Source organism: Nocardioides sp. NPDC127514 (assembly GCF_040302125.1).
Classification (GTDB): Bacteria; Actinomycetota; Actinomycetes; order Propionibacteriales; family Nocardioidaceae; genus Nocardioides.
This window is the reverse complement of record NZ_JBEORF010000004.1, coordinates 112404-170074: the sequence shown is the minus strand read 5'-3', so window position 1 is coordinate 170074 and position 57671 is coordinate 112404. Positions and strand designations below refer to the sequence as shown.

Genomic DNA, 57671 nt, shown 5'->3' with positions numbered 1-57671 from the left:
ATCATGCCCTCGGCGGCCATCTCGGGCGGCATCTCCTCGAAGGCAAGTGGCCTGTCGATTGCGGCACTGAGGGCCGCGACCATTTCCTCCGGGGTCAACGCCTCGGGGCCGGTGACGGCGAGCGTGCGGCCGAGCAGTGCGTCGTCGAGGAGGGCGCTGGCGATGACTTCGGCGACGTCGCGCTCGTGGATCACGGCCTCGGCAAAGGCCCCGTACGGGCCGCGGATGGTGTCGCCGAACGCCATCTGGCCGCGCCACATGCCCAGAGTGTTCGCCGCGAACGAGCCTGGACGCACGGCGACCCACGGCAGCCCACACGACACGACGGCGCGTTCCGCCTCGGTGTTGCGGTCGCCGTTGAATCGGGACGGCTGATGGTCGGGCTCGTCGTCCACGTTGATCGCCGACATGACGACCACCTTCGGGACGCCCTCTTCAACGGCAGCGTCGAGCAGCCCGTGGATGCTACCGAGGGTGGCGCGGGGGTGGACGAACACCCCGTCGACGCCGCTCAGCGCGGCGGCCACGTCATTCGGATGTACAGGCTCGACCCCGCTCGGAATGTCGGCGTTGCTGACGTCTCGCGTCACCGCGCGGACCCGAACTCCCTCCGCGAGCAGCGCCCGCACCAGCGGGCGTCCGATAAGGCCGGTGGCTCCGGTGACCAAATACATGAAGGGCTCCTTTGGAATCAGCACGGATCTCGTGCCTCATCGACAAGGACGGATTCGCGTCCGCAGATGTGACGCTGGTTGAAAGGTGTCCGCAAGCGTAGGTCGTCCACAGCCAGGCAATCGCGTATCGGCGGCTGACGATGTGGGCGCCGGTTGCGGCGCAGAATGCGATCCACCAGTCCTCACCCAAGTCGGTCTCGCCGAGGCCCGTCCGAGCGGTGGCCAGCTTGAGCGTGGCTGTCTCAGGGACGGCGCGTTCGCGAACGGCTTGCTCACGGCGCAGGTGGTCGACATTCGGTGGGATTGCGGCCGCGGCTGCGTTGAGCGCTTCGATGAACTCTGGCGGAGGCCAGAGCAGGCCTGAGGTGCAGGCACGAGCTGTCTTGGTTCCCGGGCCAGCGGGAAACGCCGAGGCGTTCGGCAGCGTGCTCCCAGGTCCATTGCCTTGGCCGCGTCGTGCAAGACAAGGACTTGCAAACAGCCAGCCGGTGGGCTCTCCGACGTCAAGGTGGGAAGCGAGGCATCGCCAGTAGAGATCGCTCGGAAGAACCTGGGGAATCGATGCTCTTGGCAGCCGTGGCGTTCGAGCGAGGCGAGTCGAGAGCCGCGCGCGGGCCGAGGTGGCTGCCATCACGACTCAGGTGAGGCTAGGGGTCATGGTGGTGCGGTCGGCCAGCCATCCCAGCTGGCCCTCGCCAGTGGGCGGAGTCAGGTCGATCCAGGGAGCCAGCGTTTGGGCGGCGGCGGGTGGTTCGAGGGTCAAGATCGTGTCGGCGGCGGCGAGCAGAACGGGGTCATGCGGTGGAGCTAGTCCCCATCGCGCGCCGCGACCGCCCGAGCTGCGTGCGCGGTCGAGGACGGATGCGTGCGCCCAACAAGATCCCGGTCAGTGAGCCATGTCGACGAAGCGGCTGTAGTGACCCTGGAAGGCGACGACGAGGTCACGGGTGGGGCCGTTGCGGTGCTTGGCGATGATCACGTCGGCCTCGCCGGGGCGGGTCGACTCCTTCTCGTAGACGTCGTCGCGGTGGAGGAGGACGACCATGTCGGCGTCCTGCTCCAGCGAGCCTGACTCACGGAGGTCGGAGACGGCCGGGCGCTTGTCGGCGCGCTGCTCGGAACCACGGTTGAGCTGGGACAGCGCGATGATCGGGACCTCCAGCTCCTTGGCCAGCAGCTTGATCTGACGGGAGAACTCGGAGACCTCGAGCTGACGGGACTCGACCTTCTTGCCGGAGCTCATCAGCTGCAGGTAGTCGATGACGATGAGCCGGAGATCGTGGCGCTGCTTGAGCCTTCGGGCCTTGCTCCGGATCTCCATCATCGTCATGTTGGGGCTGTCGTCGATGAACATCGGCGCGCTGGAGACCTCGCCCATCTTGCGGGCCAGCTTGTTCCAGTCGTCGTCGGACATGTTGCCGTTGCGGATGTGGTTGAGCGGCACCTTGGCCTCGGCGCTCAGGAGACGCATGGTGATCTCGGAGCGGCTCATCTCCAGGCTGAAGAAGACGCTGGTCAGGTTGTTGTGGATCGAGGCGGCCCGACAGAAGTCGAGAGCCAGGGTCGACTTACCCATCGCGGGTCGGGCCGCGACGATGATCATCTGGCCGGAGTGGAAGCCGTTGGTGAGCTCGTCGAAGTCGGCGAAGCCGGTGGGGACGCCGTAGAGGCCGGCCTCGCGGTTGGAGATCGCCTCGATCTCGTCGAGGACGCCATCCATGATGTCGGCGAGCGGGGAGTAGTCCTCACCGGAGCGCTTGTCGGTGAGCTTGAAGACCTCGGCCTGGGCCTCGTCGACGATGTTGTCGACCTCGCCCTCGCCGGCGTAGCCGATCTGCACGATCTTGGTGCCGGCCTCGACCAGGCGGCGCAGGACCGACTTCTCGCGGACGATCTCGCCGTAGTAACCGGCGTTGGCGGCGATCGGGACGTTCGAGGCGAGCGTGTGCAGGTAAGGAGCGCCACCGATGCGCTCCAGCTCACCCTTGCGGCGCAGCTCGTCGGCGACGGTGACCATGTCGGCGGGCTCGCCACGACCGTAGAGATCGATGATCGCGTCGTAGATGGTCTCGTGCGTCGGGCGGTAGAAGTCGGTGCCGCGCAGCGTCTCGGAGACGTCGGCGATGGCGTCCTTCGAGATCAGCATCGAACCGAGGACGGCCTGCTCGGCAGCCATGTCCTGCGGTGGCGTGCGGTCGTTGACCGCGCGCGGGGCATTGCCCGGTTCGTACGCCGCGGGCCCGTCGCCCCACTCCTCGAACGGCGGCTCCGGGAAGTCGCCCGGACCGCCCATCGAGCCGGTCTCAGTGACGCTCATTCCCTTGCCCCTCCGTGGTCTGCGGATCGTCGCGGCGTGATCTCGGTCGATTCGGTTCCACGCTACGGGTGGGCACCGACAGTTCTGCTCGCGCAGTCCTGGGCCGACCCTCGACGACACCCTCAAGTCTCCGTGACCCTACGTCGCATCCCACATCGGCGACAGCAGGTTATCCACAGGCCCTGGGGATAACCGGGGGATAGCGGTGGACGACACCCTGGTCAATGTGAACAGCCTGGGGAACTGCCTGTGCATAACTAGGGTCATCCGATTGGTAAAGCCACTCTGACCTGGGATTTTGTTGTCCATAGGCTGTGGACGAAAGAAAGTCGGCAGCCCATCGGGGTTCATCGCCGAGATCGTCGTGCGCCCTTGGGCGTTTTGTCGACATAGCGCCGCAACGACGTTTTCCACAGGTTTTCCACCTGCCCTGAACAACGCCTCGCGCCGGCGGTGTTTAACCTTGAGACCGTGACGAGCCGGGCGGATGCGAAGAGCTACTCGAAGACCGACCGCCGAGGCCTCGACAAGGAGATCTGGCGGCTGGCGATCCCCGCCTTTCTGGCCCTCGTCGCCGAGCCGCTCTTCCTGCTGGCGGACTCCGCGATCGTCGGCCACCTCGGCACGCGCGAGCTCGCCGGCCTCGGTGTCGCGGGCGTCGTGCTCCAGACGATCGTCGGGCTCTGCGTCTTCCTCGCGTACGGCACCACGGCATCGGTCGCCCGCCGCATCGGCGCCGGGGACACCGCCGGCGCGCTTCGACAGGGCATCGACGGGATCTGGCTCGCGGTGATCATCGGGGTCGTCGTGACGATCCCGGTGATGGTTCTGGCCGAGCCGCTCAGCCGGGCGGTCGGCGCAGGTGACGAGGTGGTCGGCCCCGCGACCACCTACCTCCGGATCGCCGTCCTCGGGGTGACACCGCTGCTGATGATGCTCGCGGCCACCGGTGTGCTCCGTGGGCTGCAGGACACCAAGACCCCGCTGGTCGCGGCGGTCGTGGCCAACGTACTCAACATCGTGCTCAACCTCGCCCTCGTCTACGGCGCCGGGCTCGGCATCGCCGGCTCGGCGATCGGCTCGGTGATCGCACAGGTGCTGGCGGCCGGGATGCTGACGTACGTCGTGGTGCGGGCCGCCCGCGGCCAAGGCGTACCGCTGCACCCGGATGCGCCCGGGATCCGGGCCTCCGCGCGGGCCGGCGTGGCCCTCGTGGTTCGCACGCTGACGCTGCGCATCGCGCTGCTGGTCACGACGTACGCCGTCACCCATCTCGCCGTCGGCGACCAGGCCGTCGCCCTGGCGACCCACCAGATCGCCTTCACTCTGTGGACGTTCCTGGCGTTCGTGCTCGATGCGATCGCGATCGCCGCCCAGGCGCTGACCGGGCGGTCGCTCGGGGCCGGCGACACCCAGGAGACCCGGGCCATCACAGCCCGGATGGTGTGGTGGGGCGTCGTGATCGGCGTCGTGGCCGGCGTACTCCTGGCTGCTCTCTCTCCGTTCCTCGGCGCACTCTTCACCGAGGACCAGGCGGTGCACGATCTGTTGGTGCCGGTGGTGATCGTGGCGGCGATCGCGCAGCCGATCGCGGGCGTCGTCTTCGTGCTCGACGGGGTGCTCATCGGCGCCGGCGACGGGCGCTATCTGGCCTGGGGTGGAGTCTGGACCCTCGTCGCCTATGTCCCGCTCGTCGCGGTCGCCGTCGCCCTCGGCGGCGGGCTGGTGTGGGTGTGGATCACCTTCGCGGTCGGCTTCATGGGCGCCCGCTTCGTGGTGCTGACGCTCCGTGCCCGCAGCGACCGCTGGCTGGTCACGGGCGCCTGAGCGTCCCCCGCATACTCAGTTGCGCTGAACCCGGCTTGGCGTCAAGGTCAGGACATGCCCGCCGATCCGAAGAGCACCCTGAAGACGTACATCGATGCCCGCCGCGAGGCGCTGATCTCCAAGGTCGAGGGCCTCTCGGAGCGGGAGGCGCGGCTGCCGCGTACGCCGACCGGCACCAACCTTCTCGGCATCATCAAGCACGTCACCGGGGTCGAGGCCGTCTATCTCGGGTCAACGTTCGGGCGTCCCTTCCCGCATCCCGAGGAGCTGATCTCGGAAGAGCAGTGGGGCATCGACCCGCAGGCGGACTGGTACGCCACCGAGGACGAGACGATCGAGGGCATCATCGACCTCTACCGCCGGGTCATCGCCCACGGTGACGAGACGATCGAGGCGCTGTCGCTGGACGCCGTGGGGCATGTGCCGCACTGGGGCAACGAGGAGGTCACCCTGCACCAGATGCTGGTGCACCTCTTCGCCGACCTCGCCGGTCACGGCGGACAGGCCGACATCCTTCGTGAAGAGGCCGACGGTGCCGTCGGCTGGCGCAAGGCGGGAGACAACATCCCGCCGGAGTACGACTGGCCGGCGTACGTCGCGAAGCTGACCGACATCGCCAACAAGTTCTGACCGAGGCGTCACTCGCGTCGGCCGAGATGGCATTCAGGTGCCCGGTCGAACGACCTGAGTGACGTCTCGGCCGACGTACCTGACTTCTCGGCGAAGACAAACAGGCCCGCCTCCCGGAGGAGGCGGGCCTGGGTGAATCCCTAGATCAAGCGGGGACCACGTTGAGGGCCAGCTTGGCGGACACCTCGTCGTGGAGCTTGACGGAGACCTCGTGAGCACCGAGCGCCTTGATCGGGTTGCCCAGCGCGATGGTGCGCTTGTCGATCGACTCGCCGGTGGTCTCGGAGACCGCGGAGGCGATGTCGGCGGCGGTGACGGCGCCGTAGAGGCGGCCGTCCTTGCCGGCGCGGACCTTCACGTTGACCGTGTTGGCCTCGAGCTTGCCCTTGATCTCGGCGGCGTGAGCCTCGTCGCGCACGGAGCGAGCCGAGCGCGCAGCCTTGATCGAGTCGGCCTGCGACTCGGCGCCGCGGCTCCAACGGATGGCGTCGCCACGCGGGATCAGGTAGTTGCGGGCGTAGCCGTCCTTGACCTCGACGACGTCACCGGCGGAACCCAGCCCGGTGACCTCCTGCTGAAGGATGATCTTGGTAGCCATGTCGATCCTCCTCAGCGACCGGTGGAGGTGTAGGGCAGCAGAGCAACCTCGCGCGCGTTCTTGACGGCGATGGCCACGTCGCGCTGGTGCTGGACGCAGTTGCCGGTCACGCGACGGGCACGGATCTTGCCGCGGTCGGAGATGAACTTACGGAGGAGGGTGGCGTCCTTGTAGTCGACACCGGTCGCCTTCTCCTTGCAGAACTGGCAAACCTTCTTCTTAGGCTTGCGAATCACTGCCTTGGCCATTGTGGTGCTTCCTTTCTAGAAGCCCGGCAAGCGCCGGAATGGTTGAGGGATTCGGAATGTGGATCTGTTGATCAGAAGGGAGGCTCGTCGTTGCCCACGCCCGGGGTCGCCCACGGGTCGTTGGCCGGTGCGCCGCCGCCCGCGTTGGCGGGCTGCTGCGGAGCCGGCGAGGCCCACGGGTCGTTGCCACCGGCCGGAGCCTGCTGGCCACCGCCCTGGGGGCCGCCGTAGCCACCACCCTGGTTGTAGCCACCGCCGCCGCCCTGGTTGTAACCGCCGCCACCCTGGCCGCCGGACTGGCGGCTGGCCTTGGTGACCTTGGCGGTCGCGTAGCGGAGCGAGGGACCGATCTCGTCGCACTCGAGCTCGAAGACAGTGCGCTTCTCGCCCTCACGCGTCTCGTAGGACCTCGACTTCAGGCGACCCTGAGCGACGACACGCATGCCGCGCTGCAGGGACTCGGCGACGTTCTCAGCAGCCTGGCGCCAGATCGAGCAGCGCAGGAAGAGGGTCTCCCCGTCCTCCCACGCGTTGGTCTGACGGTTGAAGCTGCTGGGCGTCGAAGCAATCGTGAAGTTGGCAACGGCTGCACCGGACGGCGTGAAGCGAAGCTCCGGGTCGTCGGTGAGGTTGCCGATCACGGTGATGACGGTGTCGCCTGCCATGAGATCTCCCTTGAGTCTGATCTGGGTGTCGGTGTCGGTTCAGGAGCTATTTCCCGTATGGGCCCAAACATAGGACCCCGCACCGACAATTACCGACGGTGACATCCGCGTCACTTGGACGGACGGATGACCTTCGTACGCAGGATCTGCTCGTTGAGGCCAAGCTGGCGGTCGAGCTCCAGAACGGTCTTGGGCTCGGCGGTCAGGTTGACGACGGCGTAGATGCCCTCGGCGTTCTTGTTGACCTCATAGGCCAGACGACGGCGTCCCCAGACGTCAACGTTCTCGACGGTGCCACCATCAGTGGTGACGACCTTCAGGAACTTGTCAAGGGTCGGGGCGACGGTGCGCTCATCGAGGCTGGGCTCGAGGATCACCATTACTTCATAGGCGCGCATAGCGTTCTCCACCTCCTACGGACTCGGCGGCCATGGTCTCTCCATGGCAGGAGGGCTGATGCGATGTCCCATCTCCGTCTGTGGAGAGGGACGAGTCAGGGTATCAACCAGCGGTTTCCGTGGCCGAATCCACGGCCTCGACCGTGAACGGCACCGTGATCACCTCTCCGTCGCCGAGCCGGAACTGGGCCCAGAGGCGGTAGAGACCAGCCTTCGGTACGTCCAGATGCAACCCGAGCTCGGGCCCGAACGAGGCACCGGGGACCGCCAGCTCGTCGCCTTCGGCGTGGCCGTGCACGAACGTCTCGCCGTCCGCGCTCATGACCACGACATGGCCGGCCGCGCCGAGGTAGGGCTGTAGATCGTCGACAACCTTCCCGGTGCCGTCCTCGAACCTGAAGTGCAGGTCGCTCTGCTGGTCGGCGACCGGCGTGCCCTCGAGCGTGACGGTCAGATTGTCGACAGTCGACGATCTCGGGCTCGCCTCCAGGGGGGCGGCCGGGGGCTGCGTACCTTCGACGGTGAGCTGCTGCCGGTCGAGCACGTCGGCCATGTCGGCCCGGCGCCGGAACTCGGTGTCGACGCGGTAGGTGCCTCCGGCGGGGAAGGTCACGTCGGTCTCGAGCTCGCCCGGCCGGCCGGTCGGCTCGGCGTGGAGGTGGCGGAACCAGGAGAGGTCCTGGCTGGTCACGATCACGTGCATCCAGGCCTGGTGGGTGCGGCCGAGGTCGGTGACCGGGTCGCCGGTCGCGGCGTCCGTGACGAGGAACCGGAGGCCACCCTCACGTTGCGTGATCGCGACGTCGATGCCCGACTCCTCGGAGGCGACAGGGGCGATGTCGACCTCGTGCATCTCCGTCATCGACGGACGCATCGGGCTCATCCCCTGCGCCCATTCCAGGATGCCGTTCATCCCGCGCTGAGCGGGCTCGGTGCGGCTCAGGTAGGTCAGGCCGGCACCGATCGAGATCGCGATCACGGCCGTGACCAGGAGGTATCCGCCGTCGCGGACGCGGGTGACGAAGCCCCGACCGGCGTACGCCTCGGGGGTCTCGGGGCGGCGGAAGCCGCGCAGGCGCAGCGCGTTGGTGACGACGCTGACCGAGCTCATCGCCATCGCGGCGCCGGCGAGGACCGGGTCGAGAAGGGCGAGCGCGGCGACGGGGATGAGGAGCACGTTGTAGGCGAACGCCCAGAACAGACCCTGTTTGATCGTCGCGACGGTACGCCGGGAGAGCGCCAGCGCGGTCACCACGCCGCGGAGGTCGCCGCCCACGAGGGTGATGTCGGAGGCTGCCAGGGCGACGTCGGTGCCGGTGCCGATCGCGATCCCGACGTCGGCTTGGGCCAGCGCCGGGGCGTCGTTGATCCCGTCGCCGACCATCGCGACGACCTTGCCCTCGTCCTGGAGCTGCTGGATCCTGGCGAGCTTCTGCTCGGGCAGCAGGCCGCCGGCGGCGTGACGTACGCCGACCTCGTCGGCCACCTTCGCCACCGTCACGGCCGCGTCGCCGCTGAGGATGTGCACCTCGACGCCCGACTCCTCGAGCAGGCGCACGGTCTCTTTGGCCTCGTCGCGGACCTGGTCCGCGACCCGGATCGACCCGGCGTACGTGCCGTCGACCGCGACCAGGACGGAGCCGTTGTCGGCGGCGTCGATGCCGTCCTCGGCCAGCATCGCCGAGTTGCCGACGACGACCCGGCGCCCGTCGACGTACGCGCTGATCCCGCGCCCCGCGTGGGCCTCGAACGCCGAGACCTCCGCGTGCCCGGTGTCGGCCGAGGCCTCGGCACGGGCTCGGAGGGCGGTGGCGAGGGGGTGGTCGCTGCCGGTCTCGGCGGCGGCGGCAATTCGGACCAGCGCGGTCGGGGTCCAGCCGGGCGCTGGCACGATCTCGGAGACCTCGGGCTTGCCGTGGGTGATCGTGCCGGTCTTGTCGAAGACGATCGCGGTGACGGAGCGGGCGCGCTCCAGGGTCTCGCCGGAGCCGACGAGTACGCCGAGCTCGGCCGCCCGGCCGGCGCCGACCATGACGGCGGCGGGCGTGGCCAGGCCGAGGGCGCAGGGGCAGGCGATGATGAGGACCGCGATGGCCGCGGTGACGGCACTGGTCAGACGCTCGGCGTCGGGGCCGAGGACCAGCCACCCGATGAAGGTCAGCGCTGCCACGACGAGGACGGCGGGCACGAACACCGCCGAGACCCGGTCGGCGAGGCGCTGCAGCTTGGTGCCGGAACCCTGGGCCGACTCGACCATGGCGATGATCTGCGCCAGCGTGGTCTCGGCACCGACCGCGGTCGCCTCGATCTCGAACGAGCCGGTCTGGTTGATCGTCGCGCCGATGACGATGTCGCCCTCGGTCTTCCGCACCGGGTCACTCTCGCCGGTGAGCATGGACTCGTCGACGTAGGACGATCCGGCGACGATCCGGCCGTCGACCGGGACCTTCTCCCCGGCGCGTACGCGAATCCGGTCGTTGACCTGCAGGTTCGCGACCGGGACCGTGACGTCACGGCCGTTGCGGATCACCGTGGCCGTCTCCGGCATGAGGCCGACGAGGGCCTTGACCGCGTCGGCCGTACGCGACTTCGCCCGGGCCTCGAGCCAGCGGCCCATCAGCACCAGCGCGACGATGACCAGGGCGGTCTCGAAGTAGAGATGGAGCGGCAGGCCCCACGCCTCGGCCTGCCCCATCCACAGGGTCACGAAGGCGCTGTAGGCGAAGGCGATGCCGGTGCCGAGCGTGACCAGAGTGTTCATGTCGACCGTCCCGTGGCGTGCGCCTCGAGCCGCCGCGACGTAGATGTCCCGGCCCGCCCACCACTGGGTGATCGCGGCGACGACGAGCACGATCGACATCACCGGCTCCATGGCGTCGACGGGGAGCGGGACGTACATCAAGGCCATCAGGCCGAGCCCCACCGCCAGGGCCGTGACCCACCGCCGCTTGAGCTGGACGAGCTCTTCCGCGCGGCGTACGTCCCGACCCGACTCAGCCGTCGCCGCCTCGTCTACGTGAGGCTCCTGCGGATTGTCGACAGTCGACGATCTCAGGACGGCCTGATAGCCCGCCTTCTCGATGGCGGCGCTGATCTCGGCGAGGTCGGTGCGGGTGGGATCGAAGTGAACGAGGGCGGTCTCGGTGGCGAGGTTGACGTTGGCGTCCTCGACACCCTCGACACGGCTGATGGCCTTGGTGACACGGCGCACGCAGCTCGCGCAGGTCATGCCCTCGATCTCGAGCTGTTGCTCGGTCGGATTCGCGGCGGTGGGGGTCATCATGATCAGGCCAGCGAGTAGCCGGCCTCCTCGACGGCCGCGCGAATCGCGTCGTCCGAGATCGGCTCAGCGGCGGTGACGGTGACGTTGCCCGAGGCCAGGTCGACGTCGACATTGCTCACGCCGGCGATCTCGGTGACCTCTTCGGTGACGGAGGAGACGCAGTGTCCGCAGGTCATACCGACGACAGTGAAGTTCTGGGTGCTCATGAGAATCTCTCTGGGTTGTTGGATTGTTGACAATCAGGACCGGACGAGGCGAGCGATGGCGGCAGAGGCCTCAGCGAGCTTCTCGTCGGCCTCGGCGCCACCGTTCTGGACCGCGCCGGCGACGCAGTGACCGAGGTGCTCGTCGAGCAGCCCGAGGGCGACGGCCTGGAGCGCCTTGGTCGAGGCGGAGACCTGGGTGAGGATGTCGATGCAGTACGCCTCGTCCTCGACCATCCGCTGCAGCCCGCGCACCTGACCTTCGATGCGCTTGAGGCGCTTGAGATAGGCCTCCTTGTTCTTGTTGTGGAGGTATCCGTGATCCGCGTGGCCTTCGGGCCCGGTGTGCTCGTCCATGCGGACTACCATACCCCCGTAAGGTATGAAGTCAAGCCAACATATGTCGGTGCCGCGCCCTAGACTGGACCCATGGCTGTTGCGATCGGTGCCCACGTAGACCAGACCGACCCCGTTGCCGAGGCGACCGCGCGCGGCGCGAGCCTGGTGCAGTTCTTCCTGGGCGATCCGCAGTCCTACAAGGGCCCGGTGGTGACGTACGCGGACGGCGCAGCCGCCCTCAAGGCGCGCGCGGAGGAGCAGGGTGTCGATCTCTACGTCCACGCGCCCTACATCATCAACGTCGCCACGACGAACAACCGGATCCGGATCCCGAGCCGCAAGCTCCTCCAGCAGCACATGGACACCGCGGCCGAGATCGGCGCCAAGGGCCTGATCGTCCACGGCGGCCACGTCAACAAGGACGACGACCCGGCGAAGGGCTTCGACAACTGGCGCAAGGCGATCGAGGCGACCGACATCAAGGTCCCCCTCCTGATCGAGAACACCGCGGGCGGCGACAACGCGATGGCGCGCTACCTCGACCGGATCGCCGGCGTCTGGGAGGCCATCTCCACCGCCGAAGGCGCGGAGAACGTCGGCTTCTGCCTCGACACCTGCCACGCCCACGCCGGCGGCAACCCGCTCGAGACCGTGGTCGAGGACGTCCTCAAGATCACCGGCCGGATCGACCTGGTCCACTGCAACGACTCCCGCGACGAGTTCGACTCGGGCGCCGACCGCCACGCCAACTTCGGGGCCGGCCGCATCGACCCCGACCTCCTCGCCGGCGTGGTCCGCGACGCCGGGGCGCCGGTGATCTGCGAGACCCCGGGCGGCGCAGCGGAGCACACCAGCGACTTCGCCTGGCTCCGCGAGCGACTCTGACCGATTCTCACCGAATCTTCACTTCTGTCAGCCGAGACGTGAGTTCTGACGGACGAAACTGCACATTCGTCCGCCACAACCGAAGATTCGTTCGCCACAGCTGCGGTCTCGCTCGCCAAAGGTGAAGAATCGGCTGAGAATCAGACCACCCAGCGGGACCGTCGGCTATGACCCAACCGGGCCATTGACTTATTGTTGATCGAATGGGTTCGAATTGGCGCGCCGATGTTCAAGGTCTCCGTGCCGTCGCTGTCGGTCTAGTGATCGCAGGACACGCGGGGCTCTCAGGATTCGAGGGAGGGTTCGTCGGAGTCGACGTCTTCTTCGTCCTCTCCGGGTTCCTGATCACCACCCTGCTGCTGCGTGAGACCGACCGCAGCGGCAGAGTCAGCATCAGTCAGTTCTACGCTCGCCGCGCCCGCCGCATCCTGCCGGCGGCGACCGCGACGATGCTGGTCGTACTCACCTACAGCGCGATCGTCCTGCCCCAGACCCGCACCGACCAGATCGCGGGCGACGCAGGCTGGGCGGCGGTCTTCCTGGCGAACGTGCACTTCGCCAAGGAGGCGGTCGACTACTTCAACAACGCCGCACCCTCGCCGTTCCAGCACTACTGGTCGCTCTCGGTCGAGGAGCAGTTCTACGTCGTCTGGCCGCTGCTGGTGCTCGCGGTCGCCCTCTGGATCCCGAAGCACCACCGCCGCCGCGCGATCACCGCGCTCGCAGCGCTCGTGGCGGTGGTCAGCCTCGCCTGGTCGCTGCACGCCACCGCCGCCGACCCGACCACGGCCTACTTCTCCACCCCGGCGCGGGCGTTCGAGCTCGCCGCCGGCGCACTGCTCGCCTGCGTCGCCGGACGACTGACCCGGATCAAGAAGCCGTACGCAGCCGCCCTCGGCATCGCCGGTGTCGGCACCCTCGTCTACGCCACGACCAACTTCAGCGAGGCGACGCACTTCCCGGGCTGGCACGCCTTGGTCCCGGTGCTCGCCACGGTCGCACTCCTGGTCGCCGGCCCCGCCACCCCGACCGGCTGGCTGCTCTCGAAGCAGCCGTTTCGCTACCTGGGTGACATCTCGTTCAGCCTCTACCTGTGGCACTGGCCGATCCTGATCCTCGCCCCCGAGGCCATCCCCGGCGGCGGCGTCCGCCAGCTGCTCATCATGCTGGCGCTCATCCTGGCCGCCTCCGCGGCGAGCTACCACTGGATCGAGATGCCGTTCCAGCGCCACAAGATCCCGCATCTCACCAAGGGCCGCCGCGCCCTCGCACTCTGGCCCGCCGCCGCCGCTCTCGCCCTGGTCGCGGGCACGAGCTCGCAGGCGTACGCCGGCTACCAGGTCGACGTCGCCAAGGCCAACGCCGAGGAGTGGTTCAAGGAGAACCCCGACGTCCTCGAGACCGACGACAAGCCGGTCACCGGCGTACTGAAGAAGACGGTCAAGGCCGCCGAGGAGGGCGCACCACTGCCGCCGGAGGTCGAGTTCGACGCCACCGACTCGTGGGCCGAGCGCGGCGGCTACTGCTACGCAGGCTACGGCGAGACCAAGCTCGACGGCGACTGCGTCTACGGCGACGGCAAGGCCGAGCGCACCGTCGCGGTGGTCGGCGACTCCCACATCGGGATGTGGCTGCCGGCCCTCGACACCCTCGCCGAGCGCCAGCACGTGAAGCTGGTCCCGTTCGTGAAGCTCGGTTGCGCCGCGTACGGCGTCAAGCAGAAGTCCTCGAAGATGACCGTCGAGGAGTGCGAGGACTTCCGGTCGTGGACCAACGAGCAGATCGCCGAGCTCGATCCGGACACGATCGTCGTCGGCGCCCGCGGCATGCTCGACATGGAGGAGCGCGACGGCGTCTCGACCGAGGAGCAGTGGCGCGAAGGCGTACGCCACGGCGTCAGCGCCTTCGAGAAGGTCACCCCGGACGTACGCGTCTTCGCCGATGTCCCTGCCGTCGACAGCGACCCCGGCGAGTGTCTCTCCGACGCCCGCAACCTCCTCGAGGACTGCGTCGTGAAGCCCGACGGCACCGAGGTCGACTCCAACGAGGTGACCCAGGAGGCGCTCGAGGGCACCGAGGCCGCGTACGTCGACATCGTCGACCTGGTCTGCACCGAGCGCTGCCCGCTCGTCGTCGGCGACGTCGTCACCTACTACGACGACTCCCACATCACCGCGACCTGGGTCGACCGGGTCACCCCCGCACTCGGCAAGCGCCTCGGCCGCCTCGACCGTTCCGTCTAGAACACATTTCAGTTCTGCGGCGGCGGAACCATTGCCGTAGCCGCGTCGGCGCGGAAGAATCGAAGGTTGCCGGGCGGGGCAGTCAATCCCCTCACCGCCCCGCCCGGCCCATGTCTTGGCCACTCGTGGGTTGGGCATCCCCCTCTTGCCCAACCCACGTTGTGGCCCCGAAACCGCCTGCCTCCCCCAAGGCGGCGGCGCCAGCGTCCGAACCGAATTCCCCCGAATCTCGATCCGGACAGTCCCAAGGAGTTCGCCGCCGGCTCCCTGATACACCGACTTCGAGATTTTCTTCCCCGCCTGCTTCCAGCGGTGAAGGCTGTGTAAATCCCCTCCCGGCGCCACTCCCGCGCTGCTACGTTGCTGGGCATGCCAGGCCCAGGAATGCTCACCTTGATGGTGTTGCCCGCCCTGATCGGCCTCATCATCGTCGCCCGCCCGAACGTCGCACTGTCCCTGACAAGACTGCGCGGGAAGTGGCTGATCGTCCTGGCCGCCGCCCTGCAGTTCATGCACGTGGAAGGCCTGTGGCCGGATCAGGTCGACGAGCGTGTCGAACGGCGGGCGTACGCCGTCCTCGTCCTGGTCATCGCAATTGCGTTCTGTTGGCTGAATCGCTCGCTCTGGTCTCGTCGATCAGGCCGATGGGCGCTGTCACTCATCCCGCTTGGGACCGCGTCGAACTCGATACCGATCGCGGCTCTCGGAGCGATGCCGTACAGCCTCCAAGGGGCACGCATCGCCGGCTATTCCAGCGCCGAGCTGGCGACCGACGCTCCCGGTTACATCCGCCTGGACGACGTGTCGCCGCTGTGGGTTCCGCTCGCTGACCTCATCCCCATCCCCGTCCTGATGAAGGTCATCAGCCTCGGCGACCTGCTCCTCCTCCCTGGCTTGGTGCTGCTGGTCATCGCCTGTTATCAGCCCAGCGCTTCGGCCTCTTCTGCCACCGGCTCCACATCGGAGAGTTCCGCCCAGCCATCGGCGTAACCGCGCCGATCTCACCTCTACCCCACGAGAGGAGGAACCGATGACGTTCGATGATCTGAAGGCTCGCCTGTACCTCGCAGGCGCGACCATCGTCCCCACGGCACTGGCGGTCTACGCCTTCGCCGCACCACACAACCATCCCGACTAGACCCACGGTGATGGGCGGGGCTCACTGGGTCTTCGCCCATCACCAAAGGGTCAAGGTCGTTATGAGAAGCAGACGAATGGAGCAGGCGGGGCGTCGGTGGTCGCTGCCGGGAGAGACTCTGCGAGGGCTTCGGCCGGAGCAAGGCCCTTCGCGAGGGCGCCGTGAAGGCGGCTGAACACCTCGTACGCCGCCTCATCGGCCACGACGGCAGGCGAAGCGATCACGGCGCGGGCACCGGCGTGCAACCAGGCTCCGACCAGGCCGATCAGCTCCTCGCCCCAGCGGATGGTCGAGCGTCCGACCTCGCAGGCCGAGAGAAGTACGACGTCGGGGACGGCGGAGAGGCCGTCGATGTCGTAGCCGTACCAGGTGCCGTCGGCGAGCTCGAGGCCGGAGAAGAGCGGGTTGTCGGCGGAGTGGTGGCCGTGTGCGGCCAGGTGGAGTACGTCGACCTCGGCCGCCAGTGCGGAGACGGCGGATGCGGTCGCGTCGGCGCCGGTGAGGATGTGCGAGCCGCGCCAGGCGGTGGCGCTGTGAGCGACCTCGTCGGCGGCGCGCATGACGCGGGGCCCGGCGACGAACCCGGCCACCTGGGTGCGCAGCGGGGTGTCGGCGCGGCTCAGCCAGGCGGTGGCGCTCTGCGCGACCGTCACCGGGCGGCCGGTGAAGCCCGACAGGAGCGTCCATGGCACGGCCGCCAGCACCGCCGAGGGAGTCAGCACGACCGGCCGATCGCCGATCCGGTCCACGATCGGCGCGACGAGCAGGTCGGAGAGCTGCTGGAGCCGGGCAGTCAGGTCGCCGCGTACGGCGGCGCCCAAGGGCCCCGGGAGGTCGGTCGCGGCGACGTCGAGATCCGGCAGCAGGCCGCCCAGGAGCGACCCGAGCGCGGCCTGCTCGCCGAGGTCGATCCGGGTGGCCGCGTCGTCGGTCGCGACGAGCGCGACGATTCGTCCTGCGGCGACGACGTAACCGACGAGCGCATGACCTCCGATGCGTTCACGCAGTTCAGGCAGTGAGATCGGGTCGGAGACCTGCCCCGATCCCTTGACCCGCCAGGCTCGCTGACGGATCTGCTCACGCAGCTCGTGCTCGCGTTCGGGCGACACCTCACCGCGCAGCTCGGCCAGGTCGGCGGCGAGCTGAGGATCAGACGGCGGCCGCACCGGCTGGACCCGCGAAGCCAGCATCCGCGAGCGCTCCGACCACTCGAAGAGCACGTCGGTCTCGCCCGACTCGACGGCCAGCTCAAGGCCGCGCCTGGCCAAGGTCCGGCCGTGTCCAGCGACGTTGGTCTGCAGGTCGAGGCTGCCGAACGAGCTCTGCCACAGGTGGAAGTCATCGAGCCCGGCCCGCAATTCGCGAAGCCCAGCCACCGCACGGCCGGCGGCCACCGCCAGCTCGGCTCGCAGCTCTCGCTCCAGAAGCCGTACGTCGATGGGCGCCTCCGGCGGAACCGGACCGACCACCCTGCCGCTCGCGGGCCTCGTCGGTAGACCAGACGCGTCAGCCGAACGAATGCGTGCCAACCGGGCCTGTAGGCGCGCTCGGAGAGCCGGCCAAGTGAGACCCTCCTCTTCGAGCGATCCCGCCAGCTCTTCGCCATCGCGGGGAGGGTCAAACCCAGCCGTCACGGCCGCCTCGAACGCGACTGCCTGCGCCCGCAAGGCCAAACCCGGCGTCCGGGCTTCTTCGAACAACTCTTGTGCAGATCGTGCGACGCGCTCTGCCTCCTCCGGGTCTGTAGCCACCAGATGGGAGGCCAACTTGAGTTCGACCTCCCCTTGGCGCTGCCGTAGACCTTTCGACTCGTACCCGCGAGCCGCGCGTCGCAACATCTCTCCGCCCTGCCGCGTCAACCCGGCTGCCATCAGCACCTCGGCACGATCTGCGTCACATACGGCCGTCACCAAATGACCAGAATCGGCTAGGAGACCGTATGCGGACTCCATCAACTCCAGCGCACCAACGAGATCCCCAGATAGGAAGAGTGCGTACGCCCGATTGTGTTCGGCCTTCGCAGCTGAGACGTTCTCGCCAACCACTCTGTATCCGGCGGCGGCAGCTTCGAACTCTTCGGCCGCAAGCACCGACTCGTGTTGATCCAAGTAGACGGTACCGCGGTTGAGATGCGCCTTTGCCAGCTTGGCTGGCTGGTCTTGGAGTGCGGCGATTGCGTCACCGAAGACAGCCAACGACTCGCTGGCACGACCAGCGCGCCGAAGGAGAGTCGCCCGCTGCTGGAGCAATACCCCGCGAGTCGCAGGAGACGGCCCCGCGAGCTGCAGCGCGCGATCTAGCAGTTCCAGTGCATGGTCAAGGTCCGACTCGTCAGCAGCGATGTAGGCCAATGACGACTCGATCCGCGCTAGAAGCTCCGGATCATCAGTGAGGTCACGCGCTTTACGGAGCGCTTCGTGTGCTCCAGGGAAATCGCCAGCATTAAGCGCATCCACCCCTAGCCGATGAAGCTCCTCGGCTTCCACGGTCAACGCCTCAGCGTCGTCAGTTCTTCAAGGGCGGCCCATGCACGCTTCACGTCGTCCTCAACCGTCCCCGGAAAGCCGCCTTCGAAGAGATGCTGGGCAATCCGGCCCGCCAACAGCGGTGCCGCGAACGAGGTCCCGCTCCATGTTCCGAAGCCACCGCTGAAGTCGTCGGGATCCAGGCTCGCGCGTCTCCGTCCCAGGTGGTCGATGGCCTTCCTTGGCTGAAGACCTCCGTTGAAGGTGGCAGGGAAAGTGCTCAACACTCCTGCTCCGATCTCGTGGGCGCGTACCCAGGGACCAGCATTGCTGAAGATCGCATCCGTGCCATTTGGGTTGAGTGCGCCGACAGAGACAATCGGCAACAGCCCTGGCTCTTCCTGGATAGGTCCGCGACCATCCGTCCAGGGGGCGAACGCAGCGGGGAAAGACGGTCGAGAGGTGGCGTCGTTCCCGGCGCCGGAGACGACCACCGTGCCATTCGCTGAGAGGTCGGCCAGGATGTCGTACAGCGTCGCATCGAAAAGCTCGTCAGCCGGCGTCTCGTGGTAGTAGCTGATCGAAAGACTCAAGACGTCGATGCGGCGCCCCCTGGGGTCGCCCTCACGATAGAGACGTACTAGCTCTGCAATCTGAGCAAGAGCTGTGATCCAGTCAGTCTCCGCGACGGGACCGTCAGGCGGAACGATGCGCCATGAGTAAATGTCGGCGTCCGGGCATGCCTGGTGGACGAGGCCTGCGATGAAGGTGCCGTGTCCAGCTAGGGGGTCAATCAACCCATCGAGGGCACCGACCTGATCTCCGTCGACCTCCGAGCTCGGCACCGTGGCCGGCCACCCAATGAGGTGTTCTCCCAGGCGTACATCACGTCGTACGAAGTCGAGCCATGGGTGCTCGCCGCAGCCGGTGTCCAAGATCGCGACGACCGGCCGCTGACGTTCGCCGAGTTCATCGGCGGTTCGTCGATGTGGGCGTGCGCCTACGAAAGCCACGGGCTGGCGCCCGCCGGTGCCCAGCGGGTCGTACCCAGAACTACCGTCTCCTTCGTTGAGCGGGTCGCCCTCATTGAGCGGGTCCCCCTCGTTCAGGGGATCGCCCTCATTCAGCGGGTCTCCCTCATTGAGCGGCACCGGCACGAGGACGTGCTCCAAGCTCACGCCGCGTACGTTCTCAGGCCCTTCCGCACGCAGATATTGCAGGACCGTCCACGCGTCCGGCGCTTGTGACGCCTTTCCGGGTCGCACCCCAAGGCGGACTCGGCGTACGCCGAACCTAAGGTCGCGTGCGCACTCCGGCTCGTCCTCAGCGATCGCTCGCCAGCCGAGGCCTTTGGCAGCCTTCTCGATCCGCTTGAAAGTGTCCTCGAAGTCAACCGACTTGGACACAAGCAGAACAGCCGAGGAGTAGATCGTCGAGCGGGCAGAGACGCCGTCGACGGCGACCGCGTTGGTCGGGTCGAGCACACGTGCTTCGGTCGATCCGTATGCCACCGACAGCCGTGGCTCACGCTTGGAATGCACTGTTACTCCTGGTCAGATCTCGAACGTGGGGGTCAGAAAAGCAGCAGAGCCGTCGGCGGGCTCGAAGCGGAGCCGGATGAGGCCCGCGGGCAACGAGGTGAGCTCGAAGCGACCCGAGGCTCCGAGGGTGACGGCGACGATCGGCGTACGGACATCGTCGGCGCGGACGGCGCGGACGGTCATGGGTGAGCCGGGGACGACCCAGCCGTCGAGGCGGGCGGTGGTGTCGGTGTCGGACGCGACACGCACCAGGACATCCACGCCGGACTGGGCGAAGCGCAACGTGTAGGCAGAGCGGGCGGAGGCAGGGGCGGAGGAGCGTACTCCAGCCGCCTCGGCACCCGAAGACTCCACCAGGAGCATCAGCTCCAGGTCGAGCCCGAGACCGGACTCCTCGGCGGCGCCTGCCGCGGCCGCCTGCATCCGGGAGATCAGGCCCCCTGGGACGGGGTCACCAGCAACATAAGCCTGTCGAACCAGGCCCAACAGCTCTTCGCGAGTGGGCTCCTCCGAGCGACCCATCACGACACCTCCCCTTCGTCGAACACAGCGCGCAGTGCGTCCCGCAGCTTCCCGAGACAGCGGCCGCGGGTGGGGCCGATGCTGCCGATGGGCATGTCGAGCTCTTCGGCCAGACCGGCATAGTCCGGCCGGTCGGAGAAGGCGACCACGCGCAGCAGTCGCCGGCACCGCTCGGGCAAGCCCTCGACGGCTGCCCAGATGAGGGAGTTGCGGTCCCCCTCGACGACCAGGGACTCCGCCGAACGCTGCGTCGGGACGCGGGACTCGAGCGCCTCGTCCTCCACAGGTACGTCCCGCCCGGATCGCTTCGCGACCCGCCACGCCTCACGGCGCGTGGTCAGCGTGAGCCAAGCGCCGACGGCCGCGGTGTCGAGGATCGAGGAGTGCTTGCGTACGAAGGTCAGCCAGGTGTTCTGGACGACGTCCTCCGCTTGCTCGGCAGAGAGTCGGTAGGAGCGCGCGACCTGCCACAGGACGGGCGTCATCGTCGCGACCAGCTCGTCGAGGGCGGCGGAGTCGCCGCTGAGCCAACGGTCGAAGTCGGCCGTGGCCCGGGACCACACGGTCACAGGTGCGTCGGCATGACCGATCCCCCGTGGTACCCGTGTCACAGTCTCCTCCTCGACCGGCGGCCTCCGGATCGGCGGCGAGCCGGTGGGGGGCCAGATGGCGCGCGGACGCGTCATCGTGGTGGTCATAGTTGCTGTCACGGCTACAAGGAGGCCCGGGCCCCAAGCCGTGATACATCTGGTCGTTGACAATAGCGTCTCAACGGCCCCGACTCACTAGGGAGCGGCGGGATTGTCCCCACATTGAGGCGGCGAGACGCTCACGGACGGCGGTCCCGACCGGCTCGACCACCGGGATTCGGCCCTACCGCCAGAGCGGGTAGCCTTCTGCGGGTGAGTCTCACCGTGCGCCCCATCACCGCTGCGGAGCATCTCGCCTTCATCGAGAAGCAACCCAGCGTGAGCTTCCTCCAGACCCCGTCGTGGGCCCGGGTCAAGACCGAGTGGCGCTCGGAGTCGATCGGATGGTTCGACAGCCTGCAGGGCGGCGCCCTCGTGGGCGCCGCGCTGGTGCTGCACCGGCCGGTCCCGAAGCTGGAGCGGTTCACCCTCGCCTACCTGCCGGAGGGTCCGAGCATCGACTGGTCGGGCGATCTCGCGCCGTGGCTGGCGCCGCTGGCTGCGTACCTGAAGAAGAACGGCGCCTTCGGCATCCGGATCGGCCCGCCCGTCACCACCGCCACCTGGAACGCGAACCAGGTCAAGGACGGCATCGCCGACGACACCGTCCAGCGGCTCAACCAGCTCACCCCCACCCACCGCGACGCCACCGGCGCCCGCGTCGTCTCGCAGCTGAGGGCGGCGGGCTGGAAGCTCCAGTCCCCCGAGGACGGCTTCGGTGCGGGCCAGCCGCAGTACAACTTCGTCATCCCGCTGGCCCACGAGGACGGCACGCCGAAGACCGAGGACGAGGTCCTCAAGGGGATGAACCAGCTCTGGCGCCGCAACATCAAGAAGTCCGCCAAGATGGGCGTCGAGGTCACCGTCACCTCTCCCACCGCCCCCGCGGACGGCGACTTCGAGGGTGACCTGAGCGCCTTCCACGACCTCTACGTCCACACCGCCGCCCGCGACCACTTCACGCCCCGCCAGCGGAGCTACTTCAGCACCATGTTCTGGGCGATGTCGTCCGAGGATCCGGAGCGCATCAAGCTCTTCCTGGCCCGGCACGAGGGCGATCTGGTCGCCGCCACCATCATGGTCCGCGTCGGGCAGCACGCCTGGTACTCCTACGGCGCCTCCTCGACCGAGAAGCGAGACGTACGTGGCTCGAACGCCCTGCAATGGGCGATGATCCAGGACGCCATGGCCGCCGGTGCGACCACCTACGACCTGCGCGGCATCACTCCGACGCTCTCCACCGACGACTCCCACGTGGGGCTGATCCAGTTCAAGGTCGGCACCGGTGGCCAGGCGGTGGAGTACGCCGGGGAGTGGGACCTGCCGCTGAACAAGCCGATCTACACGGCCTTCGATGTCTACATGAAGAGGCGCTGATCTCCGTATGCCGCTGAAACTGACCGTTGACGCCGATCGCTGGCGCAAGCACGTCCAGACCTTCGCCGAGGCGACCCCCGGCCTGGTCCCGGTGGCGAAGGGCAACGGCTACGGCCTCACCCTGCGCAAGCTCGCCCACCAGACCGAGTGGCTCAACAGCCTCGACACCGGCGTGGACACGCTCGCGGTGGGCACCTACAACGAGGTGTGGGAGGTCGCGACCCGGTTCAGCGGATCGATCTACGTCCTCACCCCGTGGCGGCCCTACTCACCCGAGATCAACCCGGAGATCGCCGACCGGGTGATCCACACGATCAGCCGCCCCGAGGACCTGCCGCTGCTGCTGGAGCGCCAGCCCGGCGCCCGGGTCATCGTCGAGCTGGTCACCTCGATGCGCCGCCACGGGATGACGCCGAGCGACCTGTGGCCGACCGCCGCCGTCGCCCGCGAGCACGCCCGCTTCGAGGGCATCACCATGCACTTCGGCCTCGACGGCGGTTCGCTGGCCGAGGTACGCGCCCAGATGGACGCCGTCGTCGGCGCCGAGGCGAAGACGGTGTGGGTCTCCCACCTGAGCGCCAACGAGCTGGCCCAGCTGCGCGCCGCCTACGGCGACATCACCTTCCGGCCCCGCGTCGGCACCGCGCTCTGGCTCGGTGACCGCGGAGCGCTCACCGTGACCGCGACCGTCGAGGACGTACACCCGCTCGAGCGGGGTTACTCCTACGGCTATCGCGGCCGCACCGCGATGCGCGCCGGCCACCTGGTGGTCGCCTCCGGCGGCACCGCCCACGGGATCGGGCTCGAGGCGCCGCTGGGCGACACCCACCTGCGCTCCCGCGCCCTCGCGGTCGCCCGCGGTGGGCTCGACGCGATGGGACAGTCGCGCTCGCCGTACACGCTCGACGGCAAGGCGCTCTGGTTCGCCGAGCCGCCACACATGCAGGAGTCGATGCTCATGCTTCCCTCGGGCGCGCGTGTGCCCGAGGTCGGCGAGGAGCTCGAGGTCCGGGTGCGTTACACCGCTACCTCGTTCGACGAGATCGTCCTGGATTCCTGACTCTCCGCGCGGGCCTCGGTCCACCGGACCGGATCGCGCCACGGCTCGTAGATCTCTCGGACCACGACCGCGACCAGGTAGATCTCGGCTGCGACCCGGGCGATGATCGCGAACCAGTACACCGGCTGGTTTCCGCCGCTGCTGGCCAGCAGGTCCGCGAGATACCACCAGACCGCCACGAAGTAGAAGAGCTCACCGGCCTGCCAGATGAGCTGGTCACGCCAGCGCGGCACGGCGAGGACGGCCAGCGGCAGCAGCCACAGGACGTACTGGGGTGAATACACCTTGTTGACCAGCAGGAACCCGGCCACGATCAGGAACCCGAGCTGCGCCAGTCGCGGTGTCTCCCGGGCCGTCAGCCCGATGATGAGTACGCCGCTGCACCAGGCGATGAAGAAGGCCCAGGAGACGAGGTTGACCGTGTGTGCGGAGATCGCCGCGTCGCTGGCCTGCTGGACCACGAGCCACAGCGAGCCGAGGTCGGGGCCGCGCTCGGAGTTGAAGCTCCAGAAGACCTTCCACTCCTCCAGGCCGGTGGCCATCGCGGGGAGGTTGGCGAGCACCCAGGCGAGGATCGTCGCCAGGGCGGCAACCGCCAGGTCGTAGTAGCGACGGCGCCGGATGCAGATCACCACGAGCCCGCCGAGCAGGAAGAGCGGGTAGAGCTTCGTCGCGCAGCCGAGGCCGATGAGGATGCCGGTCAGCAGCGGCCGGTCGCGCGACCACGCCCACAGCGCACCGGCCACGAAGACGACCGCCAGCATGTCCCAGTTGATGATCCCGGTCGCCGCCAGCACCGGAGCGAGCGCGAACGCGGCGGCGTCCCAGGGCCGTCGGCGGTGCGTACGTGCCAGGAACCAGGCGGAGAGCAGCGCCGCGACCGCGAAGCCGATCACGTTGACGATGATGAAGACCCGGATCTCGTGGTGCATGCCGGGCAGACCCCAGAAGCTCGAGGTCTCCACGAGATGGCGCTCGTCCTCGTCGGGGGTGTCGGTCAGCCAGTCGGTGACGTGGGACGTCGCCCAGGCGTAGTAGGAGATGCCGACCGGATACTCCATCACCTGCTGGTAGCGCGCCCGGACCTCAGGATCGGCGGAGTAGGGCCACTCGTGCTCGGCCAGGCCGCGGTCGACGTAGAGATAGGGCAGGTCGGAGTAGCAGAAGTGGGTGTATCTGGTGTCGCCGTTGGTCCAGGTGGCGTTGTAGCAGGTCTGCTTCGACACCATCCCGATCGCGAAGGTGAGCGAGGTCAGGAGCAGCAAGAGGCCGACCGCGCTGAACCAGCGCCGTCGGCCGTGTGCGAGTCCCCCGAGAGGACCGCCCACGGCGGTGGAAGCGGTCCTGACGACCGGATCCTCCGCCGTGGGGGCGGTCACTGGACCTTCTGTCACTGCGTAGTGCCCTCTTCGGTGCTGCCGCCATTACCGCCGCCATTATTGCCATCCGCCGGTGGCGAGGACGACTCACAGTCCCCGAACCAGTCACACGCGGTCTCGGTGACCCCGGGCTCGGTCGACTCGGACGGGTCAGGAGTCGTGCCCTCTTCCGGATCACCGTCGGTCGCGCCATCCGTGGGCGACTCACTGGCATCCGGCTCCTCGATCGGGATGCAGAGGCCCTTGCGCTCGTCCTTCTTGGAGCAGTTCTCCGACGGGGTCGGAGTCGGGGTCGGGGTGGCGGTCAGCGACGGCTCATGACCGTCCATCGGCGCCTCGCCGTCCTTCCACGCCGGCTCCGGGAACTCCTCGAGGTCGAGGTCGTCGGTCAGCGTGCCCATGATCTGGGCCCACGTCTCGGCGGGGTAGCCGGCTCCGAAGTAGGAGTCGAGCCAGTTGTCCAGCTTGCCGGAGCCCTTGCCACGGACGTACATGACCGCCGTGGACAGCTGAGGCGTATAGCCGGCGAACCATGCCGAGGAGACGTCATCGTCGGCGTTGGTCGCGGTGCCGGTCTTGCCGGCAGCGGGCTGGTTGATCACTCCGGCCGACTGGCCGGTGCCGTCCTTCACGACCTGCTGCAGGGCGTAGGAGGTGTCGTCGGCGGTGTCCTCGGACATCGCCCGCTCCTCGCCGTCACGCTGGTCCCACTCGTAGACGACCTCGCCCTTCGCGTCGACAACCTTCGAGACGAGGTGCACGGTGTTGCGCACGCCGCCGTTGGCGATGGTCGCGTAGGCGTTGGCCATGTTGATCGGGCTGATCGCCTGACGACCCAGCGTGAGCAGATAGTTCTTGGGGTCGAAGTCGATCGAGTAGGCCGGGATCGAGCGGTAGTCGGCAGGTGCGTTCTCGGCATGCTGCTCGTCGGGCGGCAGTCCGGCCTTGACCGCCATGTCGTAGACGTCCTGGCTGCCGTTGGGCAGCGCCGTCGACATCTCGACGAAGGAGGTGTTGACCGACTCCTCCATCGCCTTGATGCCGGTGATGTGGTCGCCGTAGCCGTGACCGGTGGGGTCCGCTGCGGTCTGGCCCGAGTTGCGGACCACCCGGTCGGTGCCGGGGATCTCCCAACCACCCTCACCGGTCCAGGTGTCCTTGAGCGAGTAGCCCGCCTCGAGGGCCGCGGCGAGGGTGAACGGCTTCATTGTCGAGCCGGCCATGCCGCCCGAGGCCGCCCAGTTGATCTGGGAGTCGAGGTAGTCCTGGCCGCCGTAGAAGCCCTTGAGCGCACCGGTCTTCACATCGACAGTGGCGGCGCCCACGTGCAGCTCGTTCTCCGGGTGCTTCGCGTTGACCGCCTTCTTGTCCTCGGGACGTACGTCCTTGACAGCCTGCTCCGCGGCCTTCATCGCCTTCGCGCTGAGGGTGGTCGTGACCTTCAGGCCCTTGCTGTCGATGTCCTCCTCGGTGAAGAGAGGCTCGCCGTTCTCGTTCTTCAGGGACTTCAGCTCGTTCTTCACCAGGGTGAGCGCGTGACCCTTCTGGCCACCGAGGCGGCTGTCGGCCAGCGGCTTGGGGAACTTGGGCAGCGCCGCCTTCGCCTTCTCGAGGGTCGCCTCGTCGTAGTCGCTGAGCGCCTTGCCCTGGCTCTTGAGGTCGGCCATGCCATTGAGGACGTACTGGTAACGGCCGAGCAGCTCGGTGCCGCCGGAGTCCTTGCCTTCCTTCTCCGGGTCGAAGCCGTTGGGGTTGTTGAGGATCGCGGTCAGCGCCGCGGCCTCCTTGATGTTGAGGTCCTGGGCCGACTTGCGGAAGTAGGTCTTCGCCGCGGCCTGGACGCCGTAGGCGCCGCGGCCGAAGTAGACGGTGTTGAGGTAGCCGGTGAGGATCTCATCCTTCGACTTCTGCCGGCTGATCTTCAGCGAGATGACCGCTTCCTTGACCTTGCGGGAGTAGGTGCGCTCCTGGGTCAGGTAGAGGTTCTTGACGTACTGCTGCGTGATCGTCGACGCACCACCCGCGCTGCCGGTGGTGGCGTTGGTGAAGAGCGTGCGGGCGATGCCCTTGAGGTCGATGCCGTTGTTCTCGTAGAAGCTGCGGTCCTCGGCGGCCACCGCCGCGTCCTTGATGAGCGCGGGCATCTCGTCCTCGCTCAGCGCGTCACGGTTCTGGTCGCCCGCCTGGAAGCGGCCGACCTCCTTCTTGCCGCCGGCGTAGTAGACGAAGCTCGACTCGGCCTCGAACGCCGCGTTGGCGCTGGGGATCGAGATCATGTTGTAGGAGATGATCACCGCGCCGCTGCCGATCAGCGCCATGACCAGCGCGCAGATCGCCGCGATCTTGCCGATCCGGGCCGCCAGGGCCTTCTTGTCGAGCCCTTCGTCATCGAAGCGGCCGTTCGGCGCGCCGGCTACGGAGTTGGGGTCACGCGGCCCACGACCGCCGCCGCCACGCTCGGGACGCGCAGGCCGCTGACCGAGACGGTCGACCGGCGGCTCGCCGGGACGACGCGGTCCCGGCGGGTAGGGCTGCCGCTGACCGGGGCGGGGACCGCCGGGAGGCATCGGCCGCTGGCCGCGGGGCTGGGGGCGACCGCCTGAGGACGGCCCCTGCGGAGAACCCTGCGGACCGCCCTGGGGACGGCGCGGTGCCGGCGGACGACCGCCCGGACCACCCTGCGGTGGGCGCGGTCCGCCCTGGGGTCGTCCTTGCTGCCCACCGAGATTGGATCTACGGGGACTGGCACTGCGGGGGCTGGGCCTTTGAGAAAAGCCGCCGGATGGGTCGCTCACGGGTGTTGCACTGCTCCTGTGACTGCCCGGCACGTGACCGGACGGGCTGACACTGACAATCCCCCGACGTCGCTGAATCCCCCCGAGGGAATCCCATCAACCTGACGCGCGACGCTTGCCTGACCTTCCCCGGGTGGTTCCTCGGGTAGGTGAACGGCAGCCATCAGCGTACGCAATCGACGCTAGCGCTCCCGCATCCACGCCCAGCGCGCCTCAAGTCACCCGACGTCAACAGTTCGGTGACGGTTGCATCGAAGCGGGCTCTTCAGGCGTAGACAGACAAGACTTAGGTCTCTATTTGCCATCACGGATATATCGGTACGATAGGTCGCATGGCACGTCGCGCAGAGACGATCGAGTTGGCAGTCCTTGGGCTGCTGCACGAGTCGCCTATGCATGGCTACGAGCTGCGCAAGCGGCTCAACCTGATGCTGGGCTGGGGGCGAGTGCTGTCGTACGGCTCGCTCTACCCGGCTCTGAAGAAGATGCTGCGCAAGCACCTCATCGAAGAGGAGGCGCAGTCCGTCACGCCGGTGACCCGGCGGCCGCGGATCGTCTACCAGCTGACGCCTGCCGGAGAGCGTGAGTTCACCCAGCTCATGTCCGAGGTCGGTCCGATGGCTTGGGAGGACGACAACTTCGACATCAGGTTCGCGTTCTTCGGTCGCACCGACATGGAGATCAGGCTTCGCGTCCTCGAAGGACGTCGCAGCCGGCTCCAGGAGCGGCTCGATCGGGTGCAACGCGAGCTTGCCATGACCCAGAAAGAGGTCGACTCCTACGCCCGCGAGCTTCAGCGTCACGGCGTCGAGTCGGTCGAGCGGGAGGTCCGATGGCTCTCCTCTCTGATCGACGCCGAACGCAACCCCAGGCCTGTGAACGACGAGCAGGCGGCGGGTCAGGGGGATCTGGGGGATGACGATGGCGTACGCGACGAAGCGGACGTCTCGCGCACAGCGCAGAGCAGCCAAGAGAACGAGTGATGACCTCCGGGCCGGTGTCGGCCCGGAGTATTGGAAGGAGCCCCGATGGGTTCGGTTCGTGTAGCAATCGCGGGAGTCGGCAACTGCGCCAGCTCCCTGGTCCAGGGTGTGGAGTACTACAGGGACGCCGACCCGGCGGGCAGCGTCCCGGGCCTGATGCACGTCACGTTCGGCGACTACCACGTCTCTGACGTCGAGTTCGTCGCTGCCTTCGACGTCGACGACAAGAAGGTCGGCAAGGACCTCTCCGAGGCGATCAACGCCTCCGAGAACAACACCATCAAGATCGCCGACGTCCCGTTCAAGGGCGTCGAGGTCCAGCGTGGTCCCACGCTCGACGGTCTGGGCAAGTACTACCGCCAGACCATCTCCGAGTCGGGCCTCGACCCCGTGGACGTGGTCTCGGTCCTTCGCGAGAAGGAGGTGGACGTTCTCGTCTCCTACCTTCCGGTCGGCTCCGAGGAGGCGGACAAGTTCTACGCGCAGTGCGCGATCGACGCGGGCGTCGCCTTCGTCAACGCGCTGCCGGTCTTCATCGCCTCCGACCCCGAGTGGGCCGCGAAATTCGAGGCCGCCGGCGTCCCGATCGTCGGTGACGACATCAAGTCGCAGGTCGGTGCCACCATCACCCACCGCGTCATGGCCAAGCTGTTCGAGGACCGCGGCGTCGCGCTGGACCGTACGTACCAGCTCAACGTCGGCGGCAACATGGACTTCAAGAACATGCTCGAGCGCGAGCGCCTGGAGTCCAAGAAGGTCTCCAAGACCCAGGCCGTCACCTCGAACCTCAAGGGCGAACTGGCCGACAAGATCGACGACCGCAACGTGCACATCGGCCCGTCCGACTACGTGCAGTGGCTCGACGATCGCAAGTGGGCGTACGTCCGGCTCGAGGGTCGCGCGTTCGGTGATGTCCCGCTGAACCTGGAGTACAAGCTCGAGGTCTGGGACTCCCCCAACTCGGCGGGAATCATCATCGACGCCGTCCGTGCGGCCAAGATCGCCAAGGACCGCGGCATCGGCGGTCCGATCATCCCGGCCTCGGCCTACCTCATGAAGAGCCCGCCGGTTCAGATCGAGGACACCGAGGGTCGCGTTCAGCTGGAGGCGTTCATCCGCGGGGAGTGACCCTCTGCTGTTGAGCTGCCCCGGGTGCCTGGCACCCGGGGCAGTCGCATTTCGTACGCGGCGTCAGAAGCGGATCGCGTCGATGATCTTCACCCGTGCGGCGATCATCGCCGGCAGGATGCCCGCGATCGCGCCGACCGCGAGGGCGACGGCGAGGCCGAGGAACGCCGCCGAGAGCGGGAAGGGCGGGACGTCGTCGATGCCCTGGAGGACGAGTTTCTTCACCAGCGGGTTCTTGATGGCGGCCACGGCCAAGAGCACGCCGACCACGCCCGCGACGACGGTGGCCACGACACTCTCCATCAGCACCGAGAAGAACACCCGCCCTGTGGTCGCCCCGAAGCTGCGCCGGATCCCGATCTCCCGGATCCGCTGCTGGATGGTGACCAGGGCGATGTTGAGCAGACTCAGGGCGCCGAGCAGCAGGATGATCCCGGCGATCCCGATGATCACCCACTTGATCGGGCCGATCGGGTCCTCACCGCCCCACGCCAGGTAGTCGTCGCGCTGGGCGTCGACCTGGAGTCCCGGGAGCTCGGCGCGCATCGCCATGCCGATCTCGCCGGCGAGCTCGTTGGCGCCGTCGATCGGCACCCACATCTCGTAGCTGGCGTCCGTGGGGGCGCCGGCCTGCCAGTGCTCCAGCGAGTCGGCCAGCATGAACGCGCGTGGCGTGCCGTAGCCCCGCAGGCTGGTGACACCGATGATCGTCGCGGTCACCGACATCCCCTGGCCCTTCAGGTCCACCGACGTCGGCAGCTGTGTGCCCCGCAGGCCGAGCTTCTTCAGGAACGTCTCGTCGACCACGAGCGCCGGGGAGAGGCGCTCCTCGTCCGAGGCCTGCAGCCAGCGACCCTGCGGCACCACGACCCGGTGGATGGCGGCGTACGCAGGGTCGACCCCCATCAACTCGACCCGCTTGCTGCTGCTCGCGGTGGTCGCCTTGATGTCGTAGGCGGAGATCCTCGCCGACGCGTACTTCACGTCGAACCGCTCCGCGACCGTCTGGAAGGCGGGCCGGACCCGCTCGACGGAGAGCGGCATGCCGCTGTGGGGGTCGTAGGCCATGACCGAGATGTGCGCCGGCCGCCCGTCGACCTCGTAGGACTCGGTGAACATCTGCTTGGCGATCTGGCCGGCCGCGACGGTCGCGGTGATCGAGGCGACCGCCACCGCCACCCCGACCAGCGACAACAGCACCCGGAGCCGGTGGATGCGCAGCTCCTGCCACGCCTCGACGGTCGAGGCGGCCAGACCCGTGACGAGGCGCGCCAGGTTGCTCCTCACGCCGCTGCCTCCTCGGTCAGCGGGTGCAGCCGTCCCTCGGCGAGCCGGAACCGCCGCCGGGCCAGGGCGGCGACGTTCTGGTCGTGGGTGATCGTGATCAGCGCGGCGCCGGAGTCGTACGTCGCCTGGTCGAGCAGCTTCATCACCATCGCGCCCGTCTCGACGTCGAGCGCCCCGGTCGGCTCGTCGGCCAGCACGACCGAAGGCGTCCGGACGAGGGCGCGGGCGATGGCGATGCGCTGCTGCTCACCGCCGGAGAGGAACTGGGGCATCGCGTCGAGCCGGTCGCCGAGCCCGACCTTGTCGAGCATCGTGGCCGCAATCCGGCGTCGCTGCCAGAACTCCCTGCCGGACGCGTAGAGCAGCGGAGCCATCACGTTCTCCAGAGCAGTACGCCCCGGCAGCAGGTTGAACTGCTGGAAGACGAACCCGACATCACGACCGCGGATCCGGGCAGCCTGCCGGTTGCTGATGTCGGTGACGTTGCGACCTGCCCACTCCAGGGTGCCGCCGGTGGGCCGGTCCAGCAGGCCGAGCAGGTTCAGCAGGGTCGACTTGCCGGTGCCCGAGCGGCCCACGATGCCGACATGGTCGCCGCGGCTCACGTCGAGGTCGACGCTGGTCAGGATGTGCAGGTCCTCGCCGTCGGGGAGCTCGACCGTGCGGGCCACGCCGGTGAGCCTCAGCAGCTCCTCCGCGCTCACATCTCCCCCATCGGCATTTCCTCGATCATCCCGTCGTCAGTCCCGCCGCCCGTCTCCTTCGAGCCCGGGACGTACCGCAGGACCGAGTCGCCGGCCTTCAGCCCGCTGGTCACTTCGACGAGCTTGCCGTCGGTGACGCCGAGCTTGACCGGCTGCTCGGTCGGGGTTCCGTCTTCGCCGACGACCCAGACGGTGCCGTCGCCGACCAGACCGGTGACCGCGGTGACGGGGATGGTGACGACGTCGCCGTCGCTCTTGCCCGCGTCGATGGCCATGGTCATGGTCAGACCGTCGAAGACGGTGACCTTCTCCGGGACCAGGCAGCTGATCCGGGCGCCTGCCCCCGAGTCGCCCTCGGCCCCCGGCTCCCCCTCCATCATCTCGCCCTCGGGCTCGTTGCTGGTGATCGTCTCGGTCGCCGCGTCGCCGATGCGCAGATCGGTGCAGGTGAACGGCTTGGGGCCGCTCTCGATGGTCACCGTGGCCTCATCCGGGTTGCTGGCCAGCCGGTAGCGGTCCAGCGGCGAGATCGCGCCGACCGCATGGAACGTCGTGGGACGGATCGAGACGACCACCCCGTCCTCGGTCACCTCGCCCATCAGCTCGGCGGCGTAGTTGCCGACGATGCCGGTGGCGGGCGCGACGACCGTGTACCAGTGATAGACCGGCTTGGGAGGCGACGGCTCGACCGGGGGATCGTCACGATCGCCGTCGCCGGCGGCGTCATCGACGTTCCCGGGCTCCTCGGCAGGCTCCTCGACGGGCTCGGCCTCGGCGGGCTCCCCCTCCGTGCGCACCTGGAAGAGCTTGTCGCCCTTCTTCACCCTGGCGCCGGTCTCGGCGAACCGGTGCGCCAGCACCCCGGTGACCGAGCTGGTGGCGGAGACCGGCTTGTCGATCACGATCGTCCCCTCGACCGTGAGCGCGTTGGAGATGGTGCCCTTCTCGGCGATCACCTCCTCCGGCGGGATCTTCCCGGTCGGCGTCAGTGGCGCCCCATCGGCGTCCTGCGTCGAGCCGGTGAAGGCCAGCTTGAAGAGGCTCACCGCGATGACCAGGCCGATCACGGCCCAGAACGACTTGAAAAGTACGCGGCGCACCGCCGTCTTCGACATGAGCGGACTGTAGCCCTGCCCGATGGATCACTGCGGCCGAATTTCCACCGGGTTTGTCAACACTCCATCCACGTACACCTCGAACACCTGTTTGATCCCCTAGACTCCGGGACCCGAACGATCGACCGCCTCAGGCACGGGAGACCCCCACGATGCGTCCCGACAACGACACGACCCCGACAGGCAAGGGCTCGACCGGAAGTGGTCGCGGCCTCATCCTCTTCGGCGCCGTCTCGGTCGCGCTGATCTCGACGGCCGCCGCGTACGTCGCCATGGTCGGCTTCGGGCGGGACGTACTCGCCATGGGCGCGATCAACGCCTACGCCTTCGCCGGCGTCTTCGAGCTCTCGCTGGTCACCGTCGCTCTGATGGCCCGCGAGGCGGCCCAGCAGGACCGGCCGGCGCAGACGCTGCTGACCCTGACCTGGCTGCTGTCCGCCGCGTCCGGGTTCTTCGCCGGCTGGCACGAGATCCATCTCGGCCACGCCGTCACCGCCGCCGCGTTCCGGTTCATCGTGCCGCTCCTGGCGGCTCTGATGTGGCACCTCGCGCTCGTCGGCGACCGACACCTCGCCATGGAACGCTCCTGGTCCGACCTGCGGATGGGCGCCCGGATGCACGCCCTCCTGGCCACCCGCGTCGAATGGCGCCGGGCTCGTGACACGGCGGTGCGGAAGCGTACGGCCTCGTCCCGCCGGAAGCTGGAGCGCGCGCAGAAGCGCTACTGGCGCGCCGAGGCGGTCGCCCTGCGGTCGGTCGCGCCGGGCGCGATGCGCGACCAGATCACCCAGTGGGTCGACGCCTTCGCCGCGGTCGCCGAGGGCACCCGCCAGGCCGACCGGCTGCCGATCACCCTGCCCGATGTGCACGAGGCGCTCAGCGTGCCGGTGGTGGAGCAGGTTCCGCACGTAGCACCCGCTCCTGACGCCGACCGTGCCATCGAGGCGCCTACCGGCATCCACTTCGACAGGACCACCGACGCCGTCTCCGACTCGGTCACCGACGTACCCCGCGAGGTGACCCCGTCGCGCGAGACCCGAACCCGCGAGATGGCATCAGCCCTCGCCACCCCGGACACCCGCCGCCGCGTCTCGAGCCGGGTGAGCGACGCCGCGCGCACGGCCGCCGACGCTGCCCCGGGCGCCGGGATGGCGCCACAGTTCAGCAACGTCCGCACGGCCACCAAGCCGTCCGACGCCGACGGCACGCTCCTCGACCGGATCCCGTTCCCGGAGAACATCCCCGACCCCGAGCCGGCCATGGACTACCCCGACATCCTTCCCGACGAGATCGCTGAGCTGATGGCGAATCTCCCCGACGACAAGTCCGAGGCCGCCCGGCTCCTCGTCGACGCCGGGGCCCGCATCCCCGACGTGGCCGCGCAGCTCGGCGTCTCCACCAGCAGCGTCTACCGCTGGACCAGGGCAGGGGCCTGACGCCGCGGCCTCGGCGCGGGAGGGTCAGCCCTCGAGGTCGGCCTTGAGCTTGGCGAGCGTCGTGGCCATGCCCGTACGCAGCTCCTCGGTGAACTTCTCCTGACCGCCGAGCACCGCATTCGTCAGCGAGCGGGAGAGCGCGGAGATGCCGTCCGGGGTCTCGCGACGGTGGGTGACCAGCGACCCCTCAGGGGTCTCGTCGATCTGGAAGGACCAGACCGTCGTGTTCTCCGCGACCCGGAACGCGAAGTCGGAGTGGGGCGTGAAGCGTACGACCTTGGCGTTGGTCGGCCAGTGCTTCCAGCCCTGGCGGTTGATGTTGAAGAAGCGGGTGCCCTCCTTGACCTGGCCGAACACCACGGTCTTCACCACCTGCGGGCTCCACGAAGCCATCCGCGGAAGGTCCGTGATCGCGGCCCACACCTGAGCGGGTGTCGCGTTGATGGCGGTCGTTGCCTCGAGATCTGTGATCGTCGTCATACGCGGAACCGTACCGTCAGTATGGCTCGATGGACAGTAGGCGCCCAGATGTCAACAAGTGTGCTGTGTGATCAGGGGATGTTTCGTCGGCGCTCGATCGAGTACGCCATGTCGCGTCCAGTCCCGCCGTCGCCGTAGTCGCTACCGGTGCCGCCGTACAAGCGGTCACCGCTGCTGTTGCCGTAGAGCCTGTCGGCGCCACCGACCCCATACAGGTAGTCGGCGCCCCCACCACCCTGAATGACGTTCGCGATGCCGTTTCCGGTCAGCCGGTCGGCGTACGCACCTCCGGTGAGGTTTTCGATCCCGAACATCCTGTCCGAGCCAGCCCCGCCTGAGGCCGACGTCATGGTCGACGTGACACGTTCTGTTGCGGTCGTGAAGCTCGCCCTGTCCGTCCCGGACCCGCCATCGACCGTGTCGTTGCCTGAGTCGCCGCGCAGGACATCGGCACCGCTGCCGCCGAGCAGCCTGTCGCTCCCGCCGGCCCCGACGAGGGTGTCGTTGCCACCGCCACCGGCGATCACATTGGCAACACCGTTGCCGGTGAGCGCGTCCGCGTACCCGCTGCCGGTGATGTTCTCGACGCCCGCCAGCGTGTCAGTGCCGACACCGGCTCCCGTGGATCGGGTCATCGAAGCAGTGACACGGCCGGTCGCATAGTCGTACGAGACGGTGTCGGTGCCGCTGCCTCCGTCGACCGTGTCGTTGTCAGCATTGCCACGGAGGCTGTCGTTGCCCGTGCCGCCGAGCACCCGGTCGTTTCCGGTGCTGCCGTAGAGCGTGTCGTTTCCGTCTCCGCCGGACACGGTGTCACTGCCCGCGCCGCCGTTGATGGTGTCACTTCCGCCACCCCCGTAGAGGACGTTGGCACCACTCGTGCCGGTGATGATGTCTCCGTAGCCCGAGCCGGTCAGATTCTCACAGCTGAAAGCTCGGTCATTTCCGCCGCCACCAGTGACGTTGTACGCCGTGTGCGGACTAGCAGTCGTGAACCTGATCGCCGATCCGGCAGTGGCGTACGAGACAGTGTCCGTTCCGGTGGCACAGTTCAGGTTCTCGTCACCGGACCCGCTGATGACCGTGTCGTTCCCAGCGCCGCTGTCGATCAGGTTGGCGCCAGCGCCGCCAGACACCAGGTCGTCGCCGTCCCCGCCGCGCAACACGTTCGACGAGGCGTCACCCGTGAGGGTGTCGCGGTAGCGGCTCCCGGTCAGGTTCTCGATGTCGGCCAGCGTGTCGCTGCCACCGCCCCCGGAGACCCTCGTCGTCGAAGCAGTGACGCCCGCTCCGGCCGCCTCGTACGTCACAGTGTCCTGGCCAGCTCCGCCACGGATGACATCGTTGCCACGGCCACCATCGATGGTGTTGTCGCCGGCGTCGCCACCGAGCACGTCGTCGAAACGTGTGCCGATCAGCTTCATCCCGGTGACCGCCGGCAACGGGATGCTCTGGGACGCCGTCGTGACGACCGGGTCCCCAAGGGCGTACGTCGCGGGCTCGTTCAAGGCCTCGAGTGTCAGGATGCCGCCCTGGTAGCTTCCCCGCTCGCCCGGCGCACAGTCCGGGGCGACGGCGGGATCGATCACGAAGGTGTCGTCCCCACCATTTCCGTGAACGCTGCACAGCCGCCCCGGATGGATGACGTCGTTCCCAGCCGAGCCCCAAACCGTCACGTCAGGGGCAACCATGAACGTGTCCCCACTACTGAAGGTTCCGGCGGCTCCGTCGATGGTGACCGCGGCCACCGCTCCGGAGACAACCTGAGCATCAGCATCTGCGAAGGTGTCGGCAGCTGGACCACCCCACAACCAGTCCTTTCCGGGGCCACCGTCGAGGACCGATGGCTCCGAATCGGCGTACAACCGGTCGACATACGACGACCCGACGAGATTCTCGACGCCGGCGACGTTGATCCTGCCGACGCCTGTCTCGTAGTAGGCCGTCTCCGACGAGGACTCGGCTTCAAGGTGGAGCGCATGGTCGACCCGACTGAAGTCGAGGGTGTCGTTTCCCTCGCCGCCGAAGTAACTGCCGTTGTCGGCGCTCTCGGCCTCTGGCCGCTCGGCACCGTAGAGGGTGTCATCTCCCGGCCCGCCGGAGAGATGCCCGAAGCGGTCGTCGCGACGAGACAGTTTGTCGGCCTCGGGGCCTCCGCGGACCAACCAGACGGAGCACGGCAGGCTGTCCATCCCGGCACCGGTGTCCTGAGGTGTGGCCGGGATTCCGCTCTGAGCGCCGCACAGGCGCATGTCGACGCTGACTCCGACAGGGACATCCGAGTAGAAGATCTCGTCCGGCCCGATTTCCTCAACGGTGATACGGTCATCGCCCATACCGGGGTAGAAGAAATCGCGTCCCGCACCTGCTTCGATGGCGTCGCTTCCATCGCCGCCCAAGAAGATCTCGCTCCCCGCAGAGCCGACAAGACGGTCGTTGCCGGCATCTCCAAAGATCCGGTCCTGATCCGTGCCGGACGGTCTGCCGGTTCCACCGCCGAGCCCGCAGATGACGTCGTCACCACCGAGGCCATGGATGGTATCGACGTTCGGGGTGCCGAGAATGACGTCATCACCCTCGGTCGGAGCGGCACCCGCCTGGCTCAGGTCGACGGTCACAACGAGACCCCCGCAGGTGTCCTGCGCCGGGACCTCTACGCCGTCCGCAGACACTGGGACAAGGCAGAGCGCGACAGCGACGAGCGGGATCAGTGCGACGTACGTCGACGTTCGCGAACGAGACAAGAGCAAGCCTCCGAGCTGGACAGGACGCGCACACTCAATGGTCCACGCCCGCGGAACAACTCAAGGTAAAGCCGAAGTGCCCCGCGGGACATAGCCCGAACAGGTCATTCGGAACGCGCGGACCACCAGTCCAGGAGCCGCTTGGCGGCTTCGTCCTCGGAGAGGATTCCCTCGTCGAGGCGCAGGTCCATCAGGAACTTGTACGCAGCCCCGACCTCGCGCCCGGGCGGGATGTCGAGGAGCGACATGATCTGGTTGCCGTCGAGGGCCGGGCGGAGGGCGGCGAGCTCCTCCTCCTCGGAGATCCGCTCGATGCGAGCCTCGAGGGCGTCGTAGGTGCGGGCGAGGCGGTCGGCCTTGCGGCGGTTGCGGGTGGTGCAGTCGGCGCGGGTGAGCACGTGGAGGCGCTGGAGCTGGTCGCCGGCATCCCTCACATAGCGACGGACCGCGGAGTCGGTCCACTCACCGTCGCCGTAGCCGTGGAAGCGCAGGTGCAGCTCGACGAGCGAGGAGACCGCCTCGATCTCGTCGTTGGAGAAGCGCAGCGCCTTCATCCGCTTGCGGGTCATCTTGGCGCCGACGACGTCGTGGTGGTGGAACGAGACGGTGCCGTCGTCGTGGAACTTCCGGGTGCGCGGCTTGCCGACATCGTGCATCAGCGCCGCGAACCGGGACACGAAGTCGGGGCCGCCACCCAGACGCTCCTCCTGGTCGATGGACTGCTCGAGCACCGTCAGAGTGTGCTCGTAGACGTCCTTGTGCCGGTTGTGCTCGTCCCGCTCCATCCGCAGCGCGGTCAGCTCGGGCAGCACCAGGTCGGCCAGCCCGGTCTCGACCAGCAGCGAGAGGCCGCGGCGCGGGTAGGGCGCGCAGATCAGCTTCACCAGCTCGTCGCGGACCCGCTCGGCGGAGATGATCGAGATCCGCGAGGCCATGTCCTTCATCGCGGCGACGACCTCGGGGGCCACCGTGAAGCCGAGCTGGGCGGCGAACCGTGCCGCCCGCATCATCCGCAGCGGGTCGTCGGAGAACGACGCCTCCGGCGTCCCCGGCGTACGCAGCACCCGGGTCGCCAGGTCGACGACGCCGCCGTACAGGTCGACGACCTCGCGGCCGGGAAGCTGCACCGCCATCGCGTTGACGGTGAAGTCGCGGCGTACGAGATCGTCGGCCAGCGACGTGCCGTAGGCCACCTCGGGCTTGCGGGAGTCGGCGGCGTAGGCCTCGGAGCGGTAGGTGGTGACCTCGATCTGCCACGGCCCCTTGCGGGTGCCGATGGTGCCGAAGTCGCGGCCCATGTCCCACAGCGCCTCGCCCCACGTACGCAGGATCTTCTCGGTCTCCTCGGGGCGGGCCGAGGTGGCGAAGTCGAGGTCGTTGTGCGGCCGGCCGAGCATCGCGTCGCGGACCGGGCCACCGACGAGCGCCAGCTCGAAGCCCGAGCGAGCGAAGACCTCACCTAGGGAGTCGATGACAGGTGCGATACGGTCCAGTTCAGCAGTCACCGATCGCTGAACATCGGCGACGCTGATCGGGGGAAGCTGGCTGTCGGACACAACGCCGCAGTCTACGAGGACCGCACCCCCTGAAAGATATTCTCGAAGTCATGCCAGTCCGCCAGCATCAGGCGAGGCCGCCACGGCCACGTGGGCGAGTCACCGCCGCACTCGTCCTGGTGCTGCTGGCACCCCTTCTGCTGATGCTGTCCGCGACCACGCTGGCCGCTCCGGCCCGGGCCGCGGAGGAGACCGCGGAGTCCGACCCGCTCGCGATGAGCATCGACGAGCTCGACACGGTCAGCCTCGACGGCCGCACCAAGGGCCGGATCACCGTCCGCGGCAAGGTCACCAACACCACCGAGGAGGAGTGGCACGGCGTCAAGGTCTACCCGTTCGTCGGCGACACGCCGATGACCACCTCCGAGGAGCTGGCCGAGGCCGCCGAGTTGCCCGCGGACTCGCTGGTCGGCGAGCGGATCGTGACCGAGGGGACGTACGCAGCGATCCCCGACCTCGCGCCCGGCGAGACCTACTCGTGGTCGCTCTCGGTGCCGCGCAAGCGGCTGGAGATCACCGAGCCCGGCGTCTACTGGTTCGGGGTCCACGCGCTGGGCTCCACGACGCCGAACACCGCCGACGGCCGGGCACGCACCTTCCTTCCGCTGGTCAAGGAGCCCAACAAGAAGGCCAAGGCAGAGAAGGTGTCCCTGGTCATGCCGCTCCGGCGCAGCGTGGTCTACAACGGCGACGGCAGCGTGAACTACCTCCCGGGCTGGACCCGCGACCTGGGCGCCGGCGGACGCCTCTTCCGGATGCTCGAGACCGGCGCCGAGATGCCCGACCTGACCTGGGCCATCGATCCTGCGCTGATCGATGCCGTACGCAACCTCGCCGAGGGCAACCCCGCCCGCAACCTGGCACCGACGGACGAGGGTGAGGAGGAGCCGGAGGAGAGCGGGAGCCAGAGCGCCTCGCCCTCGGCCTCCGCGCTGCTGCCGAGCCCCTCGCCCAGCATGGACACCGACGCCGAGAAGGCGATGGACGAGGAGACCGAGGCCGCGCAGAAGGCCGCGACGGTCTGGCTGGGCCGCCTCGAGGACGCGCTCGCCGGCCACAACCTGCTCGCTCTCCCGTACGGCGATCCGGACCTGTCCGCGCTCGCCACGACCGACCCCGACCTGCTGGCCACGGCGCGTGAGCACACCGCCAAGGCGCTCACCGAGCTCGGCATCAAGGCGACCTCGGCCGTCGCTCCGCCGTCCGGCTACCTCGACCGTGCCGCGGTCAACCTGCTCGAGCCGGGCGCGGTCAACCTGGTCAGCGACAGGATGCTCCGCGGCACCACGCCGGTCATCGCCGACCTCGACGGTCACCAGATGATCGTGACCTCGTCCGGCGCCGCCGCCGGCGGGCCCGGACCCAACGACCCCATCGACGCGATCTCGGTACGCCAGCGTCTCGTCGCCGAGGCTGCCCTGCTCCGCGGCTCCGGCAAGCCGCTCATCGCGGTCCTCCCCGACGGCTGGCACCCGCCGCAGAGCGCCGCCTCGTTCGTCACCCCGTGGAACAAGGCCGCCTGGATCTCGTCCTCGACGCTGGACGAGGCCGTCGCCGGGCACAAGCCGACATCGATCACCGCCGACAAGCTCCGCTACCCCCGCCGAGAGATGAAGGCCGAGATCTCCACCGACCGGATCGACACGGCCAACGATCTCATCGGCGCCGGCGAGATGCTGCAGCGAATCCTGACCCACAACGACGAGGTCGCCTCCGACATCGTCAACGAGGCCCTGACCTCGACCTCCTACTCCGCCCGCAAGGGCGACGCGGACCCGGCCGCCGACGCGTTGAGCCAGGTCAGCTCCGAACTGAGCTCGGTCACCGTGGCCGTACCGCCGAAGGTGATCCTCTCCAGCATGAAGGGCGGCGAGTTCCAGGTCACCCTGAGCAACGAGCTCGACGAGCCCGTCACGGTGCGGCTGGACGCGATCACCGACGAGTCGCTGCGGGTCGCCACCTCCGAGCCCGTCCAGCTCGACGCCAACTCCAAGGCCAGCTTCAACCTCGCCGCGAGCATGCGCGACACCGGCACCCACACCGCCCTGATCGTCGTCACCGACACCAAGGGCAACCCGCTGGGCGCCCACGCCTCCGTCCCGATCCGCCCCTCGCAGGTGAGCGGGGTGATCTGGTGGTTCGTCGGGACCGGCTGCGCGCTACTCTTCGCGGCGATCGCCGTGCGTCTCACCCGGCGCATCATGAAGGCCAAGAAAGCACGTACGTCAGGAGGCGACGAGTGAGGAGCGGGCGCGAGCGAGGAACGAGCTCAAGCGTTCGCGACGAGCGAGGAGCCAAAGCGAGCGAAGCGAGCGGCAGCGATGTGACAGCCACCGAGCAGAAGTCCGGCGGAAGCTCGGTCCTGGCCAACAGCGCGGTGATGGCCGCGGGGACCATGTTCTCGCGCGCCAGCGGTTTCATCCGCTCCGCGCTCCTGGTCGCCGCACTGGGCTCCGGCCTGCACGCCGACGTCTTCAACATCGCCAACACCGTGCCCAACATGCTCTACATCCTGTTGGCGGGCGGCGTCTTCAACGCGGTGCTCGTGCCGCAGCTGGTGAAGGCGCAGAAGAACGACGCGGACGGCGGCGCGGCCTACACCGACCGGATCATCACGCTCGCCGGGCTCTTCCTCGGTGCCGTCACGATCCTCCTGGTGCTCGGCGCCCCGCTGCTGATGCGCCTCTACCTCGGCCCCGAGATGTACACGCCCGAGCACGCGGCCCAGCTCGAGTCGGCCATCGACTTCGCCCGCTGGTGCCTGCCGCAGGTCTTCTTCTACGGGATGTTCGTGCTGGTCGGGCAGGTGCTCAACGCCCGCGGCAGCTTCGGCCCGATGATGTGGGCCCCGATCGCCAACAACATCATCGCGATCTCGACCCTGGTGATCTACCTGGTCGTCTTCGGGCCGTCCAACGTCGGTGGCTTCACCACCGGCCAGGAGATCCTCCTCGGCCTGGGCTCCACGCTCGGCATCGTTCTCCAGTTCCTGCTGCTCCTGCCGGTGCTCCACAAGACCGGCGTACGCTTCCGCCCCCGATTCGACTTCCGCGGCGCCGGACTCTCACAGACCGCGAAGCTGGGCGTGTGGACGGTGCTCTTCGTGGTCGTGAACCAGGTGGCGTACACGATCGTGACGCGGCTCGCCTCGACCGGTTCGGCCGAGGGCGGCACCGGCTACACGGTCTACTCCAACAGCTTCCTGGTCACCCAGGTCCCGCACTCGATCATCACGGTGTCGCTGGCCACGGCCATCCTGCCGCTCCTCTCGCGCCACGGCGCGGCCGGTGAGCTGCCCGAGCTCGGACGTACGCTGTCGCACCAGCTGCGCAACGCGCTCGCCATCGTGATCCCGATCGCCGCGTTGCTCCCGGTGCTCTCCGAGGACATCGCCCACATCCTGTTCGGCCACGGCGCCGGCGCCGACGCGTTCAAGGAGTACGCCCCGACGCTGTCGATCTTCGCCGCCGGGCTGGTCTTCTTCACGATCCACTACCTGCTGCTGCGCGGCTTCTACTCGCTGGAGCAGAACCGCACCGTCTTCTTCATCCAGTGCTCGGTCGCCACCACCAACATCGTCGCCGCGGTGCTGCTGACCCGAGCCGTCTCCGCGGAGTACACCGCGCCCGCGCTCGCCGGCGCCTACACGCTGTCCTACCTGGTCGGCTCCGTCGTCTCGTACGTCGTGCTCAAGCGCACGCTCGGAGACCTGGACGGCCGCGGGCTGCTCGGGTTCCTCGCCCGCCTGGTCATGGTGACGGTGGTCGCCGCGGCCGCCGCCTGGCTGCTCCGCACGGCACTGGGCATGATCAACGACGAGCCGACGATGGTGCTGGCCTTGATCGGGGCCGCTATCGTCGGGGCGCTGCATCTCGGCATGCTGCTCCTCGGGGCGCAGGCTGCCCAGGTCAAGGAGCTGACCACGATGGTGCAACAGGTCGCCCGACGGCTGCGTCGTTGAGCAGCAGTCCTTGACCACCATCGGACAGCCGCCTCACTGTCTGGCACGGTCTGAAAGAATGGGTCCGATATGGAGTTCACGCAATCAGGCGACGTCCTCGCCGGCAGATACCAGCTGACGGATCTGCTGAGCGAGTCCCGCGAGGGACGCTTCTGGCGCGCCCAGGACGCGGTGCTCGGCCGCCCGGTTGCCGTGCACGTCCTCGACGCCCACGACGAGCGCGCGCCGCGCCTGATGGCAGCGGCCCGCAACTCCGCTGCCGTCGGTGACCCCCGGATGCTGCGCGTCCTCGACGCCGCCCAGACCGACCAGGTGGCGTACGTCGTCAACGAGTGGGGCGAGGGCGCATCGCTGGAGAACGCGCTCGCCGCCGGTGGCCCGCTGCCGCCGCAGCAGGCCGCCTGGATCGCCTCCGAGGTCGCCGACCTGCTGGTCCTGGCCCACGACCAGGGCCACGCCCACGGCCGGCTCAACCCCGAGGCCGTGCTCCTCGACGACCTCGGCGCGGTGCGCGTCATCGGCTTCGGTGTCGACGCCGCGCTGCACGGGATCGACCCCGACACCCGTGACTCCCAGCGGCGCGACCGGGTCGACGCCGTCGGCGTCCTCTACGCCGCGCTGACCGGCAAGTGGGCCGGCGAGACCCTGTCCTCGATGCCGCCCGCGCCCCGTGACCACGGCCGTGTGCTCCGTCCCCGGCAGGTGCGCGCCGGTGTGCCCCGGCCTCTCGACGACCTGTGCGACCGGGTGCTGGGCAGCGGCGCCGACATGCCGCCGCTGACCGCGGCCGAGCTGCACTCCGCGCTCGCCGGCTTCTCCGGGGAGCCGACCGCTCCGCTCAACCGGCCTTCGGCGGTCAACGAGGAGACCCAGGCGATGGCCCCGCCGACCGAGCTCGAGCCGGCCGAGGCGCAGGCGGCGTCGAACGCCATCGGCGTTGCCCCCGATGCCGTACGCCCTCAGCGCCAGCGTCCGTCCGCCCCGCCGCCGATGCAGGACCCGACCCCGTCGAAGCCGCTGTTCGCCGACGAGACCCCGGGCTACGTGCCGCCGCAGCGCCCGCAGCAGGCTCCTCCGGCTGCCGCCCGGCGACCGGTGGCCCCGGATGCCTCCTACAACGGCTGGCAGGGCCCGTGGACCGGCGCCAACGTACCGATCGCCGAAGAGCCGGACTACAACCAGAAGCCCGGCGCCAGCTGGCTCCGCATCGCGATGGGCGTCGCCCTCGTGGTGCTGGTCCTCATCGCCGGCTCGATCGCGTGGAACATCATCGGCGACGACCCGAACACGACCGCCGAGAACCCCGGCACGGGCAACAACGGCGGCGACACCACAACTGAGGCCAAGCCGACCCCCATCAAGGGCATCACCGCCAAGGACCTCGACCCCCACGGCGACCCGCCCACCGAGACGCCTGACCTCGTCGACCTGGTGGTCGACGGCGACGTGAACGGGCTGGCGTGGCGTACGTCCCGCTACAACGACCAGATCGGTGACAGTCCCCGCTCTCTCAAGCCCGGCATCGGCCTGGTCCTCAATCTCAAGGGCGAGTACGCCATCGACTCCCTGAAGTTCAACATGATCGGCGAGCCCACCGACATCGAGATCTTCGTCGGCGACTCACCGTGGAGCGACGACCCGAGCGGCGCCCCCGCCGCGAAGGGCAGCGTCGGCACCGAGGGTGAGATCAAGGTCGACGGCGCCCCCGAGGGCAGCTATGTACTCGTGTGGATGACTGGTCTTCCCCAGGTCGACGGCGGCTACCGCGCGGAGGTCAAGGAAGTCCAGGTCCTCGGCACCTCCGTCTCCTGACCCGAGCCGGATCTCTCGGCGTTCAGGGCCCTGGAATGTACGTGGCCTACGATCTGTTGTGCAGTTCGCCAGCCACACCTGAGGAGCCTCAAGATGCCGACCCCGTCGTCCCCGACCGACCCCCGCAACGTGATCGTCGTGGGCTCCGGCCCGTCGGGCTACACCGCAGCGGTCTACAGTGCCCGCGCCGGACTGCAGCCTCTCGTCTTCGAGGGGTCGGTGACCGCCGGCGGCGCCCTGATGAACACCACCGAGGTGGAGAACTTCCCCGGTTTCCGTGACGGCATCATGGGTCCCGCGCTGATGGACGAGATGCGTGCCCAGGCCGAGCGCTTCGGTGCCGAGCTCGAGCCCGACGACGTGGTCGAGATGGACCTGACCGGCCCGGTGAAGGTCATCAAGACCGCGACCGACACCCACTACGCGAAGTCCGTCATCCTCGCCACCGGCTCGGGCTACAAGAAGCTCGGCCTGCCCCGCGAGGACGAGCTCTCCGGCAAGGGCGTCTCCTGGTGTGCCACCTGCGACGGCTTCTTCTTCCGCCAGAAGCCCATCGTGGTGGTCGGCGGCGGTGACTCCGCCCTGGAGGAGGCTCTCTTCCTGACCCGCTTCGGCTCCTCGGTCACCCTGCTCGTACGCCGCGACGAGCTGCGCGCCTCCAAGATCATGCAGGAGCGCGCCTTCGCCGACCCGAAGCTGGAGATCGCCTGGAACTCCGTGGTCGAGTCGATCAACGGCGAGCTCTCCGTGGAGAGCATCACCGTCAAGGACACCAAGACCGGCGAGCTGCGCGACCTCGAGTGCGCCGGCCTGTTCATCGCCATCGGCCACATCCCGCGCTCCGAGCTGCTCACCGGCCAGGTCGACCTCGACGACGACGGCTACGTCCTCACCAAGGACGGCACCACGGCCACCAACATCGAGGGCGTCTTCGCCGCCGGTGACCTGGTCGACCACGTCTACCGTCAGGCGATCACCGCTGCCGGCACCGGCTGCCAGGCCGCGCTCGACGCGGAGAAGTTCCTCGCTCACCAGGCCCACGCCGAGGCGGCTGCCGTCTCGGCCTGAGCCTCGCGTCTACCCTGGTCGTCATCTCGACAAGCTCGATGACCGGGTGCGCGGGAATGCTCGACGCAGACCCAGCGTTCTGACCACAGACCTCCCCAACACGTCCCTACCGAGAAGGAACCCATCGTGGCTGACAACATGACCGCCGTGACCGACGCCGAGTTCGACTCGACCGTCCTCAAGTCCGACAAGCCCGTCCTGGTCGACTTCTGGGCCGAGTGGTGCGGCCCGTGCCGTCAGGTCTCCCCGATCCTCGAGGAGCTCGCCGGCGAGCACGGTGACAAGGTCACCTTCACCAAGATGAACGTCGACGAGAACCCGGTCACCCCCTCCACCTACCGCGTGACCGGCATCCCGACCATCAACGTCTACCAGGGCGGCGAGGTCGTGAAGTCGATCGTCGGCGCCAAGCCGAAGGCCGCGCTCCTCAAGGAGCTGCAGGAGTTCATCGGCTGACACCAGCTGTCACACGTTGGCGCGCCACTGTCACAGTGGCGCGCCAACGTTCATTTAGCCGAGACGTCAGTTACGTCGGCCGAGTTGGCACTTGCGTCGGCCGAGTTGGCACAAACGGTGGGTGAGACTGCGGTTGTGGCGGAGACTGGTGGTCTCGACAAGCTCGACCACCGGGGCGGGTCGTGGTCTCGACAGGCTCGACCACCGGTCGACCACCGTTTCACGGGAAACATTCACTCGCCGTCGCGGTGCAGCTCGGTGGAGGCGGGCGACGGGTGGCTGCGTGGACGTACGACCTCCCGCAGCCGCTCCCAGGCGGACTCGAAGTCGTCGATCCAGGTGACCGTCTGCTTCAGGTCCATCCGCATCCGCGGGACGGTGGGGTGGTCCCGGTGGGTCTTGAACCCGACCCGGCCGAGGAAGTCGGCCGGGGCAGCGCAGCGGCGACCGTGGATGCCGCTCATCGGACCCACATCACCGAAGGCCTCGATCGCCCGGAACTCACCGCGTTGTACCAGGTCACGGGCCATTCCCTGGACCAGCATCCGGCCGATCCCCCCGCCGGCGCGACGCGGGTCGATCCACACCGTGGTCATCAGGACGGCGTCGGCGGAGACCGGTCCGGACGGGAACGAGGCGACCCGTGGGACGAAGACCGGTGGTGCATAGAGCACGAACCCCGCCGGCGTACCGTCCGCCACTGCCACCCGCCCGCACGATCCCCATTCGCGGAGCACCTCGGAGATCCACGCCTCCTTCACCCCGATCGACTGCGAGGAATCGACGCGGCGATGGCCGACGGGGTCACGTTCCCAGAACAGGCAGGCGCGGCACGGCGCCGGGACCTCGGAGAAGAGATCCAGCGTCAGGGGCAGGATGCGGCGTGCCATGTCTCACCATTGATCCTGGGTTAAGGGTCTGTCACCAGCGTATGCGATCCTTCATGATGGTGACACCATGACTGATCTTCCCCAGCGCGCAACATCATCCCGCCTCGACCCGTACGCGGACCGCTACGCCGCGCGCACGGCAGGCATGACGGTCTCGGAGGTCCGGGCCCTCTTCGCCGTGGCAGCCCGTCCCGAGGTGGTCTCGCTCGCAGGCGGCATGCCCAACATCTCCAGCCTCCCGCTGGACGTGGTCGGCGACTCGATCAAGGACCTCATCCTGACCCAGGGCCCGACCGCCCTGCAGTACGGCGGCGGCCAGGGCGATCCTGTCCTGCGCGAGCAGATCTGCGAGGTCATGCGCCTGGAGGGCATCGAGGCCCACCCCGACGACGTCGTCGTCACCGTCGGCTCCCAGCAGGCCGTCGACCTGGTCACCCGCGTCTTCTGCGACCCCGGCGACGTGGTGATCTGTGAGGCTCCGTCGTACGTCGGTGCTCTGGGCGTCTTCAAGGGCTACCAGTGCGACATCGTGCACGCCGAGGTCGACGCCGACGGCCTGATCCCGAGCGCGCTCGAGCAGGCGATCGTCTCCACCAAGTCCGCGGGCCGCAAGGTGAAGTTCCTCTACACGATCCCGAACTTCCAGAACCCGACCGGCGTCACCATGACGCCCGAGCGCCGCACCGAGATCCTCGAGATCTGCCGGCGCCACGACATCCTGGTGCTCGAGGACAACCCGTACGGCCTCCTCGGCTTCGACGACGAGCCCCGCCCGGCGATGCGTGCCCAGGACCCGGGCGTCATCTACCTCGGCTCCTTCTCCAAGACGTTCTCCCCCGGCCTGCGGGTCGGCTGGGCGCTGGCCCCCTCCGCGATCCGAGAGAAGCTCGTCCTGGCGCAGGAGTCCGCGACGCTCTGTCCGCCGCCGTTCAACCAGATGGCCGTCTCCGCCTACCTCTCCAACCACGACTGGCAGGGCCAGATCAAGCAGATGCGGGAGATGTACCGCGAGCGCCGCGACGCCATGCTCGACGCGCTCGAGGCCTACATGCCGGCGGCCTGCACCTGGACCAAGCCCGACGGTGGCTTCTTCGTCTGGCTGACGCTCCCCTCCGGCATCGACAGCAAGGCCATGCTGCCTCGCGCGGTCACCTCGCGAGTCGCGTTCGTCCCCGGCACCGGCTTCTTCGCCGACGGCTTCGGCGCCTCCTCGATGCGGATCTCCTACTGCTACCCCACCCCGGAGCGGATCAGAGAAGGCGTACGTCGCCTGGCCGGTGTCATCGAGGCCGAGATGGAGCTCCTGGAGACGTTCGGTGCCACCGGCCCGATCCCAGGTCTCCCCATCCGCGGCGCCGAGCACCCCTCGACGAACACGCAGTAGCTCACCCGCCGGTGGTCGAGCCTGTCGAGACCACCGTCCTGACACCAGGGTCATCTCGACAAGCTCGATGACCGGGAACCCCGGTGGTCGAGCTTGTCGAGACCACCCGTTCCGGCACGAGGGTCATCTCGACAGGCTCGATGACCGGGCGGCGCTCGATGACCCGGGGGACGCTCGAGGCCCAGGGTAGAAATCTATTTGTCGACAAAGCGCTTTAGCGCTTGATGTCTAAATGGATTCGTCGGGTGCGGGAGACATCAGCTCGACGATGCGGCGCAGGTCGTCCAGCGTGGCGAACTCGACGGTGATCTTTCCCTTGGAGCGGCCCAGATCGACCTTGACCCGGGTGTCGAAGCGGTCCGAGAGCTTGTCGGAGATCTCCTTGAGCCCAGGAGCAGTCGGCTTGGCTCGCCTCACCCGCGGCGTGGCGAAGGCGTCGCCGTCAGGATCGCCCAGGGCGACGATCTCCTCGAGGCCACGTACGGAGATACCCTCGGCGACCACCTTCTGAGCCAGCTTGTCCTGCTGCGCCTCGCCGTCGACGGCGAGCAGCGCCCGGGCGTGACCGGCCGAGAGCACGCCGGCGGCGACCCGGCGCTGGACCGACGGGGACAGCTTCAGGAGCCGGATCGTGTTGGAGATCTGCGGCCGCGATCGACCGATCCGCTGAGCGAGCTCGTCGTGCGTGCACTCGAAGTCGTTGAGCAGCTGCTGGTAGGCGGCCGCCTCTTCGAGGGGATTCAGCTGGGAGCGGTGGAGGTTCTCCAGGAGCGCGTCCCGGAGCATGTCGGTGTCGTCGGTCTCGCGGACGATCGCCGGGATGACATCGAGGCCGGCCTGCTGGGTGGCGCGCCACCGGCGCTCACCCATGACGAGCTCGTAGGAGTCTGCCGCCACTTTCCGGACGACGATCGGCTGCAGAAGGCCGATTTCATTGATCGAATGGACCAGTTCGGCCATCGCCTCCTCGTCGAAGACCTGACGAGGCTGCACGTGGTTGGGGTGGATCTGCTTGACCGGCAGCTCGGCGAAATATGCGCCGTCGACGGGGGCCAGATCCGAATTCTCGATCTGGCGGCCTTCCGCCGACTCGGTGGGCCTGGGGTCCACAGATGGGCCAGAAGTCGCTCCAGCGGGAAGGTCCGAATGACGGACGTCCGGCTGGACAGCAGCGCTGTCCGCCGACTCGTTTCCACTGGCGGGTGGAGCGGTCGGGATCAGCGAGCCCAGACCTCGTCCGAGACCACGCTTCGGCGGCTGCTTACTCATATCTGGATGTCCCCCATGTCAGTTCCATGCTGCTGATGGTGGTCTCGACAAGCTCGACCACCGGGATTCTTCACGTCGGTTCCGTACTGATGGTGGTCTCGACAAGCTCGACCGCCGGGTCATGCTCTGCTGGTGATCTCGACAAGCTCGATCACCTCAGTGCTCGCTTTGTTTGGCGAGCTCCTTGGCGGCCTCGAGATAGCTCAGCGCACCCGGCGAGCCGGGGTCGTACGTCATCACCGTCTGCCCGAACGACGGAGCCTCGGACACGCGCACGGCGCGGGGGATGAACGTGCGCATGACCGTGTCGCCGAAGTGCTCGCGCACCTCCTCGGCGACCTGCGACGCGAGGCGGGTGCGGGCGTCGTACATCGTGATCAGCATCGAGGAGACCTTGAGCGTCGGGTTCAGCGCGGCACGCACCATCTCGACGGTCTTGAGGAGCTGGCCCAGACCCTCCAGCGCGTAGTACTCCGCCTGGATCGGGATCATCACCTCGGTGCTGGCGACCAGCGCGTTGACCGTGAGCAGGCCCAGCGACGGCGGGCAGTCGATGAGGACGTAGTCCCACCGGTCCTCCGCGTCGCCCACACGGGGAGACCTGGCCAGCGCCTCCTTCAGGCGCTGCTCACGTCCGTCCTCCTCGACGAGCTCGACCTCGGCACCGGCCAGGTCGATCGTCGCCGGCACCAGCTCGAGGCCCTCGAGCTTAGGAACAGGCACGACGACGTTCTCGAGGCTGGCTCCCTCGACGAGGACCTCGTACGTCCCCGGGGTGCCCTGGAAGTGGTCGACGTCGAACGCGGTGCAGGCGTTGCCCTGCGGGTCGAGGTCGATGACCAGAACCTTCTGACCGAGCTGCGCCAGCGCCGCGGCGATGTTCACCGTCGAGGTGGTCTTGCCGACGCCGCCCTTCTGGTTGGCGGAGACGATCACGCGCGTGCTCGCCGGGCGCGGCAGCGGCGGCCGGTTGCTCGCCGCACCACGCGCCAGAAGCGTGTGCTCGGCAGCAGCTGCCAGCGGCGTCGCCTCCGTGTCGAAGTCGTTCTCGAAGGACGCGATGTCCCCGGCCGTACGGAGCCTGATCGACACCGGTTCGTCGGTTTCACGTGAAACGGCGTTCTGTGCGCTCTCGTCGTCGTACGGCATGTTTCCTCATCCTCATCGTTCGGTCATCGAGCTTGTCGAGATGACGTCTCACGCCCGAAATCTCGTGGTCTCGACAAGCTCGACCACCTTCAGCGGCGGCGCTTCTTCTTTCGAGACCCGCCCTTGGGCCCCTTCTGGCCGCCCTTCGGGACCGGCGGCCAATCTACCCGTGCGGGATCCGACCAAACCACCCGAACCGCGACAGTTGTCGTCTCCAAAACGCCTACACCGAGCTCGGAGACCACCGGCGGCGCGCATCCCCACTTCTTCAGTGCTGCGTCGGCCTCGTCGATCTCCGCCTCGATACTCGACCCCTTCATCGCGACCAGCGCGCCCGTGGGGACGACCAACGGCATCGACCAGTCGAGCAGCTTGCCCAAGCCGGCCACAGCTCGCGACGTCACCACGTCGAACCCGAGCTCGCCGTGGAAGGCATCCGCCCTCCCCCGCAGCACCGTCACGTTCTCGAGCCCGAGATCCTCGGCGACCTCCTCGAGAAAGGTCGTACGCCGCAGCAGCGGCTCGATCAGCGTGATGTGCAGATCCGGGCGGGCGATCGCGAGGACCAAGCCGGGGAGTCCAGCACCAGACCCGATATCCGCCACCGCGACTCCCTCGGGGATCACCTCCCCCAGCACGGCGCAGTTGAGGATGTGCCGGTCCCACAGCCGCGGAACCTCCCGCGGCCCGATCAGACCGCGCACCACCCCCGCGTCGGCCAGCCACGCGGCGTACCTCTCCGCGAGCTCCAGCCGATCGGCAGGAAAGACCTTCTCCGCCCGAGGGTCCACCTCGCCCAGACCACCCAAGTCCCCACGTTCCTCGCTCACGAACAAACTGTTTCACGTGAAACGCACAACCAAGAACTCCCGGAGTCGAGCGTCATCTCGACAAGCTCGATGACCGATGGTCGAGCGGTGGTCGAGCTTGTCGAGACCACCCCACACACATCCACGTCATCTCGACAAGCTCGATGACCCGGTGGTCGAGCCTGTCGAGACCACAGCACGTCGGTACGGCGAGCGTCATCTCGACAAGCTCGATGACCCGGTGGTCGAGCTTGTCGAGACCACCACCCCACTGAACAGAGAGGTCTCGACAAGCTCGACCTCCAGACTGTCGGTGGTGCCGCTCATGATGAGGACATGGCTTACACATACATGCTTCTCTGCGCAGACCGGACCCTCTACGTCGGCAGCACGACAGACCTCGAACGCCGCATGACCGAGCACCGAGTCGGCCTCGGCTCCGAGTACACCCGACATCGCCTCCCGGTGGAGCTCGTCTGGTACGAGCAGTACGACAACGTCGAGCATGCGTTCATACGGGAGAAGCAGATCCAGAACTGGGGTCGAGCCAAGCGGCTCGCGCTCATCCGAGGAGAGCTCGGCGAGCTCCCGCGCCTGGCGAACACATCGACGACCCCGCACCCCTTGCCCACTCCTCAGCAGGGGTCATCTCGACAAGCTCGATGACCTGCATGACGTACGCGACGTCATCTCGACAAGCTCGATGACCCGGTGGTCGAGCCTGTCGAGACCACCACCCGCACGTGTCCGATGCCACGGTGGTCGAGCTTGTCGAGACCACATCTGCACGCGCACACAGTCATCTCCAGCGGCTCGACGACCACCCGCGTTTCACGTGAAACCACCTCGCCGAAGACGCCTGGACGAACGTCTGCCCAACGATTCCGCAGAAGGGATCCCAAAGGCGTCGTCGGGGCGCCGGGTGCGCTAAAGTCCGCGAGCAGCCTCGCGAATCTGATGCAACCGCGCACGCTGCTCGAACGTCTTTCTCGTAGAACGTCGCACTCGGGGTGCGACTCCAGCGGCCCGTGCGACCGGGCCACCATCCATGACCCACGGAGCTGATGTGAACGTCCGTAGAACCCCGGTGGCGATCTTCCTCACCACCATCCTCGCCTTGGGATTCTCCCTGGGCTCGATCGCGGCGCCGAGCAGCGCCCAGGCCACTGCCCCGACGGCCTCCGTCGGACAGATCGGACTGCACACGGCGTACACCGTCCTCTACCAGCAGGGGTCGACCGGCCTCGGGGTGCGCAAGATCCAGGCGCGCCTCAAGGAGCGGAGGATCTACACCGGCCGAGTCACCGGCAACTACGGTTCGAAGACGACCGGCGCCGTGAAGGTCTTCCAGCGCAACCAGCGTCTGGCCATCACCGGCAAGGTCAACCAGCGCACCCTCGACCGGCTCCGCTCGCTGACGAGCACGCCGACCGACGCGGCGCTCTTCAACCTCGACCGTCGCTGCCTCACCGGCCGCGTGCTCTGCGTCGACAAGACCGACCGCCGGATGCGCTACGTACGCGCCGGCAAGATCGTCCGGGCGATGGACGCCCGCTTCGGTTGCGCCGACACCAAGACCCGCGAGGGCGCGTTCAAGGTCTACCGGAAGAGCCGCAACCACGTCTCCTCGATCTACCACACGCCGATGCCGTACGCGATGTTCTTCAACGGCGGCCAGGCGGTGCACTACTCGTCCGACTTCGCTGCCCGCGGCTATAACGGCTGCTCCCACGGCTGCGTGAACGTACGCAACAAGTCGTCCATCGCGTGGGTCTTCGACCAGATCCGCATCGGTGATCGGGTCGTCGTCTACTGGTCCTAGCCGACCGGGGTGGTCGAGCTTGTCGAGACCACCACTTGTTCCACGTGAAACAGAAAGAGATCGCCCCTCGTGCCACACGGCACGAGGGGCGATCTCTTTGTGTCAGCGTCACTCAGGCAGGACGACCACGTAACGTCGCGGCTCCACACCGGAGGACTCGGAGGTCAGCCCAGCAGCGGCGACGGCGTCGTGGACGACCTTCCGCTCGAAGGGCGACATCGGCTTGAGCGAGACCGGGGCACCGGACTCCTTGACCTTCGCGACGGTCTCCTCGGCGAGCGCCATGAGCGTCGAGCGACGGTCGGCACGGTAGCCGCCGACGTCGAGCATCAGGCGGGACCGCTCGCCGGTCTCGCGGTAGACCGCGAGCCGGGTCAGCTCCTGGAGCGCGTCCAGGACCTCACCGTGACGGCCGACCAGCTGCTGCAGGTCGCCACCGACGATCGAGACGGCGGCACGGTCGCCCTCGACGTCCATGTCGAGGTCGCCATCGAGGTCGGCGATGTCGAGGAGTTCCTCGAGGTAGTCCGCCGCGATGTCACCTTCCTGCTCGAGCTGCTTGAGGCGCGTCTCGTCGCTGACCTCCTCCACAGGCTCGGTCACGGTCTCGCTCACATCCTGAGTCGTCACTTGGTTCCCCCGTCCTTCTGGGTCGTGGAGCGACCGGCGGTCGTGCCGGCCTTCTTCCGCTGGCTCCTGGTCTGGCTCTTGGGCTGGGTGCGCTGCGCGGGACGCTTCTCGGCCGCGGCCTCGTTGGCCTCGGCGATGTCGATCTCCGCGTCGGGCAGACCCTTCTTACGGCGCTTCTCCCGCTCGCGCTCCTGCTTGGCGTCGAACGCCGGCGTCCCCGGTGCGGGGTTGTTGCGGATCACGTAGAACTGCTGGCCCATCGTCCACAGGTTGGAGGAGGTCCAGTAGAGGATCGTTCCGACCGGGAAGGCGATACCACCGACGGCGAACACGACGGGCAGCACGTAGAGGAGCAGCTTCTGCTGCTGGGCGTACTGACCGGTCATGGCGTCGGCCGGCATGTTCTTCGACATCAGCTGACGCTGGGTCAGGAAGGTGGTCGCGATCATGGCGACGACCAAGAAGCCGGTGAGGAAGTACGTGCTCATGTGGTCGGCCGTCGTGAACTGGTCCGAGAGCAGCGACCCGAGCCAGGTCGACGTCGCGAACTCGTGCGCCGCCTCGTCGCTCAGGAAGCCCTTGCCGACACCGTCCGAGGCGTGCTCGAGCATGCGGAACAGCACGAAGAAGATCGGCATCTGCAGCAGCAGCGGCAGGCAGGACGCGAACGGGTTGGTGCCCGAGTCCTTGTAGAGCTTCATCGTCTCGTTGGCGAGCTTCTCGCGGTCGTGACCGTACTTCTTCTGCAGCTCCTTGACCTTCGGCTGCAGCAGCTGCATGTTGCGGCTGGAGTTGATCTGCTTCACGAACAGCGGGATCAGCAGCGCGCGGATGGTCACGGTCAGGCCGACGATGGCCAGGGCCCACTGCCAACCTTCAGACGGGATGACGTACGAGAACGCCTTCTGCCAGACGAGCAGGATGCCCGAGATGGCGTAATACAGCGGTGTTGCGATCCATCCGAACAGATCGCCTATGGCTCCCACGGAATCAGGCTCCTCGGTTTGGGGAGTCCGCACTTACACGGACCAGGTCTTCAGGGTCTCTTCAAATCTTCTTCGGTACGGGGTCGAAGCCCCGGGTCTTGGCCCAGGGGACGCAACGGGCCAGACGGCGCGCCGTCAGCCAGCTCCCGCGCCAGGGGCCGTGCGTCTTGACGGCCTCGAGCCCGTACGCCGAGCACGACGGGTAGTAGCGACACACATCGCCGTAGAGCGGACTGATCAGAGTCCGCCACACGTGAAGCAGTCCGACCAGAACGGCCGCAACGAGGTGGTCGAGCTTGTCGAGACCACCACGCACGACGCGCCGCGCCCTGGTCATCGGAGCACCCGCTCCAGGCAGCGCCGCAGATCGGCGCCCAGGGCGTCGTAGTCGGCGTCGGCGGCAGCAGGAAGTGCACGGACCACAAGCACAGCAGAGCCCGGGAGTCCGCTCAGGGACTCCCGGGCCTGGTGACGCAGTCTGCGCTTCACGCGATTCCGGACGACGGCCGGACCGACGGCCTTGCTCACCACGAAGCCCACCTGCGGCTCGGTCTCCCGGTCGGCAGCTGGGCCGGTGCCGGGGACGAGCAGGTGGACCACCAGGCTCTTCGAGCCCGCGCGCTTGCCCCGTCGTACTGCTTCTTTGAAGCCCGACGAATCGACCAGTCGGTGGCGACGTGGCAACACGCGCGTGGTGGCTGAGGCCGCGGCCTCAGACGGTCAGGCTCTTGCGACCCTTGCCGCGGCGCGCAGCGAGGATCGCGCGGCCGGCACGGGTGCGCATGCGCAGGCGGAAACCGTGCGTCTTGTGACGGCGGCGGTTGTTCGGCTGGTAAGTACGCTTGCTCACGGGTGCTTCCTTAGTGGTGTGGTGTGGGCCGGTCGCTCGTCCGGCACTATGGGGTCGCCCTCGGTGGTTCCAGGCGGGCCGATTCAACAAGCACCGCCCGTCCGCGCCTCGGCGACCGAGGCGTGGACATGCGGCACCCGTAGATCCGGGCGACCTAGTAACGGTACGTGGACGGCGAAACCACGGTCAAACTCGCGCCCTATCACATCCCTGTGATTAGCCCTCCACCTGTGGAGGACGGGTTGCCCATGACCCTCGCCAGCCGGTAGTTTCGTCCTCTACCGAGGTTTCCCTGCACATCGTCAGGAGCGTCGGCCGCATTCGGGGGGATGCCACGCAGGGAACTAGTTTTCCCGCCTGACCTGCCGAAACGGTCGGATTCTCGAGGACGGCGACGTGTCTCGGTTGGTCTCCGATGCCTACATTCGGGGATGCTCCACAGCTTGTGGAAAAGTCTGTGGAGGATGTAGACCGGACCGCTGCACGAATCCAGGCTGCATCAATACAAGACCACCCACCCGAGCCATCAGGGAAGGCAGGAACCTGTGGAGCACTCCGGCCTCGCGCCAGAACCGCAGCCAGATCTCCAGTCCGCATGGACGAAGGTGGTCGCCGAGCTTCCGCCGAACCAGCGAGCCTGGCTCCGGGACAGTGAGCCTCTCACTCTGCACGGGTCGACCGCGATCGTCGAGGTCCCCAACGACTTCACCCGCAACCAGATCGAGGGCCGCCTGCGTGGCTCCCTCGAGAGGTCCTTGGGCGAGATCTTCCATCGCGAGATCCGTATCGCGGTCACCGTGAACCCCGATCTCGACGTCACCCCGGATCCCGACACACAGGCGATCATGATCTCCGAGCGCGAGATCGCCGCCGCGGACGCTGCCGCCGCCGCTGCCCTGCAGCAGCAGTCGCCGTTCTCGAACAGCGCGGCCCCGCACCAGTCGGCGTTCCCGCACCAGTCGGTCTACCCGCCCAACTCGCCCGGCCTGATCCCCGGCGTCCCACCGGCGAGCGCGCCGCACGACGAGCAGGGCGCGCCCGCCGCGTACTCGGCGCCGCAGGCTCCCGTCGCTCCGCCAGCCGCGCAGCAGCCGGCTCCGCCCGCCGCGCATGAAGACGTACGTCCTGGATATGGCGACATGTCGACAAATCCCCCGGCGCCTCCGGTGGCTCCCATCGAGGAGCCGGTCCCGCCGCGGCCGCTCGTCCCGGGTCCGCCCACGCGGCCGAGCGAGCCGAGCCACAACGTCCTCGAGACCCGCCTGAACCCGAAGTACACCTTCGAGACGTTCGTCATCGGGTCCTCCAACCGATTCCCGCACGCGGCCGCGGTCGCGGTCAGCGAGGCGCCGGGCAAGGCCTACAACCCGCTGCTCGTCTACGGGGAGTCCGGTCTGGGCAAGACCCATCTGCTGCACGCGATCGGTCACTACGTGCGGAGTCTCTACTCCGGGGCGAAGGTGCGCTACGTCAGCTCGGAGGAGTTCACCAACGAGTTCATCAACGCGATCCGCGACGACCGGCAGGACCGGTTCAAACGGCGCTACCGCGATGTCGACGTCCTGCTGATCGACGACATCCAGTTCTTGGAGGGGAAGACCCAGACGCAGGAGGAGTTCTTCCACACCTTCAATACGCTCCACAACGCCAACAAGCAGATCGTCCTCACCTCCGACCGGCCGCCCAAGCGGCTCGAAGCGCTGGAGGACCGACTGCGCAACCGGTTCGAGTGGGGTCTGATCACCGACGTCCAGCCGCCCGACATCGAGACCCGGATCGCGATCCTTCGAAAGAAGGCCGCCATGGAGCGGCTCACCGCGCCGCCCGACGTGCTCGAGTTCATCGCGAGCAAGATCCAGACCAACATCCGTGAGCT

49 protein-coding genes (2 of these 49 cut by a window edge) are annotated in these 57671 nt (G+C 68.0%); 19 read left to right on the top strand and 30 right to left on the bottom strand.

What is annotated here, in order from left to right:
- Window positions 1-674 carry the 5' portion of an SDR family oxidoreductase gene (locus ABTX24_RS04715; protein WP_350837758.1) on the bottom strand. The gene continues 163 nt to the left of window position 1, outside the view, so the window shows 674 of its 837 coding nt (coding positions 1-674); it begins with the start codon at window positions 672-674; the stop codon falls past the left edge of the window.
- 886 nt (window positions 675-1560) lie between these two features.
- Entirely contained in the window at window positions 1561-2991 is a 1431-nt protein-coding gene (gene dnaB, locus ABTX24_RS04710) for a replicative DNA helicase (protein ID WP_160026145.1), read from the bottom strand.
- Window positions 2992-3462: 471 nt separating this feature from the next.
- Here dnaB and ABTX24_RS04705 point away from each other — a divergent pair, with 471 nt between their 5' ends.
- Both ABTX24_RS04705 and ABTX24_RS04700 read left to right on the top strand, forming a co-directional pair.
- A complete protein-coding gene (locus tag ABTX24_RS04705; RefSeq protein WP_350837756.1) occupies window positions 3463-4818 on the top strand; it encodes an MATE family efflux transporter in 1356 nt (451 codons plus the stop codon).
- 54 nt (window positions 4819-4872) lie between these two features.
- Window positions 4873-5448, top strand: a complete 576-nt coding sequence (locus ABTX24_RS04700; protein ID WP_350837754.1) for a DinB family protein — start codon at window positions 4873-4875, stop codon at window positions 5446-5448.
- Window positions 5449-5593: 145 nt separating this feature from the next.
- On the opposite strand, the gene rplI is transcribed toward ABTX24_RS04700, so the two are convergent.
- The 7 genes from rplI to ABTX24_RS04665 all read right to left on the bottom strand — a co-directional run bounded on the left by rplI (window position 5594) and on the right by ABTX24_RS04665 (window position 11200).
- Entirely contained in the window at window positions 5594-6046 is a 453-nt protein-coding gene (rplI, locus tag ABTX24_RS04695; protein ID WP_160026142.1) for a 50S ribosomal protein L9, read from the bottom strand.
- 11 nt (window positions 6047-6057) lie between these two features.
- Window positions 6058-6294 carry a 30S ribosomal protein S18 gene (gene rpsR / locus ABTX24_RS04690; protein WP_008355445.1) on the bottom strand — a complete coding sequence of 79 codons (237 nt, stop codon included), beginning with the start codon at window positions 6292-6294 and terminating at the stop codon, window positions 6058-6060.
- Window positions 6295-6365: 71 nt separating this feature from the next.
- Window positions 6366-6959, bottom strand: a complete 594-nt coding sequence (locus tag ABTX24_RS04685) for a single-stranded DNA-binding protein (protein WP_350837752.1) — start codon at window positions 6957-6959, stop codon at window positions 6366-6368.
- Window positions 6960-7069: 110 nt separating this feature from the next.
- On the bottom strand, window positions 7070-7357 hold the full coding sequence (gene rpsF, locus ABTX24_RS04680; protein ID WP_091044123.1) for a 30S ribosomal protein S6: 288 nt from the start codon (window positions 7355-7357) through the stop codon (window positions 7070-7072).
- A gap of 103 nt (window positions 7358-7460) precedes the next feature.
- Window positions 7461-10637 (bottom strand): heavy metal translocating P-type ATPase, encoded by a 3177-nt coding sequence (locus tag ABTX24_RS04675; RefSeq protein WP_350837750.1) that lies wholly within the window; start codon window positions 10635-10637, stop codon window positions 7461-7463.
- A gap of 5 nt (window positions 10638-10642) precedes the next feature.
- Window positions 10643-10846, bottom strand: a complete 204-nt coding sequence (locus tag ABTX24_RS04670; RefSeq protein ID WP_160026139.1) for a heavy-metal-associated domain-containing protein — start codon at window positions 10844-10846, stop codon at window positions 10643-10645.
- 33 nt (window positions 10847-10879) lie between these two features.
- Window positions 10880-11200 carry a metal-sensitive transcriptional regulator gene (locus tag ABTX24_RS04665; RefSeq protein ID WP_008355454.1) on the bottom strand — a complete coding sequence of 107 codons (321 nt, stop codon included), beginning with the start codon at window positions 11198-11200 and terminating at the stop codon, window positions 10880-10882.
- Window positions 11201-11272: 72 nt separating this feature from the next.
- Between ABTX24_RS04665 and ABTX24_RS04660 the strand changes: the two genes are divergently transcribed.
- The 3 genes from ABTX24_RS04660 to ABTX24_RS04650 all read left to right on the top strand — a co-directional run bounded on the left by ABTX24_RS04660 (window position 11273) and on the right by ABTX24_RS04650 (window position 15300).
- On the top strand, window positions 11273-12067 hold the full coding sequence (locus ABTX24_RS04660) for a deoxyribonuclease IV (RefSeq protein WP_160026138.1): 795 nt from the start codon (window positions 11273-11275) through the stop codon (window positions 12065-12067).
- Between the two features lie 203 nt (window positions 12068-12270).
- Window positions 12271-14310, top strand: a complete 2040-nt coding sequence (locus tag ABTX24_RS04655) for an acyltransferase family protein (RefSeq protein WP_350837748.1) — start codon at window positions 12271-12273, stop codon at window positions 14308-14310.
- 384 nt (window positions 14311-14694) lie between these two features.
- Window positions 14695-15300, top strand: a complete 606-nt coding sequence (locus ABTX24_RS04650) for a DUF5317 family protein (RefSeq protein WP_350837746.1) — start codon at window positions 14695-14697, stop codon at window positions 15298-15300.
- A 207-nt stretch (window positions 15301-15507) separates the two neighbouring features.
- On the opposite strand, the gene ABTX24_RS04645 is transcribed toward ABTX24_RS04650, so the two are convergent.
- The 4 genes from ABTX24_RS04645 to ABTX24_RS04630 form a co-directional block, all read right to left on the bottom strand.
- Window positions 15508-16917: a CHAT domain-containing protein gene (locus ABTX24_RS04645; RefSeq protein WP_350837744.1), complete on the bottom strand. Its 1410-nt coding sequence runs from the start codon at window positions 16915-16917 to the stop codon at window positions 15508-15510.
- 1019 nt (window positions 16918-17936) lie between these two features.
- Complete coding sequence (locus tag ABTX24_RS04640) at window positions 17937-19397, bottom strand: S8 family peptidase (protein WP_350837742.1); 1461 nt, start codon at window positions 19395-19397, stop codon at window positions 17937-17939.
- Window positions 19398-19466: 69 nt separating this feature from the next.
- A complete protein-coding gene (locus ABTX24_RS04635) occupies window positions 19467-19976 on the bottom strand; it encodes a hypothetical protein (protein ID WP_160026133.1) in 510 nt (169 codons plus the stop codon).
- Window positions 19976-20587 carry an RNA polymerase sigma factor gene (locus tag ABTX24_RS04630; protein ID WP_160026132.1) on the bottom strand — a complete coding sequence of 204 codons (612 nt, stop codon included), beginning with the start codon at window positions 20585-20587 and terminating at the stop codon, window positions 19976-19978. Before ABTX24_RS04630 ends, ABTX24_RS04635 begins: the two co-directional genes overlap by 1 nt.
- Before the next feature lie 291 nt (window positions 20588-20878).
- Here ABTX24_RS04630 and ABTX24_RS04625 point away from each other — a divergent pair, with 291 nt between their 5' ends.
- Together ABTX24_RS04625 and ABTX24_RS04620 are read left to right on the top strand one after the other, a co-directional pair.
- A complete protein-coding gene (locus ABTX24_RS04625) occupies window positions 20879-22042 on the top strand; it encodes a lipid II:glycine glycyltransferase FemX (RefSeq protein ID WP_160026131.1) in 1164 nt (387 codons plus the stop codon).
- 7 nt (window positions 22043-22049) lie between these two features.
- The gene (locus ABTX24_RS04620; protein WP_350837740.1) at window positions 22050-23102 is read left to right on the top strand and encodes an alanine racemase; all 1053 of its coding nucleotides are present in this window, start codon (window positions 22050-22052) and stop codon (window positions 23100-23102) included.
- Here the strand turns inward: ABTX24_RS04620 and ABTX24_RS04615 are convergent.
- Entirely contained in the window at window positions 23060-24481 is a 1422-nt protein-coding gene (locus tag ABTX24_RS04615) for a glycosyltransferase family 87 protein (RefSeq protein WP_350837738.1), read from the bottom strand. The genes ABTX24_RS04620 and ABTX24_RS04615 overlap by 43 nt on opposite strands.
- 11 nt (window positions 24482-24492) lie before the next feature.
- A complete protein-coding gene (locus ABTX24_RS04610) occupies window positions 24493-27048 on the bottom strand; it encodes a transglycosylase domain-containing protein (RefSeq protein WP_350837737.1) in 2556 nt (851 codons plus the stop codon).
- Window positions 27049-27608: 560 nt separating this feature from the next.
- On the opposite strand from ABTX24_RS04610, the gene ABTX24_RS04605 reads away from it, so the two are divergent.
- Both ABTX24_RS04605 and ABTX24_RS04600 read left to right on the top strand, forming a co-directional pair.
- On the top strand, window positions 27609-28259 hold the full coding sequence (locus ABTX24_RS04605; protein ID WP_160026127.1) for a PadR family transcriptional regulator: 651 nt from the start codon (window positions 27609-27611) through the stop codon (window positions 28257-28259).
- Window positions 28260-28304: 45 nt separating this feature from the next.
- Window positions 28305-29387 carry an inositol-3-phosphate synthase gene (locus ABTX24_RS04600; protein ID WP_160026126.1) on the top strand — a complete coding sequence of 361 codons (1083 nt, stop codon included), beginning with the start codon at window positions 28305-28307 and terminating at the stop codon, window positions 29385-29387.
- Window positions 29388-29450: 63 nt separating this feature from the next.
- Here ABTX24_RS04600 and ABTX24_RS04595 read toward each other — a convergent pair whose 3' ends face one another.
- From ABTX24_RS04595 to ABTX24_RS04585, 3 genes are read right to left on the bottom strand one after another with little or no spacing between them, the layout of a single operon-like run.
- On the bottom strand, window positions 29451-30674 hold the full coding sequence (locus ABTX24_RS04595) for an ABC transporter permease (protein WP_350837736.1): 1224 nt from the start codon (window positions 30672-30674) through the stop codon (window positions 29451-29453).
- Window positions 30671-31378: an ABC transporter ATP-binding protein gene (locus ABTX24_RS04590; protein ID WP_350717582.1), complete on the bottom strand. Its 708-nt coding sequence runs from the start codon at window positions 31376-31378 to the stop codon at window positions 30671-30673. Before ABTX24_RS04590 ends, ABTX24_RS04595 begins: the two co-directional genes overlap by 4 nt.
- Window positions 31375-32493, bottom strand: coding sequence for an efflux RND transporter periplasmic adaptor subunit (locus ABTX24_RS04585; RefSeq protein WP_350837734.1), 1119 nt, complete (start codon window positions 32491-32493; stop codon window positions 31375-31377). Before ABTX24_RS04585 ends, ABTX24_RS04590 begins: the two co-directional genes overlap by 4 nt.
- A gap of 152 nt (window positions 32494-32645) precedes the next feature.
- Between ABTX24_RS04585 and ABTX24_RS04580 the strand changes: the two genes are divergently transcribed.
- Window positions 32646-33929 carry a helix-turn-helix domain-containing protein gene (locus ABTX24_RS04580; protein ID WP_350717579.1) on the top strand — a complete coding sequence of 428 codons (1284 nt, stop codon included), beginning with the start codon at window positions 32646-32648 and terminating at the stop codon, window positions 33927-33929.
- A 24-nt stretch (window positions 33930-33953) separates the two neighbouring features.
- On the opposite strand, the gene ABTX24_RS04575 is transcribed toward ABTX24_RS04580, so the two are convergent.
- From ABTX24_RS04575 to ABTX24_RS04565, 3 genes are all read right to left on the bottom strand, one after another.
- Window positions 33954-34409 (bottom strand): SRPBCC family protein, encoded by a 456-nt coding sequence (locus ABTX24_RS04575; protein WP_160026122.1) that lies wholly within the window; start codon window positions 34407-34409, stop codon window positions 33954-33956.
- A gap of 71 nt (window positions 34410-34480) precedes the next feature.
- Complete coding sequence (locus ABTX24_RS04570; RefSeq protein WP_350837732.1) at window positions 34481-37153, bottom strand: calcium-binding protein; 2673 nt, start codon at window positions 37151-37153, stop codon at window positions 34481-34483.
- Between the two features lie 104 nt (window positions 37154-37257).
- Complete coding sequence (locus ABTX24_RS04565) at window positions 37258-38709, bottom strand: CCA tRNA nucleotidyltransferase (protein WP_502891066.1); 1452 nt, start codon at window positions 38707-38709, stop codon at window positions 37258-37260.
- Between the two features lie 50 nt (window positions 38710-38759).
- Here ABTX24_RS04565 and ABTX24_RS04560 point away from each other — a divergent pair, with 50 nt between their 5' ends.
- From ABTX24_RS04560 to trxA, 5 genes are all read left to right on the top strand, one after another.
- A complete protein-coding gene (locus tag ABTX24_RS04560) occupies window positions 38760-40952 on the top strand; it encodes a DUF6049 family protein (RefSeq protein WP_350837730.1) in 2193 nt (730 codons plus the stop codon).
- Between the two features lie 80 nt (window positions 40953-41032).
- Window positions 41033-42670, top strand: coding sequence for a murein biosynthesis integral membrane protein MurJ (gene murJ / locus ABTX24_RS04555; protein ID WP_350837728.1), 1638 nt, complete (start codon window positions 41033-41035; stop codon window positions 42668-42670).
- A 69-nt stretch (window positions 42671-42739) separates the two neighbouring features.
- On the top strand, window positions 42740-44482 hold the full coding sequence (locus tag ABTX24_RS04550; RefSeq protein ID WP_350837726.1) for a protein kinase family protein: 1743 nt from the start codon (window positions 42740-42742) through the stop codon (window positions 44480-44482).
- A 93-nt stretch (window positions 44483-44575) separates the two neighbouring features.
- Complete coding sequence (gene trxB, locus ABTX24_RS04545) at window positions 44576-45550, top strand: thioredoxin-disulfide reductase (protein ID WP_160026116.1); 975 nt, start codon at window positions 44576-44578, stop codon at window positions 45548-45550.
- 126 nt (window positions 45551-45676) lie between these two features.
- On the top strand, window positions 45677-46006 hold the full coding sequence (gene trxA / locus ABTX24_RS04540) for a thioredoxin (RefSeq protein ID WP_091044069.1): 330 nt from the start codon (window positions 45677-45679) through the stop codon (window positions 46004-46006).
- Window positions 46007-46239: 233 nt separating this feature from the next.
- On the opposite strand, the gene ABTX24_RS04535 is transcribed toward trxA, so the two are convergent.
- A complete protein-coding gene (locus tag ABTX24_RS04535; protein ID WP_350837724.1) occupies window positions 46240-46896 on the bottom strand; it encodes a GNAT family N-acetyltransferase in 657 nt (218 codons plus the stop codon).
- 67 nt (window positions 46897-46963) lie between these two features.
- On the opposite strand from ABTX24_RS04535, the gene ABTX24_RS04530 reads away from it, so the two are divergent.
- Window positions 46964-48280 carry an aminotransferase-like domain-containing protein gene (locus tag ABTX24_RS04530; protein WP_160026114.1) on the top strand — a complete coding sequence of 439 codons (1317 nt, stop codon included), beginning with the start codon at window positions 46964-46966 and terminating at the stop codon, window positions 48278-48280.
- 228 nt (window positions 48281-48508) lie between these two features.
- On the opposite strand, the gene ABTX24_RS04525 is transcribed toward ABTX24_RS04530, so the two are convergent.
- The 3 genes from ABTX24_RS04525 to rsmG all read right to left on the bottom strand — a co-directional run bounded on the left by ABTX24_RS04525 (window position 48509) and on the right by rsmG (window position 51528).
- On the bottom strand, window positions 48509-49549 hold the full coding sequence (locus ABTX24_RS04525; protein ID WP_350837722.1) for a ParB/RepB/Spo0J family partition protein: 1041 nt from the start codon (window positions 49547-49549) through the stop codon (window positions 48509-48511).
- 156 nt (window positions 49550-49705) lie between these two features.
- Complete coding sequence (locus ABTX24_RS04520) at window positions 49706-50698, bottom strand: ParA family protein (RefSeq protein ID WP_350837720.1); 993 nt, start codon at window positions 50696-50698, stop codon at window positions 49706-49708.
- Between the two features lie 89 nt (window positions 50699-50787).
- Entirely contained in the window at window positions 50788-51528 is a 741-nt protein-coding gene (rsmG, locus tag ABTX24_RS04515; RefSeq protein WP_350837718.1) for a 16S rRNA (guanine(527)-N(7))-methyltransferase RsmG, read from the bottom strand.
- 315 nt (window positions 51529-51843) lie between these two features.
- On the opposite strand from rsmG, the gene ABTX24_RS04510 reads away from it, so the two are divergent.
- Both ABTX24_RS04510 and ABTX24_RS04505 read left to right on the top strand, forming a co-directional pair.
- Complete coding sequence (locus ABTX24_RS04510; RefSeq protein WP_350837716.1) at window positions 51844-52173, top strand: GIY-YIG nuclease family protein; 330 nt, start codon at window positions 51844-51846, stop codon at window positions 52171-52173.
- A 400-nt stretch (window positions 52174-52573) separates the two neighbouring features.
- Window positions 52574-53329: a L,D-transpeptidase family protein gene (locus tag ABTX24_RS04505; protein WP_350837714.1), complete on the top strand. Its 756-nt coding sequence runs from the start codon at window positions 52574-52576 to the stop codon at window positions 53327-53329.
- Window positions 53330-53437: 108 nt separating this feature from the next.
- On the opposite strand, the gene ABTX24_RS04500 is transcribed toward ABTX24_RS04505, so the two are convergent.
- The 5 genes from ABTX24_RS04500 to rpmH form a co-directional block, all read right to left on the bottom strand.
- Window positions 53438-53932, bottom strand: coding sequence for a Jag family protein (locus ABTX24_RS04500; RefSeq protein ID WP_201451176.1), 495 nt, complete (start codon window positions 53930-53932; stop codon window positions 53438-53440).
- A gap of 23 nt (window positions 53933-53955) precedes the next feature.
- Window positions 53956-54945 carry a membrane protein insertase YidC gene (yidC, locus tag ABTX24_RS04495; protein ID WP_160026111.1) on the bottom strand — a complete coding sequence of 330 codons (990 nt, stop codon included), beginning with the start codon at window positions 54943-54945 and terminating at the stop codon, window positions 53956-53958.
- 61 nt (window positions 54946-55006) lie between these two features.
- Window positions 55007-55282, bottom strand: coding sequence for a membrane protein insertion efficiency factor YidD (yidD, locus tag ABTX24_RS04490; RefSeq protein WP_350837712.1), 276 nt, complete (start codon window positions 55280-55282; stop codon window positions 55007-55009).
- On the bottom strand, window positions 55279-55632 hold the full coding sequence (gene rnpA, locus ABTX24_RS04485) for a ribonuclease P protein component (RefSeq protein ID WP_350837710.1): 354 nt from the start codon (window positions 55630-55632) through the stop codon (window positions 55279-55281). Before rnpA ends, yidD begins: the two co-directional genes overlap by 4 nt.
- Before the next feature lie 25 nt (window positions 55633-55657).
- The gene (gene rpmH, locus ABTX24_RS04480; protein ID WP_091044043.1) at window positions 55658-55795 is read right to left on the bottom strand and encodes a 50S ribosomal protein L34; all 138 of its coding nucleotides are present in this window, start codon (window positions 55793-55795) and stop codon (window positions 55658-55660) included.
- 545 nt (window positions 55796-56340) lie between these two features.
- On the opposite strand from rpmH, the gene dnaA reads away from it, so the two are divergent.
- Window positions 56341-57671, top strand: partial view of a chromosomal replication initiator protein DnaA gene (dnaA, locus tag ABTX24_RS04475; protein ID WP_160026108.1) — the 5' portion only. It continues 415 nt past the right edge of the window; 1331 of the gene's 1746 nt are visible here — the first part of the coding sequence; its start codon is at window positions 56341-56343; its stop codon lies beyond the right edge, outside the window.

Bases quoted from the DNA above. Each gene is read 5' to 3' on its own strand.
- dnaB (WP_160026145.1), bottom strand. From the start codon at position 2,991: ATGAGCGTCACTGAGACCGGCTCGATGGGCGGTCCGGGCGACTTCCCG.
- ABTX24_RS04700 (WP_350837754.1), top strand. From the start codon at position 4,873: ATGCCCGCCGATCCGAAGAGCACCCTGAAGACGTACATCGATGCCCGC.
- rplI (WP_160026142.1), bottom strand. From the start codon at position 6,046: ATGGCTACCAAGATCATCCTTCAGCAGGAGGTCACCGGGCTGGGTTCC.
- rpsR (WP_008355445.1), bottom strand. From the start codon at position 6,294: ATGGCCAAGGCAGTGATTCGCAAGCCTAAGAAGAAGGTTTGCCAGTTC.
- ABTX24_RS04685 (WP_350837752.1), bottom strand. From the start codon at position 6,959: ATGGCAGGCGACACCGTCATCACCGTGATCGGCAACCTCACCGACGAC.
- rpsF (WP_091044123.1), bottom strand. From the start codon at position 7,357: ATGCGCGCCTATGAAGTAATGGTGATCCTCGAGCCCAGCCTCGATGAG.
- ABTX24_RS04675 (WP_350837750.1), bottom strand. From the start codon at position 10,637: ATGACCCCCACCGCCGCGAATCCGACCGAGCAACAGCTCGAGATCGAG.
- ABTX24_RS04670 (WP_160026139.1), bottom strand. From the start codon at position 10,846: ATGAGCACCCAGAACTTCACTGTCGTCGGTATGACCTGCGGACACTGC.
- ABTX24_RS04665 (WP_008355454.1), bottom strand. From the start codon at position 11,200: ATGGACGAGCACACCGGGCCCGAAGGCCACGCGGATCACGGATACCTC.
- ABTX24_RS04660 (WP_160026138.1), top strand. From the start codon at position 11,273: ATGGCTGTTGCGATCGGTGCCCACGTAGACCAGACCGACCCCGTTGCC.
- ABTX24_RS04655 (WP_350837748.1), top strand. From the start codon at position 12,271: ATGGGTTCGAATTGGCGCGCCGATGTTCAAGGTCTCCGTGCCGTCGCT.
- ABTX24_RS04650 (WP_350837746.1), top strand. From the start codon at position 14,695: ATGCTCACCTTGATGGTGTTGCCCGCCCTGATCGGCCTCATCATCGTC.
- ABTX24_RS04635 (WP_160026133.1), bottom strand. From the start codon at position 19,976: ATGGGTCGCTCGGAGGAGCCCACTCGCGAAGAGCTGTTGGGCCTGGTT.
- ABTX24_RS04620 (WP_350837740.1), top strand. From the start codon at position 22,050: ATGCCGCTGAAACTGACCGTTGACGCCGATCGCTGGCGCAAGCACGTC.
- ABTX24_RS04610 (WP_350837737.1), bottom strand. From the start codon at position 27,048: ATGCCTCCCGGCGGTCCCCGCCCCGGTCAGCGGCAGCCCTACCCGCCG.
- ABTX24_RS04605 (WP_160026127.1), top strand. From the start codon at position 27,609: ATGGCACGTCGCGCAGAGACGATCGAGTTGGCAGTCCTTGGGCTGCTG.
- ABTX24_RS04600 (WP_160026126.1), top strand. From the start codon at position 28,305: ATGGGTTCGGTTCGTGTAGCAATCGCGGGAGTCGGCAACTGCGCCAGC.
- ABTX24_RS04585 (WP_350837734.1), bottom strand. From the start codon at position 32,493: ATGTCGAAGACGGCGGTGCGCCGCGTACTTTTCAAGTCGTTCTGGGCC.
- ABTX24_RS04580 (WP_350717579.1), top strand. From the start codon at position 32,646: ATGCGTCCCGACAACGACACGACCCCGACAGGCAAGGGCTCGACCGGA.
- ABTX24_RS04575 (WP_160026122.1), bottom strand. From the start codon at position 34,409: ATGACGACGATCACAGATCTCGAGGCAACGACCGCCATCAACGCGACA.
- ABTX24_RS04560 (WP_350837730.1), top strand. From the start codon at position 38,760: ATGCCAGTCCGCCAGCATCAGGCGAGGCCGCCACGGCCACGTGGGCGA.
- ABTX24_RS04550 (WP_350837726.1), top strand. From the start codon at position 42,740: ATGGAGTTCACGCAATCAGGCGACGTCCTCGCCGGCAGATACCAGCTG.
- trxB (WP_160026116.1), top strand. From the start codon at position 44,576: ATGCCGACCCCGTCGTCCCCGACCGACCCCCGCAACGTGATCGTCGTG.
- ABTX24_RS04535 (WP_350837724.1), bottom strand. From the start codon at position 46,896: ATGGCACGCCGCATCCTGCCCCTGACGCTGGATCTCTTCTCCGAGGTC.
- ABTX24_RS04530 (WP_160026114.1), top strand. From the start codon at position 46,964: ATGACTGATCTTCCCCAGCGCGCAACATCATCCCGCCTCGACCCGTAC.
- ABTX24_RS04525 (WP_350837722.1), bottom strand. From the start codon at position 49,549: ATGAGTAAGCAGCCGCCGAAGCGTGGTCTCGGACGAGGTCTGGGCTCG.
- ABTX24_RS04520 (WP_350837720.1), bottom strand. From the start codon at position 50,698: ATGCCGTACGACGACGAGAGCGCACAGAACGCCGTTTCACGTGAAACC.
- ABTX24_RS04510 (WP_350837716.1), top strand. From the start codon at position 51,844: ATGGCTTACACATACATGCTTCTCTGCGCAGACCGGACCCTCTACGTC.
- yidD (WP_350837712.1), bottom strand. From the start codon at position 55,282: ATGACCAGGGCGCGGCGCGTCGTGCGTGGTGGTCTCGACAAGCTCGAC.